Consider the following 57671-nt stretch of genomic DNA (forward strand, 5'->3'; position numbering starts at 1 on the left):
TGCTGGCCTGCTTCACGCCGCCGTTCCAGGCCGGCGAGCACGAATTCTTTATCAGCGCGAGTATCGGCACCAGCCTGTACCCGCAGGACGGCACTGACGTCGCCACCCTGGTGAAAAACGCCGACGCGGCGATGTACCGCTCCAAGGCCAAGGGCCGCAACCGCGTCGAAAGCTACACCCGTGACCTCACCGCCCAAGCCAACGAGCGCGTGGCCCTGGAACACGAACTGCGCCGCGCCATCGAGCGTGAAGAGTTATTTTTGTATTACCAACCCAAGCTGAGCCTGATCACGCAGGAATTGATCGGCGCCGAAGCCCTGATCCGCTGGCGCCACCCAACCTTTGGCGACGTGCCGCCTGAGCATTTCATCGCCCTCGCCGAAGAAAACGGCATGATCCTGCAGATCGGCGATTGGGTACTGGAACAGGCCTGCCAACAGCTGCACGCCTGGCAAACGGTTTATGAGGGCTTCGGCCCACTGTCGGTTAACCTTGCCGGCGCACAACTGCGCCACCCCAACCTGCTCGCGCGCATCGAACAGCTGCTGCGCGACTACCGCCTGGAGCCCGGCTGCCTGCAATTGGAGATCACCGAAAACTTCATCATGAGCCAGGCCGAGGAAGCCCTGGAAGTGCTGCACCAACTCAAACGCCTGGGCGTGCAGCTGGCGATTGACGATTTCGGCACCGGCTATTCATCCCTCAGCTACCTCAAGCGCCTGCCGCTGGATTTCCTCAAGATCGACCAGTCCTTCGTGCGCGGCTTGCCCGACGATCCGCACGACGCCGCCATCGTGCGCGCCATCATCGCCCTGGGCCACAGCATGCAATTCACCATCATCGCCGAAGGCGTGGAAAACCCCGCGCAACAAGCCTTCCTTGCCGCCGAGGGCTGTGAACAGATGCAAGGCTACATCGTCAGCCTGCCCCTGCCGCCCGAGCTTTTTGCCGAGGCTTTTCTTCATCTGAGCGTTTCAGACTTTTCGGATGGCACAGCAGGGAAACCATCGTTATAATCCGCGACCTGTTACAAGGGCCTATAGCTCAGTTGGTCAGAGCAGAGGACTCATAATCCTTTGGTCCACGGTTCAAGTCCGTGTGGGCCCACCAAACAAAAAAGCCGCGCATTGCGCGGCTTTCGCGTGTCTGGCGTCTGGAAAAGGCGACGCTGGCTCTCACGCAATTGTCTGCAATGAAAGATTTGTTAATTGTCGTCAACTGCTGCGGCACAGACCATGGCCGGCCACTCAACAAGCACGAGGAACCCGGCTCCATGCCACCCGCCAACCGCTCACCCCGCGCCTTAGTCCAGTCTATTTTTACCCTCAGCCTGCGCACCGCAGGCGCTCTTGCCATCACCCTCGCAACCCTGGGCAACGCACACGCAGCATCGCCCGCTCCAGCCACCATCAAGGCGTACAAACTCTGCACCGGCGCAGATAACGCCTCGCACGTGCTGGAGGGCACCATCGACCAGAGCATGCGCAACGAGGTCACTGCCATTCATTTCAAGACCACCCCGGCGCACGCTTCTTACGATTGGCATAACGATCCCGAGCCGCAATACGTCATGACGCTGTCCGGCACTCTGGCCTTCGCCACCCGAGGCGGCGAGACGTTCACTCTGCGCCCCGGTGAAGTGCTGGTTGCCGAAGACAACACCGGCACCGGCCATCGTTGGAACCTGATCGACGACCAACCGTGGCGCCGTGGCTACGCAGTGCTCAAGCCTGGCGCGCCGGACTCGTTTATCCCGAACGATCCCGCCGCCGCGAAAGTCTGCAAGGCGCCTTGATCTCGCAGATCACAGCGCTCTAGACGGGCACAAGCCTGTAACATGGCGACCCATTGCCGCCCGCACTGGAGCCCTGCCCTTGCCCGTCCTCGATGAAATCGATCGCCAACTGATCGCCGCCTTGCAGATCAACGCCCGTGAAAGCGTGGCCATGCTCGCCCGACAGTTGGGCATCGCGCGCACCACGGTGACGTCGCGCCTGGCGCGCCTGGAGAAAACCCAGGTGATTACCGGTTACGGCGTGCGCCTCGGGCAGCGTGTGGTCGATGGTGGCTTGCAGGCGTATGTCGGGATCACCGTGCAAGCGCGCTCGGGCAAGGAAGTGTTGCGTCGGTTGAGTGCAATGGCGCAGGTGCAGCAGCTGTGTGCGGTGAGTGGCGAATTTGATTACGTGGCCTGGCTGCGCACCGATTCACCGGAGCAACTGGATCAATTGCTGGACCAGATCGGCAGTGTCGATGGCGTGGAAAAAACCACCACGTCGATCATCCTCAGTAACAAATTGGACCGTGGTCAGCCAGTCTGACCACCTTCTTCGTCACTCTGACTGAAAACAATCCAATACGACGACACTTTGCGTCTTATTAACGAACGCTACGCTCCCTAAACTGGCTGCCATCTTTTCCTATACTCAACGGGCCACATCCCGCCGAGTCGCCAGTAAGGTCAGCCATGAGCATTCCGTCCAGCACCATCAGCAAGACCCATCGCCACCCCGCCGACGGTAAAAAACCCATCACCATCTTCGGCCCGGACTTTCCGTTTGCCTTTGATGACTGGATTGAGCATCCGGCCGGCCTGGGCAGTATCCCGGCCGCCAACCATGGCGCTGAAGTGGCGATTGTCGGTGCGGGGATCGCGGGTCTTGTGGCCGCTTACGAGCTGATGAAGCTGGGCCTCAAGCCAGTGGTGTACGAGGCCTCGAAAATGGGCGGCCGCTTGCGTTCCCAAGCGTTTGAAGGCGCCGAGGGCATCATCGCCGAGTTGGGCGGCATGCGTTTTCCGGTGTCGTCGACCGCGTTCTATCACTATGTGGACAAGCTGGGCCTAGAGACCAAACCCTTCCCCAACCCGCTGACGCCGGCCTCCGGGAGCACGGTGATCGATCTGGAAGGCCAGACCCACTACGCACAAAAACTCTCCGACTTGCCGGTGCTGTTCCAGGAAGTTGCCGACGCCTGGGCCGATGCATTGGAAGCCGGTTCGCAGTTCGGTGACATCCAGCAAGCCATCCGCGACCGCGACGTGCCGCGCCTCAAAGCGCTGTGGAACAAGCTGGTGCCGCTGTGGGACGACCGCACCTTCTATGACTTCGTCGCCACATCCAAGGCCTTTGCCAAACTCTCGTTCGCGCACCGCGAAGTGTTTGGCCAGGTAGGTTTCGGCACGGGTGGCTGGGACTCGGATTTCCCCAACTCGATGCTGGAAATCTTCCGCGTAGTGATGACTAACTGCGATGACCACCAGCACCTGGTGGTCGGCGGCGTGGCGCAAGTGCCCATGGGCATCTGGCGCCACGTACCCGAGCGTTGTGCGCACTGGCCGGCCGGCACCAGCCTCAGCTCGTTGCATCGCGGCGCGCCGCGGGCCGGTGTGAGCCGCATAGCCCACGCCGCCGATGGCCGCTTCGCCGTGACCGACAACTACGGCGACACCCGTGAATACGCCGCCGTGCTGACCACCTGCCAAAGCTGGCTGTTGACGACCCAAATCGAATGCGACGAAACCCTGTTCTCGCAGAAAATGTGGATGGCCCTGGACCGCACACGCTACATGCAATCGTCGAAAACCTTCGTGATGGTCGACCGCCCGTTCTGGAAAGACAAAGACCCGGAAACCGGTCGCGACCTGATGAGCATGACGCTCACCGATCGCCTGACCCGTGGTACCTACCTGTTCGACAACGGCGACGACAAGCCCGGCGTGATTTGCCTGTCGTATTCGTGGATGAGCGACGCGCTGAAAATGCTCCCGCAGCCCATCGATAAGCGCGTGAAGCTGGCCCTGGATGCGTTGAAAAAGATTTACCCGAAAGTCGACATCAAGGCGCGCATCATCGGCGACCCGATCACCGTGTCGTGGGAAGCCGACCCGCATTTCCTTGGGGCTTTCAAGGGCGCGTTGCCCGGCCACTATCGTTACAACCAGCGGATGTATGCGCACTTCATGCAGAAGGACATGCCCGCCGAACAACGCGGGATTTTCATCGCCGGTGACGACGTGTCCTGGACGCCTGCCTGGGTCGAAGGCGCGGTGCAAACCTCGCTGAACGCGGTGTGGGGCATCATGACCCACTTCGGCGGCAGCACGCATCCCGAGAACCCAGGGCCAGGTGATGTCTTTGACGAAATCGGCCCGATCGCCCTGGCCGATTAAGGAGTTGAGCATGCGCGTTGCCCTGTACCAATGCCCGCCGCTGCCACTGGATGTGGCCGGTAACCTCAAGCGCCTGCACCAACTGGCGCATGAGGCCTCGGATGCCGATGTGCTGGTGCTGCCGGAGATGTTTCTCAGCGGCTACAACATCGGCGCCGAAGCGGTCGGCGCCCTTGCCGAACCTCAGGATGGGCCATCTGCGCAAGCGATTGCCACACTGGCCAAAAGCGCCGGGCTGGCGATTCTGTACGGCTACCCGGAGCGGGCCGAGGACGGGCAGATCTACAACGCCGTGCAGTTGATCGACGCCCACGGCCAGCGCCTGTGCAACTACCGCAAGACCCACTTGTTTGGCGACCTGGACCACTCGATGTTCAGTGCCGGGGAAGATGATTTCCCGGTGGTGGAATTGAACGGCTGGAAGCTTGGCTTCTTGATCTGCTACGACCTGGAATTTCCGGAAAATACCCGTCGCCTGGCGCTGGCCGGTGCCGAGCTGATCCTGGTGCCGACTGCCAATATGGTGCCGTTCGACTTTATCGCCGACGTCACCGTGCGGGCGCGGGCCTTTGAAAACCAGTGTTATGTGGCCTACGCCAACTACTGCGGGCAGGAAGGCGAGATTCAGTATTGCGGGCAAAGCAGCATCGCCGCGCCGAACGGCCAGCGCATCGCCCAGGCCGGGCTGGATGAGACGTTGATCGTCGGTGTGCTGGACCGCCAGTCCATCCTCGACACCCGCGCCGCCAACCACTACCTGCAAGACCGCCGCCCCGAGCTGTACGGCGCACTGCACAAGCCCTGACCCAGCCGGTTCGTCAGCGGTTTGATAACATGGCCACCTCCTACGTTTCGGAAGTGCCCATGCCTGCGCCGGCCCACCCTCATCACCTTCACCTGACCCTGGCCAATGGCCTGCGGGTTTCCCTGCGCCATGCGCCACGTCTGAAGCGTTGCGCTGCGGTGCTGCGCGTGGCTGCCGGCAGTCATGACGTGCCCTTGGCCTGGCCGGGTCTGGCGCACTTTCTTGAGCATTTGTTGTTTCTCGGCACACAGCGTTTTCCTGCACATGAAGGGCTGATGGCCTACGTGCAGCGCCATGGCGGGCAGGTCAACGCGAGTACCCAGGAGCGTACGACGGACTTTTTCTTTGAATTGCCGCTGGCGACCTTTGCCGACGGGCTGGAGCGCCTTGCGGATATGTTGGCCCACCCGCGCCTGGCAATTGAAGACCAGTTGCGTGAGCGCGAAGTGTTGCACGCAGAGTTTGTTGCATGGTCCCAGGATGCCCAGGCTCAGCAGCAGGTTGCGCTGCTGGAGGGCTTGGCCGCCAATCACCCACTGCGCGGCTTTCACGCCGGCAACCGAGACAGCCTGCCGGTGGAGCGTGAGGCTTTTCAGCAAGCACTGCGCGCATTTCACACGCACTTCTATCAGAGCGGGCAGATGACGTTGAGCCTGGCCGGCCCGCAGCCGCTGGACGAGCTGCAAGCCTTGGCGCAGCGATTCAGCGAGGCATTGGCCTGCGGGCCTTTGCACCCACAGGCCGAGCCGCCTGCGCTGTTGCCCGATCAAGCCGTGAGTTACCAATACACCGCCGATAATCATCGGCACCACGTCATTGCCTGTGACGTGCCCCGCGAAGCGCTGGATTTTCTCTGCACCTGGCTGAACGCCTCAGCGCCCGGCGGGTTACTGGCCGAGCTGCGGACGCGAAACCTGGCCCACGCACTGCGCGCGTCCGTGCTGTATCACTTCGCCGGGCAAGCGTTGCTGGATATCGACTTTTCCCTCATCGCTCAAGACGGGTCAGCTACTCAGATCGAAACGCTATTGCACGACTGGCTGAGCTTTTTCGCACAGAGCGACTGGACGCCGTTGCGAGAAGAGTTCGCCTTGCTGAACGCTCGCCAGCAGCAAATCCAGGGCGCCCTGGCCCTGGCTCGGAACGACAGCGAGGCTCTATCGGAACAGGGCGTGGCGGCCCTGAAGAACCTGCTCGAGTCACTGCACCTGCCGCCCTCCGAGCACGCTTGGCAGTTGCCGCCCAATAACCCCTTTCTGCGCCCAGCGGTCAAGCAAGAGCGCGCCGGCCTGATTCGCGGCCAGACCAGCGCCCACCGTGGCTTGCGCACGTTCGCCCAGGATCGCTCGCGGGGACGACGGGAAGTGGCGGCGCTGACTTTCAGCCAGGCCTTGGCGGATAGCGCCGATGAAGGCGCGCTGTACCTGCAATGGCGCTTTGATTCGTTGGTACCCGCAGGCCTGGAAAATGCGTTGCAGCCGTTGCGTGAGCAGGCGCGTCAGGCGGGCGTCGAATTGGCCTTCGAAACCCTCGCCAATGACTGGCGGGTGAAAATAGTCGGCCTTCACCAACCAATCGCGGCTATGGTCGAGGCGCTGGCGCTTAACCTGAGCCAGTCCGGTGGGCCGCTGTCGTCACCCGCACAAACACCGATGATTGCCATTCGGGAACTGCTCAAGGCGTTGCCTGCCTGCTGTGCCGGCATCGCTTCCGGGGCCGGCGAGACGCCAGCATCATGGACCACCGCACGCTGGCAGGGCCTGGGAACAGGTTTGCCCGCCGCCAGTGAAGCGGCGATCAAAACCGCAGCCACGCGATTGCCAGGCCAGCCGGCAAGCTTCGAACATACGCCGAAAAGCCTCGACGACCAGCGACTCTGGCACGAAGTGAACACCGACGCCCGCGAAGCCGCGTTGCTGCTGTTTTGCCCAACGCCAAGCCAATCCCTGGCCGATGAAGCGGCATGGCGACTGCTCGGGCATCTGCTTGAGGGGCCGTTTTACCAAAAACTGCGGGTCGAACTGCAAGTCGGCTACGCCGTGTTCAGCGGCATCCGACAGATCAACGGGCAAACCGGCCTGCTGTTTGGCGTGCAATCCCCAAGCGTTTCCTTGGCCGGGATCTTCGAGCACGTGAAGACCTTCCTGGCGCAGCTTCCGGCGTTGATCGACAACAGCGCCGAACTGGGCAACCAAACCCTGGCAGAGCAATTCACGGCCCAGGCATTACCGATTGCCCAAGCCGCCGAGCTGCTCTGGCAGGCGCAGTTGGCTGGCCATTCGTCGGGTTATCTGGCGCCGCTTCAGCAGCTGATCCAAACCTGCACGCGCGAGGATCTGCAACGTGCCGCAGGACAGCTCAATGACGCTGCAGGCGGTTGGCGCTGTGTGGCTAACGGCCCGCCCATCGACGGTTCCTGGCAAACGGCAGGCTGATCATTGCTGGCCCTGCAAAAGGCTTTTGCCACCAAGACAGCGCTAACTTGAAAAGAATTGCGTAACATTCATACGCACACCTCTGAACATCTCCGATTGGAGGTGGACTATATGTATGAGTAGTGAACGTCCCATCCCTTCGTAGGAGTATGAATATGACCTGGTCCAAGCCTGCTTACACTGATCTGCGTATCGGTTTCGAAGTCACCATGTACTTCGCCAGCCGTTGATTGGCTGAGTAATACAACGCCTCGGTTCGCCCGGGGCGTTTTTGTTTTGAGCTTTGCGTGATGGAGCAATCATGTTTGTCCAGATTCTAGGTTCCGCCGCCGGCGGTGGCTTCCCGCAGTGGAACTGCAACTGCGTGAACTGCGCAGGTTTTCGTGACGGCAGCCTGCGGGCCCAGGCGCGCACTCAGTCGTCCATCGCGATCTCCGACGATGGCGTGAATTGGGTACTGTGCAACGCTTCGCCGGATATCCGCGCGCAACTGCAAGGCTTCGCCCCGATGCAACCCGGCCGCGCGCTGCGCGATACCGGTATCAGCGCGATCATCCTGATGGACAGCCAGATCGACCACACCACCGGCCTGTTGAGCCTGCGCGAAGGCTGCCCGCACCAGGTGTGGTGCACCGACATGGTCCATGAAGATTTGAGTACCGGTTTCCCGCTGTTCACCATGCTCACGCACTGGAACGGCGGCCTGGCCTGGAACCGCATCGAGCTGGACGCCAGCTTCACCATCCCGGCCTGCCCCAACCTGCGTTTCACGCCGCTGCCGTTGCGCAGCGCCGCGCCGCCCTACTCGCCGCACCGCTTCGACCCGCACCCAGGCGACAACATCGGCCTGATCGTCGAAGACCTGCGCACCGGCGGCAAACTGTTTTACGCCCCTGGGCTGGGCAAGGTCGACGCGCCGTTGCTGGAGATCATGGCCGGCAGCGATTGCTTGCTGGTGGATGGCACGATGTGGGACGACGATGAAATGCAGCGCCGTGGCGTCGGCACCCGCACCGGTCGCGAGATGGGCCACCTGGCTCAGAACGGCCCCGGCGGCATGCTCGAAGTGCTGGAGCAGTTACCCGAGCAGCGCAAGGTGCTGATCCACATCAACAACACCAACCCGATCCTCGATGAAGACTCCCCCGAACGCGCCGAGCTGGCACGGCGTAACGTCGAAGTGGCTTACGACGGCATGAGCATTGAATTGTAGGAGCAGACCACATGACTGACACACCGCTGACGCCCGCCGAGTTCGAGCATGCCTTGCGTGCCAAGGGCGCCTTTTACCATATCCATCACCCGTACCACGTGGCGATGTATGAAGGCCGCGCCACCCGCGAGCAGATCCAGGGTTGGGTCGCCAACCGTTTCTACTATCAGGTGAATATCCCGCTGAAAGACGCCGCGATCCTGGCCAATTGCCCGGACCGTGAAATCCGTCGCGAATGGATCCAGCGCCTGCTCGACCACGACGGTGCTCCCGGTGAAGACGGCGGTATTGAAGCCTGGTTGCGTCTGGGCCAGGCCGTTGGCCTGGACCCGGACCAGCTGCGGTCCCATGAACTGGTGCTGCCCGGCGTGCGTTTTGCCGTGGATGCCTACGTCAACTTTGCCCGCCGTGCCAGTTGGCAAGAAGCCGCCAGCAGCTCGTTGACCGAGCTGTTCGCGCCGCAGATCCACCAGTCGCGCCTCGACAGCTGGCCGCAGCACTATCCGTGGATCGACCCAACCGGTTATGAGTATTTCCGCACTCGCCTGGGCCAGGCCCGTCGCGATGTGGAGCACGGTTTGGCGATCACGTTGCAGCACTACACCACTCGCGAAGGTCAGGAGCGCATGCTGGAGATTCTCCAGTTCAAACTCGACATTTTGTGGAGCATGCTGGATGCCATGAGCATGGCCTACGAACTGAACCGCCCGCCGTATCACAGCGTGACTGATCAGCGTGTGTGGCATAAAGGGGTCACCCTATGAGCTTTGATCGCAGCAGAACACCGACCTGGCGCCAGGGCTATCGCTACCAGTACGAGCCCGCGCAAAAAGGCCACGTATTGCTCTACCCCGAAGGCATGATCAAGCTCAACGACAGCGCCGCGTTGATCGGTGGTCTGATCGATGGTGAACGCGACGTGGCTGCCATCATCGCTGAGCTGGATAAACAATTCCCCGGCGTACCTGAACTCGGTCAAGACATCGAGGATTTCATGGAGGTCGCCCGTGCTGAGCACTGGATCGAACTTGCCTGAAAAGCCACCTGTTGGCCTGCCGCTGTGGCTGCTCGCCGAGCTGACTTACCGTTGCCCGTTGCAATGCCCGTACTGCTCAAATCCGCTGGATTTCGCCGAGCAGGGCAAGGAGCTGAGCACTGAGCACTGAGCAATGGATCAAAGTGTTTCGCGAAGCCCGGGAGATGGGCGCGGCACAACTGGGGTTCTCCGGCGGTGAACCGCTGGTACGCCAGGACCTCGCCGAACTGATTGCCGAAGCGCGCAAGCTGGGCTTCTACACCAACCTGATCACCTCCGGCATCGGCCTCACCGAGCAGAAAATCAGCGACTTCAAGAAAGCCGGCCTGGACCATATCCAGATCAGCTTCCAAGCCAGCGACGAGCAAGTGAACAACCTGCTGGCCGGGTCGAAAAAAGCCTTCGCGCAGAAGCTGGAAATGGCCCGCGCGGTGAAGGCGCATGGCTATCCGATGGTGCTGAACTTCGTCACGCATCGGCACAATATCGACAAGATCGACCGCATCATCGAACTGTGCATCGCACTGGAAGCAGACTTCGTCGAGCTTGCTACCTGCCAGTTCTACGGTTGGGCGCAGCTCAATCGTGTGGGGTTGTTGCCGACCAAAGAACAGCTGGTGCGCGCCGAACGCATCACCAACGAATACCGGACCAAGCTCGAAGCCCAAGGTCACCCGTGCAAGCTGATCTTCGTTACACCGGACTACTACGAAGAACGCCCAAAAGCCTGCATGAACGGCTGGGGCAGTATCTTTCTTACAGTAACGCCGGACGGCACTGCCCTGCCCTGCCACGGTGCCCGACAAATGCCGGTGCAATTTCCCAACGTGCGCGACCACAGCATGCAGCACATCTGGTACGACTCGTTTGGTTTCAACCGCTTTCGCGGCTACGACTGGATGCCCGAGCCGTGCCGTTCATGCGATGAAAAGGAAAAGGACTTCGGCGGCTGCCGCTGCCAGGCGTTCATGCTCACGGGGGACGCGAGCAACGCCGACCCGGTGTGCAGCAAGTCCGAGCAGCACGGCATCATCCTGCAAGCGCGGGAAGAAGCCGAGCACGCCACCCAAACCATCGAGCAATTGGCCTTTCGCAACGAGCGCAACTCGCGGCTCATTGCAAAAGGCTGACGGTTTTAGCGTTTGGCGATGATGTACACGGCGTGGATGATGCCCGGGAAGTAGCCGCACAGGGTCAGCAGGATGTTCAGCCAGAACGCGCCGGCGAAACCCACTTGCAGGAACACACCCAGTGGCGGCAGCAGAATGGCGATGATGATGCGAATGATGTCCATGGGTCAGCTCCAGAAAGTCGGCTCGTGTGAGCCGTGTAGCTAATCGACCTTGAGCATTCGTGAGGGTTCAGTGGGATCTGGCACTGGGCCACCTTGAAGTGCGCAGACAAAAAAACGCCCCCAGCCAAAAGAATCAGGCTGAGGGCGCCGCGTAGGCCGCGAGACGGTTCTGGAATGTGGGTTAAACGGCGATGCCCTTGCGGCATTGCAACTGCGCGGTGCGCACTCGGGAGAAGGCGCGAGCCAGGCGCAGAAGCATTTCGTCGATATTGCTTTTGCTGACCGTCAAGGCTGGGGTGAAGCGCAGGCAGTTGGGTTGCGGGGCGTTAAGGATCAATCCTTCGTGCAATGCTGCTTTTACGACGGCATCTGCAGAATCATCCGACAACGTCAGGCCCCACATCAGGCCATGGCCGCGCAATTGGCCGTGGTCGTAGCGATAAGCCAGGCGGGCAAGGCCTTCGCCAAGGTAAAGGCCGGACTCGCGCACCTGCTCCAGAAAACCCTCCTCCACCACCGTCTTCAGTACCGCCTCCCCGGCCGCTGCCATCAACGCGTTGCCATGGTGGGTGCCATCCAGCTCGCCCACCTCGAAGCAACAAGCCTTGCCGCGCGCCAGCAGGGCCGCCAACGGCACGCCGCCGCCCAGGCCTTTGCCAAGGGTGATGATGTCGGCGCGCACGCCGTACTGTTGTTCGACGAGCAAGGTGCCGCAACGGCCGATCCCGGTGTGCACTTCATCGAGAATCAGCAGGATTCCCAGCTCGCGGCACAGGCGTTCAACACCTTTGAGGTAGTGCTCGGTGGCGGGGATAACGCCGGCTGCACCCTGAATCGGCTCCAGCATGATGGCCACGGTCTGCGCATCCACCGCCGCGTGCAACGCAGGCAGGTCGTTGAAAGGCACATGGCTGAAACCCGGAAATTGCGGTTCAAAACGGTTGCCACCCGCCCCCGTCGAAGCCGCCATCGCCGCGAAACTGCGGCCATGGCAACCGGTGCTGGCGCTGATGATGTGGTACGCGCCGCCGCGGTGCTGTTGGCCCCATTTACGCGCCAGCTTGATCGCAGCTTCGCAGGCTTCAGCGCCGCTATTAAGCAGGTATCCCTGATCACTGCCCGTGTGATGGCACAACCGGTCGACGAGGTTCAGTTGGTGGCGATTGTGCAAGCCATTGCCGGGGTTGATCAGCGCCTGAGTCTGATCGGCGAGGGCCTTGACCAGCACCTGCGGGCTGTGGCCCAGGCTGTTGGCGGCGCTGCCCTGACTGAAATCAAGGTACGCACGGTCTTCGCTGTCCCAGAGCCAGGAGCCCTGGCCGCGCACGAAGACCTGCGCAGGCCTTGCAACGGTGGGCATCAGGGCATCGCTGGGCAGATCCTCGTGCGGCGCGTCGAGGATCAGATCGTCCAGACTTGGTGCAGGGCGGCGAAACAGATTCACACCTCACCCCCGATGGCAACCTGACCTTGGTCGTAATCCTCTACAAAGACTGCCTTGAGGTTTTTTGTCTTGCCTATGTAAACGCCATCAACATAAACGCTATTCATTGCCAGATCCGGCCCTGTAAGCCTTGCGAATAGGCGCTAGACTAGGCGTCTCGGGGCCCACCGGCCATTTCGATTTTCCAGCTTTTTCGATAAGTAAGTCTTATGGATTTCAAGCAACTGCGTTATTTCGTCGCGGTGTATGAGGAAGGCCATGTGGGCCGCGCTGCGGAGCGTCTGTCGATCTCACAACCAGCCCTGTCGCAACAGATTCGCCAACTGGAGCAGAACCTGGATGTGAGCCTGTTCGAGCGCAGCAGCAAGCGCCTGCTGCCGACGCTGGCCGCGCATACCTTGTACAACCACGCATTGCCGCTGCTCGACGGTATGCAACAAGCCGTCGAAGCCTTGCGCAACTTCAAGGGCCAGGCCATGCGCACTCTGGCCATCGGCGTGCTGCAAACGGTGCACACCAGCCTGGTCCCGCAAATGCTTGAGCGCGTGCGCAAGGCCCAACCGCATCTGGTGGTGCAGATCTACGAATTGACCGGCCTGGAGATTGAACGGCGCTTGCTCAATGGCTCGCTGGACATCGGCATCAGCTACCTGCCGCCGCGCCAGCCAGGGCTGCACGGCGTGCTGTTGTATGAAGACGAATTGAAGGTGGTAATCCCCGAAGACCATCCCCTGCGCGAATTCAAGAAGGTTTCGCTGAAACAGGCGGCCGAATTACCGATGCTGCTTCTGGGAGAGGAGTTTCAGGTGCGGCAGATCTGGCAGGGCCAGCTCGCCAACCTCGGGCGCCGCCCACAGGTGCAGGCCGAACTGAATACCATGGTCGGGATTCTCGACAGCCTGCCCCATACCAAACTGGCCACGGTACTGCCCGGGCGCTCCCAGGATGAGCACAACAGCAAGGCGCTGCTGTGGAAACCCTTGAGCGAGCCCAGGGTGGCGCTGAAAGTGGGCTTGGTGTGCCGCGACGTACAGCGCCAGCAAGCAACGGTGGTGTTATTGCGCACGCTGCTGGAAGACGTGATGAATGCCCCGCAGGCGCCTGCCTGACTTTTTCACGGGCAAAAGAAAACCCCGCCGAAGCGGGGTTTTGCAGACTGTTTCCCTGACATCCATTTCACTCCGCCGTCCTGGCAGAATCCTACGTGTCCGTGTTGTTGCTTTGCGCTTCCTGCGCGACGTCCATGTGAAGTAGATTATCCGTGGATCCAATTTGGCGATAGAGGACGAATAGCAGCACGTCATGTAAGAGAATGCTTACACGCCCTCCAAGCCCTTAGAACAGTGCCTCATCCAGCAAAAACAGTGATTCGCTACCGGCTTTCACCGACGCACTCAGCGAATGGATACGCGGCAGCAGGCGCGCAAAGTAGAAACGCGCCGTGCCCAGCTTGCTCGCGTAGAAGTCTTCCTCCGACTCTTTGCCCCACGCAGCCTTCGCCATGCGGGCCCACATATAGGCGTACGCCATGTAGCCAAAGGCGTGCAGGTATTCCACCGACGCTGCACCGATTTCATTCGGGTTGGTCTTGGCGCGGTCCAGCACCCAGGCTGTCAACTCATCCAGGTTGTCCACCGCCGCGCTCAGCGGACGGGTGAACTCACCCAGTTGGGCGCCCGCGGTGGCAATGAACTGACGGATCTCGTCAGCGAACAAGGTATAGAACGCGCCGTTGCTGCCGACAATCTTGCGGCCCATCAAGTCCAGCGCCTGAATGCCGTTGGTGCCTTCGTAGATCTGAGTGATGCGCACATCACGCACCAATTGCTCCTGGCCCCACTCGCGAATGTAGCCGTGGCCGCCAAACACTTGCTGACCGAGCACGGTGGTTTCCAGGCCCAGGTCGCTGAGGAACGCCTTGGCGACGGGCGTCAACAGTGCCACCAGATTGTCCGCACGCTCACGGGCGGCGGCGTCCTCGCTGAACTTGGCGATGTCCAATTGCGTTGCCACGTACGTGGAGAACGCGCGACCGCCTTCATTCGCAGCCTTCATGGTCAGCAGCATACGGCGCACGTCCGGATGCACGATGATCGGGTCGGCCACTTTGTCTTTAGCCTGGGCGCCGGTCGGTGCACGGCTTTGCAGGCGATCACGCGCATATTCGATCGCGTTCTGATAAGAGCGCTCGCCGGATGCCAGCCCCTGGATACCCACCCCCAGACGCTCGTAATTCATCATGGTGAACATTGCCGCCAACCCACGGTTCGGCTCGCCCACCAGGTAACCCACGGCTTCGTCGAAGTTCATCACGCAGGTCGCAGACGCCTGAATGCCCATCTTGTGTTCGATCGAGCCACAGCTCACCGGGTTACGCGCGCCCAGGCTGCCGTCGGCATTGACCATGAATTTGGGCACCAGGAACAGCGAGATGCCTTTGGGACCGGCCGGCGCATCCGGCAGCTTGGCAAGCACCAGATGGATAATGTTTTCGGTGAGGTCGTGTTCGCCACCGGTGATGAAGATCTTGGTGCCGCTGATGGTGTAGGAACCGTCCGCCTGCGGCTCAGCCTTGGTGCGGATAATTCCCAGGTCGGTGCCCGCGTGTGCTTCAGTCAGGCACATGGAGCCGGCCCACTCGCCGGAATACATCTTCGGCAAGTAGGTGGCCTTGAGTGCTTCACTGGCGTGAGTGTTGATCGACACACAGGCGCCAGAGGTCAGCATCGGGTACAGGCCGAACGCCAGGCTCGACGAGTTGATCATTTCCTCGACCTGGGCCGACACCGCCTTGGGCATGCCCATGCCACCAAAGACAGGGTCGCCGCCTACACCCACCCAGCCACCTTCGGCGTAGGTTTTGTAGGCCTGGGGGAAACCATCCGGCGTGTTGACCACGGTATCGGCCCAACGGCAGCCTTGCTCGTCGCCATTGCGGCTCAGCGGTGCGATGGATTTGGCGGTGACCTTGCCGGCTTCCTCAAGGATCGCCTCGACGGTTTCGGCATCCACGGTGTCTGCCAATGCCGGCAATTGGGCCCAAGTCGTGGCGACCTCAAAGACTTCGTTGAGGACGAAGCGCATATCACGCAGCGGCGCTTTGTAATCAGCCATGGCAAACCTCGTGAGAACGTGAAAAGTAAGTCGGTAGGATCGGTTTTACAGGCTCCGAGTGTACCCGAACAACTTTTCAGACACATAGGGTCCGTTCGTGACTATTAAGTATTTATAAGTCACGCACAGATCTAATGCAGGAGCTGGCTTGCCTGCTCCCACACAAGCCCGCACGCAGTTACCTGCAGAACAATCAGCCGCCTACAGTGCAAACAACTGAGCAGGCAGGCTCATCAGGCACTCGCTGCCCGCCTCCACCGCGGCCCGGTGCGTGGCCGTGCGCGGCAGCAAACGCTTGAAGTAGAAGTCGCAGGTCGCCAACTTAGCCTGGGCAAACTCGGTATCGTCGTGTGCTTGAGCCGCTATCGCCATACGCAACCACAGGTAGGCCAGGATCACGTAGCCGCTGTACATCAAGTAATCCACAGCCGCCGCGCCCACTTCGTCGGGGTTTTTCATGGCGGCCATGCCGACCTTCATTGTCAGCTCGCCCCATTGCTGGTTCAGTTGATCGAGTTGCGCCACATGGGCCTTGAGCTGCGGGTGCTCGGCATTTGCCGCGCAGAATTTATGCACGATTTTGGTAAAACCACGCAGCAGCTTGCCCTGGCTACCCAGCACCTTGCGCCCCAGCAGGTCGAGCGCCTGGATGCCATTGGTGCCTTCATAGATCGGCGCGATCCGCGCATCGCGTGCCAGCTGTTCCATGCCCCATTCGCGAATATAGCCGTGACCGCCGAATACCTGCATGCCGTGGTTGGTCACCTCCAGGCCCGTGTCGGTCATAAAGGCTTTGCAGATCGGCGTGAGAAACGCCAACAGGTCTTCAGCCTCCTGGCGCTGGCCCGCGTCGTTGCTCAGGTGCGCGGTGTCGAGCAATTGCGCGGTGAAATACGCCAGCGCGCGGTTGCCTTCGTTGAAGGCTTTCATGGTCAGCAACATGCGGCGTACATCAGCGTGCACGATGATGGGGTCGGCGGCCTTTTCCGGGGCTTTGGCGCCGGTCAGCGAGCGCATTTGCAGGCGATCATTGGCGTATTTGACCGCGCCCTGAAAGCTCGCCTCGCCATTGCACAGGCCCTGCATGCCAGTCCCCAGCCGTGCGTGGTTCATCATGGTGAACATGCAGTTGAGGCCTTTATTCGCCTCACCAATCAGAAACCCCTTGGCACCGTCGAAGTTGAGCACGCATGTGGCCGAGGCCTTGATGCCCATCTTGTGCTCGATGGAGCCGCAGTGCACCGCGTTGCGCTCACCCGAGTCGGCATGGAACTTGGGCACGATAAACAGCGAGATACCTTTGGTGCCCGCCGGCGCATCCGGCAGTTTGGCCAGCACCAAGTGGATGATGTTCGCACTCAGGTCATGCTCGCCGGCCGAGATGAAGATCTTGCTGCCGGTGACCGCATAACTGCCGTCGGCCTGGGGCACGGCGCGGGTCTTGATCAGGCCCAGATCGGTGCCGCAGTGGGCTTCGGTCAGGCACATGGTGCCGGTCCATTCGCCTGCGGTGAGTTTGGTCAGGTAGGTGGCTTTCTGCTCCTCGGTGCCATGGGCGTGGATCGCCGACATTGCGCCATGGGTCAGCCCCGGGTACATGCCCCAAGACGTGTTGCTGGAGCCGATCATTTCGCTCAACACCAGCCCCAGCGAGTGCGGCAAGCCTTGCCCACCGTAGGCTGGGTCCGCTGCCACGCCATGCCAGCCGCCTTCCACGTACTGGGCGAAGGCTTGCTTGAAGCCCTTGGGTGTGGTGACAACGCCATTGTCGAAATGGCAGCCTTCCTCATCGCCGCTGCGATTAAGCGGCGCAAGCACGTTTTCGCAGAATTTGGCGCCTTCTTCGAGGATCGCACTGACCATATCCGGGCTGGCGTCTGTGGCGCCGAGGGCCGCGTAGTGGCCGTGGAAATCAAACACGTTGTCGATCAGAAAGCGCATGTCGCGCAGGGGAGCTTTGTAGTCAGGCATGGCGATGTCTCCGGCAGCAGATGGTTTAAACCTACTGCCGGCCACGGTCTCGGACAATCACTGTAGAACCGCTGAATACGTCGCCATCACTCAGCCGGCAGCACTCGCCATGCGCACCGCGCCACGCCGGGTTTGCCCGGCCGCGACCACGCAGTTACGTCCCGCGCCCTTGGCAGCATAAAGCGCCTCGTCGGCGGATTTGAGCACTTCTTCCGGGGTGCGCTGTTCGGCCTGGCGCTCGGCCACACCGATGCTGACGGTTACCGACACACTCGACGCGCCGCTGCCCGCGCGGCGTTGGCGGCCCTGCTGGTCGTCATGAGGGCGGTCGGGGTTGCGCAGCTTGATGTCGTAGTGGGCGATGATCTCGCGAATTTCTTCGAGGTGCGGCATGCACTCATCCAGCGTTTTACCGGCGAAGACCACTGCAAACTCTTCACCGCCGTAGCGGTAGGCACGCCCGCCGCCATTGACCTTGGAGAGCTTGCTGGCGACCAGGCGCAATACCTGGTCGCCGACGTCATGACCGTGGGTGTCGTTGAAACGCTTGAAGTGATCGACGTCACTCATCGCCAGCACATAGTTGCGCCCCAGGCGCTGCATGCGTTCATTGAGCGCACGGCGGCCCGGCAAGCCGGTCAGTTCGTCACGGAAGGCCATTTGATACGCCTCATGCGCCACGCCCGCGGCAATCATCAGCATCACCTGGCTGCACATGATGTTCAGGGTAAAAGGCAGGATAAAGGTCTGCGGCAACATCCAGAACAGCCCGAGCAAGCCAACCAGTTGCGCGGCATGCAACGGGCGCGGCTGATACCAGTACTGCGCCGCCAGGGTGACAAATCCAATCAGGAACATGGGGTACGACAGCTGGATCAGGCTCATCCAGCTGCCGTGCAAGGCCGGCCAGCGAATCTCCGCCAGCCAGCTCAACAGGGCTTGCGGGAAGCTTTGCTCAAGCGCCAGGGCCACGCTGCCGACTGCGATGAGCACGGCGCAACGGGCCACGAAATCGCGAAACAGGTGGGTTTTCTCCTGCCACAGCGCGTAGATGCTGAACAATAACGGCAGCAACAGGCAGCACAGATGAAACACCACCGCCGCGTCTTCCCGGACTCGGCCATTGTCGCGGTAGTAATCGGTCTGGGTGTCCAACAGGAAATAAACGACGTACACCGTGATCATCAGAAACAGTTCACGCTGGCGCCGATACACCGCGCAATACGAGCCGCCCAGCAGCAGCACCAAGGTCGGCAGCACGTTGAAGAGCGAGGTGAAGAACACATTGAGGTCCTTCACGTACGCAGCCGACAGCCCCGCCAGCAGTAACAGCAGTGAAGGTAGGAAATGACTGAAACGTACAGCGGACGCGCGTGACAAGGGTAAAGCTCCGACCCACTCAAAAAGATGGCACAGTGCCTTCACTGCGTACAGTTAAGCACATTCAATGTGAGGTGTATCACATTGCCATCACTTTAACGGCCGCTCGGCCTAATCCCTGAGTGTTGCGCTGCGGTTTTTTTTACATGCCATTGCGCGATAAAAGAGGCGGATGCAATGCGCAGGCCACCTCGTACTGTCAGTTATGACAGTAGTCGTCGAGGGAATTGGCATGTTTACTTGCGCGTACCACTCAATACCGCCCAGCGAGTATTCGGGACAGGGAGTGTCCCTTAAACACGATGGGAGTGACCCTCATGGAAACCTTGGTATCCGAACTCGTGAGCACCAGCTCTCAGTTCCTGATTCGTAACGCAATACCCGCGCTGCCGCCCCTGATCGTGGTGGATGCTCTGCCCGGGACGGGCGGCATGGTGCCTCTGACGACGGCTGAACGTGACCTGCGCATTCGGATTCCAGCGTTGCCGCAGCCCGGGCCTGCCGGGGCCCAGCCCGCTATCCGGGTGTACGCCGAACTGCCCCCACCGCATGAACACCAAGTCATCGCCTACCTCCGGTTGCCGTCTTACCCCACAGCAGACATTGAGATGCCAGTGCCGCGCCGCTTCGTGAGCAGTGAGGGCGATTATCTGCTGACCTACATCCTGGAAGCCGGCGACAACGTGCTGTGTGCCACTGCCAGCACGCCGCTGCGGGTGCATAAAACGCCACCTTTTGGTTACCTGACCATCACACCGCCGGCCCCGCTGCTGCCATTGAACCTGGCGACTGCGATGATTACCGAAGAGTATCTGGCCAGCAATGACCCGGTTGTCTTCCGGATTCCCGAGCACGCAGAGATCAACACCCAGGTCGCGCTGAGGGTCATTCCCTACTACGGCATTACCGACCGGCACATGCAGTTTCCGTTTGCACTTCCAGGCCCTGTTACCTTGCCCGACTATCCGGCCCCGCGCGTGCTCTCCATACCGGCCTCCGTGATTCGCGAACGCGGCAACGGCCTCATGCAACTGACCTACCGCTTCCTGGACCGACTGGGCAACCGCTCTCGTGATTCGTTGATTCTGGAACTCAGGGTCGCGCTGCAACTGACCCCTTCAAACATTGCCGCTCCGCGCGTGACACAGGCGATTGCGCCCGACAACACGGTGACTCAGGCCGATATCGACTTGAGCGGGCAAGGCGGGATGGAGGTTTGGCTGGACAGTGTCACCAATTTGCAGATCAACGACGCTGTGGCCGTTGTCGTGGGCACGAATACCGTCTTGGCGCCACCTGTGGTTTACGTGGGCCAACCACTGCCGCTGCGCCTTGTGATCACGACGGCGCAATTACTGGCCATCCTTCCGGGCGCCGCCAGCAACAACACGCCCACACAGATAAAATTCCGGATCACCCGGGGGACCACCTTCGTGGAGGGACCTACCAGGAATATCATCCTGAACTTCTCGCCGTTGATGACGCTGGCGCAGCCGCAGGTGCTTAACCTTATCGGCGGCAATCTCACCTGCGCCTCGCCACAGCCTACGAGCCTGACCTTTCTAAACCGGTCTATCGGTGTATTTATTCCGCCCTCTGCGCTGTTGCGTGCCAACACGGCGGGAACATTGACGTGCGTAATGAGCCGTCAGGATGACGGTTCAATCCCCATTGCGCCCCCACTGACGTTCCCGATTGTGTGGGCTGCCTCGGCTTCCACCACTGGGCAAACCGTGTACCTGCAGTATTCGGCCACCATGCGGGTGATCGGCAGGGGCATCATGTACCTCAGCTACACGACGCAGAATGCCGCCGGGCAATTGCTTCAGTCGCCACCGACGGACATTCCAGTCAGAGGCGTTTTGCCGGGCAACACCTATTGCGACGGCGCGCCTTTTATCCCGACACCTTAAGCGCCGCGTTGCTGGCCCCCACAAAAAAGCCGCCGCTCCCGAAAGAGCGGCGGCTTTTTCATGAACCCGCCGAGGCTTAGTAGCCCAGGTCGAAGTTCTCTTCTTTCATGTCCATCAGGTTGTTGGCGCCCGACAGCATGGTTGCAACGTGAGTGCGGGTACGCGGCAGAATGCGCTGGAAGTAGAAGCGCGCGGTCTGCAGCTTGGCGGTGTAAAACGCCTCTTCGGTGGTGCCGGCCGCCAGTTTCTCGGCCGCCAGGCGTGCCATGTCGGCCCAGAAGTAAGCCAGGCACGCGTAACCGGAGTACATCAGGTAATCCACCGAAGCAGCACCGACTTCTTCACGGTCTTTCATCGCGGCCATGCCGACCTTCATGGTCAACTCGCCCCATTCCTTGTTCAGTGCAGCCAGCGGTGCGACGAATTCCTTCACGGCTTCGTTGCCTTCGTTGGCCTGGCAGAACTTGTGCACGATCTTGGTGAAGCTCTTGAGCGCCTCGCCTTGAGTCATCAACACTTTACGGCCGAGCAGGTCCAGCGCCTGGATACCGGTGGTGCCTTCGTACAGCATCGAAATGCGGCTGTCGCGAACGTTCTGCTCCATGCCCCACTCGGCAATGAAGCCGTGGCCGCCGTAGATTTGCACGCCGTGGTTGGCGGATTCAAAACCGACTTCGGTCATGAACGCCTTGGCGATCGGAGTCATGAAGGCCAGCAGGGCATCGGCCTGCTTCTTCGCTTCGTCGTCGGTACCGTATTTGACGATGTCCACTTGCTTGGCGGTGAAGTACACCATCGCACGGTTGCCTTCGGCGAAGGCTTTCATGGTCAGCAGCATGCGGCGCACGTCGGGGTGCACGATGATCGGGTCAGCGGCTTTGTCCGGTGCTTTCGGGCCGGTCAGCGAACGCATTTGCAGGCGATCGCGAGCGTATTTCAGGCCGCCCTGGAAACCGATTTCGGCGTGGGACAAGCCCTGCAGGGCAGTGCCCAGGCGCGCGGTGTTCATAAAGGTGAACATGCAGTTCAGGCCTTTGTTCGCCGGGCCGATCAGGAAACCGGTGGCCGCGTCGAAGTTCATCACGCAGGTGGCGTTGCCGTGGATGCCCATCTTGTGTTCCAGGGAGCCACAGGACACCGCGTTGCGCTCGCCAATCGAACCGTCTGCGTTTGGCAGGAATTTAGGCACGATAAACAGCGAAATGCCTTTGGTGCCAGCCGGTGCGTCCGGCAGGCGGGCCAGCACGATGTGGACGATGTTGTCGGCCATGTCGTGTTCACCGGCCGAGATGAAGATCTTGGTGCCGGAGACTTTGTAGGAACCGTCGGCCTGAGGCTCAGCCTTGGTGCGCAACATGCCCAGGTCGGTGCCGCAATGGGGTTCGGTCAGGCACATGGTGCCGGTCCACTCGCCCGAGACCAGTTTGGTCAGGTAGGCATTTTGCTGCTCAGGGGTGCCGTGCTCGGAGATGGTGTTCATCGCACCGTGCGACAGGCCCGGGTACATGCCCCACGACCAGTTGGCAGCGCCAACCATTTCGCTGACTGCAAGGCCCAGGGACTCCGGCAGGCCTTGGCCGCCGTGCTCCACGTCGTGGGCCAGGCTTGGCCAGCCGCCTTCAACGAACTGTTTGTAGGCTTCTTTGAAACCCGTCGGGGTCTTAACGCCTGACTCGCTCCAGGTACAGCCTTCGATGTCGCCCACGCGGTTCAACGGTGCCAGCACTTGCTCACAGAACTTGGCGCCTTCTTCGAGGATGGCGTCAACCATGTCCGGGGTAGCGTCCTGGCAAGCCGGCAGGCTCTGATAGTGCGCTTCATAACCGAGCAGTTCGTCACGAACGAAGCGAATATCACGCAAGGGGGCCTTGTAGTCAGGCATAGCGATAAACCTCTGCTGATGTATCTGGGATGAACAACCGCCTGGATGCGTTGTGGCGGTCAAACAGGTGTTTGAAACATACGTTTACGACCTGGGGTTGTCAAGCATCGTCCCGCTGCCATTTGTCATGACGCGGATCAACATCAGGCACGGCAACGCCTGCGGCAAGGCGCCACATGATTGAGGGGTGTAGAAGATCAGTCAGAAGAAGCAGGACAAATAGAGAGCTGGCTTGCCTGCGATACAGGCGCCGCGGTGTACCAAGGGGACCGAATAGAAGCTAGCGCAGGCAAGCCAGTGCCCACAGAAGCGCCGGCATACCTGCAAAGAGGGGGTTTAAGCGTAGGTGTCGATCAGCGTGCCCAGCATTTCGTCCGAAGCCTTGGCGACTTTAGCGCCCAGCTCGACTTGAAACTTGCCTTGGGCCATTTCAACCATGTTGCTCGCCGAGTTGGATGGCTGGGCGCGGTCGTTGGCTTGTAGACGGTCACTTTGTGCGTCTGAGGGCTGGGTGGTCGCGGCGCCGGCGATTTTACCGGCCGCCTGGTCGACGCGGTTCTGCCCGGCCTGAATCGTGCTCAGCCCCGAATAAAACGCGCTGCTTCCAGAGATTTCCATGGCGTAAGCCTGCCTTTAGAGAATCGTGAACCTGAATTGAAGCAGACATCCCGGCAAAACGCCCGTCAAAAACACTAATGGCATAATGCCTTAGCGATAGCCAAAATCAGTCAAGCAGGTCCAGTTCCAGGTATTCGGCCACGGCTTCGGCGCTGGCCTGCTTGAGTTTCGGCACGCGCCCAAGGCAAGGCGCCGGTAACCGCTCAGCCAGGGTGGCGAGGTTCTCTTCCAGACGAGAGGTCTTGGGGTCGATGATATTCGCCACCCAGCCTGCCAACGGCAAACCGTCTCGCGCTATGGCTTCTGCGGTGAGCAACGCATGGCTGATACAGCCCAGACGCACGCCCACCACCAGGATCACCGGCAGCTTGAGCGCCTTGGCCAGGTCCGACAGGTTGTCCTGATCGGCCAGGGGCACCCGCCAGCCGCCCGCGCCTTCAATCAAGGTGAAATCCGCCTGCCGCGCCAGAATCTGCTGCATCGGTTTCAACAGCGATTGCACCGTCAACGCCACGCCCGCCTCCCGCGCCGCCAGGTGCGGCGCAATCGCGGGTTCGAACGCCACCGGGTTGACCTCGGCATAGCTCAACGGCAACGAACACTCAGCCAACAGCGCCAAGGCGTCGGCATTGCGTAATCCTTTGGGGGTGACCTGGCAGCCCGAAGCCACGGGCTTGCCAGCGGCGGTGCTTTTACCCGCAAGCCTTGCGGCGTGCAGCAGGCCGGCGGCGATGGTGGTCTTGCCAACATCGGTGTCGGTACCGGTGATGAAGTAAGCGGCGCTCATAGAGGTTTCTCCAGTACGGCATACACCACTTGGTAGGTGGCGGGCAGGCCTTGGGCCTGACGGAACTGCTCGTAAGCGTCCACCAGTGCAACAATCCTTGCGCGCCCCGTCAACCCTCCCGGGCGGCCCGGGTTGAGGTTGTGCGCGCCCAATGCTTTGAGTTCATGGGTCAGGCTGCGCACATCCGGGTAATGCAACACGTGCGGCCGGCGCTCCAGGCTCACCACCCGCAAGCCGCTGGCGGCGCACAGCTGTTGATAAGCCTCAAAAGTGCGGAAGCGATTGACGTGCACCAGGCCGTCCGCGGCCCGCCAGCTTTCGCGCAGCTCACTCAGGGTGCCCACGCACAAGCTCGCAAACGCCAATACCCCGCCGGGTTGCAGCACGCGATAAGCCTCGCTGAGCACGGCGTCGAAATTCGCACACCACTGCACCGCCAGGCTGGAGAAGATCAGCCCGCAACTATTGCCCTGCAACGGCAGGCGTTCAGCATCACCGGCAATAAAGTGCTCGGCGCCGCCCAATGGCCGCGCGTGGTTGAGCATGCCTTCGGCAATATCCACCGCCACGCCCTGGCTGGCGGGCAACCGCTCGCCCAGCACGCGGCTGAAAAAACCGGTGCCCGAGCCCAGGTCCAGCCAGCGTTGCGGCGCGGTGCCCGTCGGCAGGCGAGCCAACAGCTCGTGGCCCACGGCGCGCTGCAACGCGGCCACGCTGTCGTAACTGGCGGCGGCACGGGAGAAAGACGCCGCCACCTGGCGCTTGTCCGGCAAGGCGCCCGGCAGTGTTGGGTGGGATAAATCAGTCATCAACGCACTCGTGCAAAAAAGCCTGGATGGCCCCCGCTACACCGTGAGGGTCTTCCAGAAGAAAAGCGTGACCGGCCTGTTCAATCAGGCCGATTTCTACATCGGGGAGCAGCGCCAGCAGGTCGCCAGCCGCCTGCGCGGGCACCAGACCATCCCAGCCTGCGAACAGATGCAACTGTGGGCCGCGATAGCCGAGCAAAGCTTCGCGGGTATCCAGTTGAGCCAGCAACTCAAGGCCGGTCATCAATTCGCTGGAAGGCGTATTCGGCGCGCCGCTGACCAGTAAACGCGAGAGCCCGCGCGGGTCTTGCGCACCCTTTGCACACAGCAGGCCGAAGCGTTTGAGGGTGACCTGGGAGTCGGCATGGCAGCCGGCGAGAAACGCATCGAATGTCTCAGCCGGCATCGCGCTGGGCCAGCCGGCATGGGCGACGAAACACGGGTTGCTCGCCAACGTCAGCAAGCCGCAGCAACGTTCGCCGCGCCGCGCCGCCAGCTCCGACGCGAGCATGCCGCCCAGGGACCACCCGCCCAGCCAGGCGTTGTCGGGCAGCGTGGCGTCGAGTTCGTCGAGCCATTCACTCACGTCACTCGATTGCAGCGTTGGCAATGGCTCGATCTGCACCTGCAGGTGTTCGTCGAGGCCGCGCAAGGCTGCGGCCAAGGGCTCCAGTGGCGATACGCCAAGGCCCCAGCCGGGCAGCAATATCAGTCGATCACGCATGGTCGGGCTCCGTGGCGCCTAACAAGCGGAAACACTCTTCCAATGCGTTTAACAATAGCTGCACCTGCGCCGCGCTGTGGGCCGCCGTCAACGTCACGCGCAAACGCGCGCCGCCGGCAGGCACGGTGGGCGGGCGGATCGCGGTGACCATCAGGCCGCGCTCGCGCAGCAACTGCGACAGGCGCACGGCGCGGGCGCTGTCGCCAATCAGGATCGGCTGGATCGGCGTGAAGCTGTCCATCAGGTCCAGGCCGAGCTGTTCGGCGCCCTGACGGAACTGGCGGATCAGGCCATTGAGATGCTCGCGTCGCCAATGCTCGGTGCGCAGCAGCTCCAGGCTTTTCAAAGTTGCGCAGGCCAACGCCGGCGGCTGGCTGGTGGTGTAGATGTAAGGCCGGGCGAACTGGATCAGGCTTTCGATCAGCTCTTCGCTGCCCGCCACAAACGCCCCGGCCGTGCCAAAGGCTTTGCCCAGCGTGCCGACCAGCACCGGCACATCCTCCTGGCTCAAGCCGAAATGCTCGACGATCCCGCCGCCAGTGGCCCCCAGCGGGCCGAAGCCGTGAGCATCATCCACCATCAACCAGGCGCCTTTGGCCCTGGTTTCACGGGCCAGCGCGGGCAGGTCGGCCAGATCGCCGTCCATGCTGAAGACGCCGTCGGTGACCACCAGCGTGTTGCCGGTAGCCTTCTCCAACCGCTTGGCCAGGCTGGCGGCGTCGTTGTGTAAATAGCGGTTGAACCGCGCACCGCTGAGCAAACCGGCATCCAGCAACGAGGCATGGTTGAGACGGTCTTCCAGCACCGTGTCGCCCTGCCCCACCAGCGCCGTGACAGCGCCGAGGTTGGCCATGTAGCCGGTGGTGAACAGCAACGCGCGTGGGCGCCCGGTCAGGTCGGCCAGGGCTTCTTCCAGTTCATGGTGCGGCGTGGCATGGCCAACCACCAAGTGGGACGCGCCACCGCCCACGCCCCAGCGGGACGCACCAGCGCGCCAGGCTTCGATCACATGCGGGTGATTGGCCAGGCCCAGGTAATCGTTGTTGCAGAACGCCAGCAACGGTTGGCCGTCCACCACGACTTCAGGGCCTTGCGGGCTCTGGAGCAAAGGGCGTTGACGGTAAAGGTGTTCGGCACGACGGGCAGCGAGACGCGCGGCGAGATCAAAAGACATGCAGGCCTCGGATTAGCAGGTGAACTCGGTCAAACATGTGGGAGCGGGCTTGCTCACGAATACGGTGCGTCAGTCAACCTATCTTTCACTGATCCACCGCATTCGCGAGCAAGCCCGCTCTCACATTTGGAGTGCATTCCAATAGGAGGATCGGCGTCAAACAACCGCGTTATAGAACTGCTCGCTGCTCTTGTGCTCCACCAACGCCTGCTCGATGGCCGCCTGGTGCACTTCATCGGCATGCTCTTCACGGGCTTCCGGCAGGATGCCCAGGCGCGCAAACAGCTGCATGTCCTTGTCAGCCTGCGGGTTTGCGGTAGTCAGCAGCTTGTCGCCGTAGAAGATCGAGTTGGCGCCGGCGAAGAACGCCAGGGCCTGCATCTGCTCGTTCATGGCTTCGCGGCCGGCCGACAGGCGCACGTGCGACTGCGGCATCAGGATGCGCGCCACGGCGAGCATGCGGATGAAGTCGAACGGGTCGATGTCATCGGCGTTTTCCAGCGGCGTACCGGCCACCTTCACCAGCATGTTGATCGGCACTGACTCCGGATGCTCCGGCAGGTTGGCCAGCTGGATCAGCAGGTTGGCGCGGTCGTCGAGGGACTCGCCCATGCCGAGGATGCCACCCGAGCAGATCTTCATGCCCGAATCGCGCACATAGGCCAGGGTTTGCAGGCGCTCGCTGTAAGTGCGCGTGGTGATGATCGAACCGTAGAACTCAGGCGAGGTGTCGAGGTTGTGGTTGTAGTAGTCGAGGCCGGCCTGGGCCAGGGCCTCGGTCTGGTCCTGGTCGAGACGGCCGAGCGTCATGCAGGTTTCCAGGCCCATGGCCTTCACGCCTTTGACCATTTCCAACACGTACGGCATGTCTTTGGCCGACGGGTGTTTCCAGGCGGCGCCCATGCAGAAGCGAGTCGAGCCAATGGCCTTGGCGCGGGCGGCCTCTTCGAGGACCTTCTGCACTTCCATCAGCTTTTCTTTTTCCAGGCCAGTGTTGTAGTGGCCCGACTGCGGACAATATTTGCAATCTTCCGGGCAGGCGCCGGTTTTGATCGACAGCAACGTCGACACCTGCACGCGGTTGGCGTCGAAATGCGCGCGGTGCACGGTCTGCGCCTGGAACAACAGGTCATTGAAAGGCTGCACGAACAGCGCTTTGACTTCGGCTAAGGACCAATCGTGACGCAGGTTGGCAGTGGTGCTGGCGCTCATGGGCGATTCCTTGATTATGCTTGGGCTTTCGCTGCGGGAAGGGCAATACCCACAGTCACGACACGGATGCTCGGCATATTTAAGGAAGATTCATGCGCTGTCAACCTGGATACAAACACGAGGTTTACATCTGGCTAAAAAACAACCAGACCTGTTTAATTTGCGATGAAGCCACAGAATCGACCGATTGTGTGTGCAACGTCTGCGAAACAGAGCTGCCATGGTTGCTGGAACAATGCGAGGTGTGCGCCTTGCCGCTGCCAACCAGCGGTTTGATTTGCGGCCAATGCCTGAAAAACCCGCCTGCGTTTAAACACGTCGTCGCGCCGTGGTCCTTCAGCTTTCCCGTCGACACCCTGATCAGCCGCTTCAAGCATCAGTCACGCTGGCCTCTCGGCCATCTGCTCGCGCGCCTGCTGGGGCATCACCTGCAACACCGTTTTGACAACGCCGAACTTGAGCGCCCCGACTGCCTGCTGCCCGTGCCCCTGGCGCGTAAACGCCTGCGCGAACGTGGCTTCAACCAGGCGCTGATGCTGTCACGCTGGCTGAGTGAACAGCTTGCTATCCCGCACGATGACCATCTGTTGTTACGCCCCCATGAAACCGTCGCGCAACAAGCCCTCGACGCCAAAACGCGCAAACGCAACCTGCTGGCCGCGTTTGCACTGGCTCCCGACGCCCAGGTGCAAGGCCGCCACCTGGCGCTGGTCGACGACGTACTGACCACCGGCGCCACCGCCCACAGCCTGGCGCGGTTGTTGATGGACGCGGGAGCGCGGCAAGTCGACGTGTACTGCCTGGCACGCACACCTAAACCCGGGGCATGACTTGACTCGCGTGCGCCACGCCTGCAACGTCCGCTGACCTTATCGAAGCGTATCCACATGTCTCTGCCGACCTCGCTCAGCCAACACATCATCCGCCGCCCCCAGCGCATCGCCTTGCTGGCGCACATCGCCGAGCAAGGCTCGATCACCCGCGCGGCCAAGAGCGCCGGTTTGAGTTACAAGGCCGCCTGGGATGCCATCGACGAACTGAACAACCTGGCGCAAAAACCCCTGGTGGAACGCAGCGTCGGCGGCAAAGGCGGCGGCGGTGCCAAGCTGACGGCCGAGGGTGAGCGCGTGCTGCGCCTTTACCAGCGTTTGCAAGTGTTGCAGGCCCAGTTGCTGGGCTCGGACGAAGACGCGAGCGACTTCAACCTGCTCGGCCGGCTGATGCTGCGCACCAGCGCGCGCAACCAACTGCACGGCCAGGTCATCGCGATTGAAAGCCATGGCCGCAATGACATGATCCGCCTGCAACTGTCGGGCGCCTTGAGCCTGAGCGCGCAGATCACCCACGACAGCACGCTGCGCCTGGAACTGGAGACCGGCGTGGAAGTGGTCGCCTTGATCAAGGCCGGCTGGCTGGAATTGCTCGCCCTGGGGCAGGTAGCAACACCTGGACACAATTGCATGAGCGGCGTGATCGAGACGATTCTCGACGCCGACGACGGCCCCAGCGAGGTGCGCATCACCCTGCCCAACGGCCAGGTTTTATGCGCCCTGGCGCAGCCCGCCGCGCTCAAGGCGCTGAAGGCCGCCGAGGGCCAGCCAATTCAGGTGCAGTTCTCGCCCAGCAACGTGTTGCTCGGCACGCCGGTGTAGCGCGAGGGCTACTTCAAACTGCAACAATTTCGTCACGCGTGCTCCTTAAGGTGTCTGCAAAAACCGCAGGGAGCCCGAAATGAGCCTATTAGAAGACAACCAAGCCACCGACCTTGAACAGATGGTCGGCCTCACCCGCCGCCGTTTCATCGGCGCGGGGGCTTTGTGCGGCGCCGCGATGTTCCTCGGCGGCAACCTGCTGAGCCGTAGCGCCCTGGCTGTCAACGCCGCGTCCAGCCCGTTGCTGGGGTTCCCCAGCATCGCCGCCGCCACCCGCGACGCCATCACCCTGCCCCCCGGCTACAGCGCCTCAGTGCTGATCAGCTGGGGCCAGCCATTGCACAAAAATGCCCCGGCGTTCGACCCCTCCGGCAACGGCAGCGCCAAGGCCCAGGAGCAACAGTTCGGTGACAACAACGACGGGATGAGCCTGTTCGCCTTCCCCGGTGACGACAACCGCGCGCTGATGGCGATCAATAACGAATACACCAATTACCGTTACCTCTACGCCCACGGCGGCGCGCCGCAATCGGCCGAGGACGTGCACAAGGCCCAGGCCAGTGAAGGCGTGTCGGTGATCGAAGTGCGGCGCAAGGGCGACACCTGGCAGTTCGTGCAGGACTCGCGCTACAACCGGCGCATCCACGGCAACTCGCCGATCCGCCTGAGCGGTCCGGCGGCGGGTCACGACTGGCTGAAAACCCGCGCCGACAAAACCGGTAAAAAAGTCCTCGGCACCTTCCAGAACTGCGCCAACGGCAAGACCCCATGGGGCACCTATCTGACGTGCGAAGAGAACTTCACCGACTGCTTTGGCAGCAGCAACCCACAACAGGCCTTCGACGCCGCGCAAAAGCGCTACGGCGTGGTGGCGGCCAGCAAAGAGATCAACTGGCATCAACACGACCCGCGTTTCGACATGGCCAAGCACCCCAATGAACTCAACCGCCATGGCTGGGTGGTAGAAATCGACCCGTTCGACCCGCAATCCACGCCGACCAAACGCACCGCCCTGGGCCGCTTCAAGCACGAAAATGCCGCACTGGCTGAAACCCGCGATGGCCGCGCCGTGGTGTACATGGGCGATGACGAGCGCGGCGAGTTTATCTACAAGTTCGTCAGCCGCGACAAGATCAACCACAAGAACCCCAAGGCCAACAAAGACCTGCTCGACCACGGCACCTTGTATGTGGCGATCTTCGACGCAGGCGACGGCAACGCCGACCACCCCAAGGGCACCGGCCAATGGGTCGAACTCACCCATGGCAAAAACGGCATTGACGCCAGCACCGGTTTCGCCAGCCAGGCCGAAGTGCTGATCCACGCGCGCCTGGCCGCCAGCGTGGTCAAGGCCACGCGCATGGACCGCCCGGAATGGATCGTGGTCAGCCCCACGGATGGTCAGGTCTATTGCACCCTCACCAACAACGCCAAGCGTGGCGAGGAAGGCCAGCCGGTAGGCGGCCCGAACCCGCGAGAGAAAAATGTCTACGGCCAGATCCTGCGCTGGAAAGCCGATGCCGATAACCATGGCTCCAACGCGTTCTCCTGGGACCTGTTTGTAGTGGCCGGCAACCCCGGTGTGCATGCCGGCACGCCGAAGGGTGGCTCGTCCAATATCAACCCGCAAAACATGTTCAACAGCCCCGACGGCCTGGGTTTCGACAAGGCCGGGCGCCTGTGGATTCTCACCGATGGCGACTACAGCAACGCGGGTGACTTCGCCGGCATGGGCAACAACCAGATGCTGTGCGCCGACCCGAGCACCGGGGAAATCCGCCGGTTCATGGTCGGGCCAGTGGCGTGCGAGGTGACGGGGATCAGCTTTTCGCCAGATCAGAAGACGCTGTTTGTGGGGATTCAGCACCCGGGCGAAACCGGCGGCTCGAGCTGGCCGGAGCATCTGCCGAACGGCAAACCGCGTTCGTCGGTGATGGCGATTCGGCGGGATGATGGCGGGATCGTCGGCGCCTGATAGGCCCCAATCGGGGGCAAGCCCCCTCCCACGCTTGACCGCGTTCCTACAGGTCAAACGCGGTCTTCGTGGGAGGGGCTTGCCCCCGATGCGACCAGTACAGACGCCACCTATCTATCGCCGTGTGCGTTACCATACCGGGCCGGACGCGGCGCCCTGCTGCGCGCAGGAGTTCGCATGGCCCATCCGTTTGAAACACTCACCCCCGACCTGGTTCTCGACGCTGTCGAAAGTATCGGTTTCCTCAGCGATGCTCGCATTCTGGCGCTCAACAGCTACGAAAACCGCGTCTACCAAGTGGGTATCGAAGACTCTGAACCGCTGATCGCCAAGTTCTATCGGCCGCAGCGCTGGACCAACGAAGCGATCCTTGAAGAACACCGTTTCACCTTCGAATTGGCCGAGTGCGAAGTACCGGTGGTCGCCCCGTTGATCCACAACGGCGAAAGCCTGTTCGAACACGCGGGTTTCCGCTTCACCCTGTTTCCGCGCCGGGGTGGCCGTGCGCCGGAGCCGGGCAATCTTGATCAGCTGTATCGCCTGGGTCAGCTGCTCGGCCGTTTGCACGCCGTCGGCTCGACCCGCCCGTTCGAACACCGCGAGGCGTTAGGGGTGAAAAACTTCGGTCACGACTCCCTCACGACCTTGCTGGAAGGTAACTTCATTCCGAAAAGCCTGTTGCCGGCCTACGAGTCCGTGGCCCGCGACCTGCTCAAGCGCGTGGAAGAGGTCTACAAAGCCACACCGCACAAGAACATCCGCATGCACGGCGACTGCCACCCCGGCAACATGATGTGCCGCGACGAGATGTTTCATATCGTCGACCTGGATGACTGCCGCATGGGCCCGGCCGTACAGGATTTGTGGATGATGCTCGCCGGTGATCGCCAGGAATGTCTGGGCCAGCTGTCGGAATTGATGGACGGTTATCAGGAATTCCACGACTTCGACCCGCGCGAACTGGCGCTGATCGAACCCTTGCGCGCCTTGCGCCTGATGCACTACAGCGCCTGGCTGGCACGCCGCTGGGATGACCCAGCGTTCCCCCACAGCTTCCCGTGGTTCGGCAGCGAACGTTATTGGGGCGATCAGGTGTTGGCGTTGCGTGAGCAACTGTCGGCGCTCAATGAAGAACCGCTGAAACTGTTCTGACACTGCCGCGACGCCTAGTGGGCGCTGGCGACCCGACAACCCAGCTCCCACAGAAAAGCAGCATCCCATCGTCTGACAAAAATCCTTACAATTGCGCCTTTGTTAGCTGCCTATGCAAGGATTCTGCAATGCAACCCGCCAACCCCCGCAAGGGTTACATCCTGGGCCTGAGCGCCTATGTCATCTGGGGCCTGTTCCCGATCTATTTCAAAGCCATCGCCAGCGTTCCCGCCGCCGAAATCATCGTGCACCGCGTGCTGTGGTCGGCGCTGTTTGGCGCTGTGCTGTTGATGGTGTGGAAACACCCGGGCTGGTTTCGTGAACTGCGCGATAACCCCAAGCGCCTGGCGATTCTGGCACTGAGCGGTGCGTTGATTGCGGCCAACTGGCTGACGTATGTGTGGTCGGTCAACAGCGGGCGCATGCTCGAAGCGAGCCTGGGTTATTACATCAACCCGCTGGTGAATGTGCTGCTGGGCATGCTGATTCTCGGCGAACGCCTGCGGCGCTTGCAGTGGATGGCCGTCGGGCTGGCGGCGGTGGGTGTGGCGCAACAGGTATGGCAGGTGGGCAGTTTGCCGTGGGTGTCGCTGGTGCTGGCGCTGACCTTTGGCTTCTACGGGCTGATCCGCAAGCAGGCGCCCGTCAAGGCGCTACCGGGGTTGGTGGTGGAAACCTGGATGCTGGTGCCGATCGCTGTCGCCTGGCTGCTGTTCAACCCGTCGGCACACAGCGCACAGCTTGAATTTTGGGGCACTGGCGAAGCCTGGTGGCTGGTAGCGGCCGGCCCGGTCACGCTGATCCCGTTGGTGTGTTTCAACGCTGCTGCGCGGCATTTGCCCTACACCGCCCTAGGGTTTTTGCAGTATGTGGCGCCTACCCTGGTGCTGTTGGAAGCGGTGTCCCTGTTCGGTGAACACTTGGCCACCAGCACGCTGATCGCGTTCGCGTTTATCTGGGCCGGCCTGGTGGTTTACAGCCTGGACGCCTGGCTGACGATCCGCAAACGCTGATCAAATAACGTACAAAGCTCTGCAAGCCACAGCAGGCCTGGCTTGCAGACATCCACCCCAAGGTTATCCACAACCTGATCCCCGCCATTTGTGCACAAGCCCTTGAAACTGCTCGTTTTTTGCTCAACTAAAGGAGAAGCCCGGCCGACGTGGCCTGGCGCCGGGTCTCTACAGGTTATCCACAGGCCCATGCAAGATTTCCATGCATAACCCTGTGGGCAGGCCGTTATTCTTCGTGGTGCAACTCCACCATCAAGTCATCCGCCAGGGTTTCCAGGGACAGTTGCAAGGTATCCAGGGATAACGCGGTGGGCACCTGCAACAATGCCTCGGCGGTAAACAACGGATCACCGCTCATGGGCGCCGGGCGCACATCCGTGCTCAGGCTTTCAAGGTTCACGCCCTGTTTGCTCAACAGCGCCGTGATCTCGCGCACGATTCCCGAACGGTCGTTGCCCACCAGCGTCATCAGGATGGCCTTGGACGCCGCGGTCTGCCCTGAACTGCCCTCACCCACCAGCACGCGAATGCCGTGTGTGGATAAGTCCTCCAGCGCATTCACCAAACCCTGACGACTTTCGGCGGGAACGCTGACCCGCAGGATCCCGGCAAACTGCCCGGCCATGTGCGCCATTCGGCTCTCCAGCCAGTTGCCACCGTGGGCGGCAATATTCTGCGCAATGCGTTCAACCAGGCCGGGTTTGTCGGCGGCAATAATAGTGAGTACAAGATGGTCCATGGCGAAGCCCTCTGAATTCAATCTACAAGGTGGACGCAGGCGCCCTCGAAAACAAATCGTGTACCATTTTTATATTTATCTGGAACAATCTGATAGTTTTTTGAGAACATCCAATACCCCACTGTGACCGCATGACCAAAGTGGGTCGCTAAACGACGTATTTAGTCAAATTTTCACAACCGCAACTCATCATGTAGTATGCAAAACCGCGCACTACATAACGTTAGGTCGATGTCTGCCAAGGCACCAACGTATCGCGATAACCCGCCAGCCCAGCCGCCTTAACGGCATGTACTGGGGGATCGGGTTCGTGGTTTAAATGGCCAGAGGCTTCATTGGTAAATTGAAAAGCTGAAAAGCGCATAAGCTCCGCAGAGTGAGGCAAGCAATGACTGAACACGTTCAAGTCGGTGGCCTGCAGGTCGCCAAAGTCCTGTTCGACTTCGTGAACAACGAAGCCATTCCCGGTACCGGCATCACTGCCGACCAGTTCTGGGCCGGCGCCGACAAGGTCATTCACGACCTGGCACCGAAGAACAAAGCCCTACTCGCCAAACGCGACGATTTCCAGGCGCGGATCGATACCTGGCACCAGACCCACGCCGGCCAGGCCCACGACCCGGTGGCCTACAAAGCCTTCCTGCAAGACATCGGATACCTGCTGCCAGAAGCCGCAGACTTCCAGGCCTCGACCCAAAACGTCGATGACGAAATCGCCCGCATGGCCGGCCCTCAGCTGGTTGTGCCGGTGATGAATGCCCGTTTCGCCCTTAATGCTTCCAACGCACGTTGGGGCTCGCTGTATGACGCGCTGTATGGCACCGACGCCATCAGCGAAGCCGACGGCGCCGAAAAGGGTAAGGGCTACAACAAAGTGCGGGGCGACAAGGTGATTGCCTTCGCCCGTGCTTTCCTCGACGAAGCCGCGCCGCTCAGCGCTGGCAGCCATGTCGATTCCACCGGTTACAAGATCGCTGATGGCAAGCTCATCGTCAGCCTTAAGGGCGGCAGCAACAGCGGCCTGCGCGACGATGCACAACTGATCGGTTTCCAGGGGCCGGCGGACCAGCCGATCGCCATTTTGCTGAAACACAACGGCCTGCATTTCGAAATCCAGATCGACGCCAGCACGCCTGTCGGCCAGACCGATGCGGCCGGCGTCAAAGACGTGCTGATGGAAGCCGCGCTGACCACCATCATGGACTGCGAAGACTCCGTCGCCGCCGTTGATGCCGATGACAAAGTGGTGATCTACCGCAACTGGCTCGGCCTGATGAAGGGCGACCTGGCCGAAGAAGTGGCCAAGGGCGGCAAGACCTTTACCCGCACCATGAACCCCGACCGTGTCTACACCGGCGTGGATGGCCAGGACGTGACCTTGCACGGCCGTTCGCTGCTGTTCGTGCGCAACGTTGGCCACTTGATGACCATCGACGCGATCCTCGACAAAGACGGCAACGAAGTACCGGAAGGCATTCTCGACGGTTTGCTCACCAGCCTGGCGGCGATCCACAGCCTCAACGGTACCAGCAGCCGCAAGAACAGCCGCACCGGCTCCGTGTACATCGTTAAACCGAAAATGCACGGCCCGGAAGAAGCTGCGTTCACCAACGAGCTGTTTGGGAGTATCGAAGACGTGCTGAACCTGCCGCGCAACACGCTCAAAGTCGGGATCATGGACGAGGAGCGCCGCACCACGGTCAACCTCAAGGCCTGCATCAAGGCCGCCAGCGAGCGCGTGGTGTTTATCAACACCGGCTTCCTCGACCGTACCGGCGACGAAATCCACACCTCCATGGAAGCTGGCGCGATGGTGCGCAAGGCGGCCATGAAGGCCGAGAAATGGATCGGCGCTTACGAGAACTGGAACGTCGATATCGGCCTGAGCACCGGCCTGCAAGGGCGTGCACAGATCGGTAAAGGCATGTGGGCGATGCCCGACCTGATGGCAGCGATGCTTGAACAGAAAATCGCTCACCCACTGGCCGGCGCCAACACCGCTTGGGTACCGTCGCCCACGGCGGCTGCACTGCACGCGCTGCACTACCACAAAGTCGATGTGTTCGCGCGTCAGGCCGAACTGGCCAAACGCGAGCGCGCGTCGGTGGACGATATCCTGACCATTCCTCTGGCCAGCAACACCGATTGGTCTGACGAGGAAATCCGCAACGAGCTGGACAACAATGCCCAAGGCATCCTTGGCTATGTTGTGCGCTGGATCGATCAAGGCGTCGGCTGCTCGAAAGTGCCGGACATCAATGACGTGGGCCTGATGGAAGACCGCGCCACCCTGCGCATCTCCAGCCAGCACATCGCCAACTGGCTGCGCCATGGCATCGTCAACGAAGCCCAAGTGATGGAAAGCCTCAAGCGCATGGCGCCGGTGGTAGACCGTCAAAATGCGGGGGATGCCCTGTATCGCCCCTTGGCGCCGGATTTCGACAGCAACATCGCGTTCCAGGCAGCGGTGGAGTTGGTGATTGAAGGGACCAAGCAACCCAATGGTTATACCGAGCCGGTGTTGCACCGTCGGCGCCGTGAGTTCAAAGCCAAAATGGGTGTGTAACTAACGAAGGGAGACGTCCCTGATCAAAAGATCAGGGACTGATCCTGCAGGGGCATTCAGATCATGGATAGAGGTAGTTCAACTCAGCCGTCCCCTTGATCTCCAGGTCGCGCCTTCCATCGTTGAACTTCCCACTGAACGTATATTTCAAGTTGTCGGTTGAGTTGGTGGAGGTCACTTCAACCGTTCCGGCAATAGGCAGAAGGATATCGCCCAAGCTGCATCCGAATTTCGAATCAGCCTCCTCGAACTTGTACGTCGTGGTGCCATCCTCGATGGCGGGAACAAATGACATTGAGACTGACGTACGGGTCGCAGAATCTGTACTTTGAAAGTGATTACTGTCACCCGAAACGCTCGTGGAGCTGGTGGTGCGCAAAAGCTTACCGTTGTGGAAAATATCCGCTTTAATCTTGCCAGCTATTTTCATGACTGACTCCTGGTGGTGAATGAAGGGGGCAACCGTTCCCGATCGCCGCGCACTCATCCAGTAAACCGCCCCACCTATTGCTTGCCTACTGTCAGAATTGACAGTGCTTAGCTGATACCGACCAGTGGACGTTACTGCGCCATTCCCAGCTCGCGCTTGACCATCTTCGCCAACTTCACGCTGTCGATAGGCTTGAGCAAAAAGTCCACCACGCTCAAGTGCATCGCATCGATGACATCCGGCGCTTCAGCGTCCCCGGACATGATGATGATTGGCAGCGCCGCCCGAGTAGAGCTGCGCACTTGGCGAATCAATTCCAGGCCATTGCTCGGCGCCATGCGCAGGTCGGTGATCAGCAAACCGATGGAGCTGCTGGAGCTCAACAAATCCCACGCCGCCTCTCCACTGTCGGCGGTCATGCAGCGAATGCCGTCCAGGCCCAGAATCTCCGCCAGTAATTCGCGCGCATCTTTGTCGTCATCGACGATCAACACACGTTGTGGCGGTAAATCAGGCTCCAGCATCACAGCGCTCAGTGCCTCGCGCTCTGCATCACTCAAAATATCGTGGTCGGGCATACGTTTCTCAGCAGTTCTCATCAATCTCGCAGCACACTCGTCAGACATCTGCGGAAGGGCGAACAATGTGCACTTCGTCGGAAAGTTTGACTAGTGGGCGTTCTACGGGGTTTGCACGGTAGCCATGTAAGGTTTTTCCCTAGTCGCCAATGGTTTGACCGCTACCTAGACTTACGTCCAATGGGCACCCAGGGCACGGGGGCCGACCATAAAGGACGATAACGACAAGAAACTGCGGTCACTGTTATGAGTAAAGCTGATGCTTTCACGCAGGCGGGAAAAACCGCCGTGTTGCAGAACATCCACGGCACCCTGCAATTCCTGCAACGCTTTCCCCCGTTCAACCAGATGGAAAACGCACACCTGGCGTATCTGGTCGAACAGTGCCAACTGCGCTTCTATAGTCAGGGCGACAGCATCCTCAAGCCGTCGGGTGGGCCGGTGGAGCATTTCTTCATCGTCAAGCAAGGCCGCGTGGTCGGCGAGCGCCCGTTGCTCAATCAAGACGCGACGCAAACCACCTTTGAAATCACCACCGGCGAGTGTTTCCCGCTGGCCGCGTTGCTGGGCGAACGCGCGACCCGCACCGAGCACAAGGCCGCCGAAGACACCTTCTGCCTGCAACTGAACAAGCCGGCCTTTATAAAGCTGTTCGCGCTTTCGAGCCCGTTTCGCGATTTCGCCCTGCGCGGCGTCAGCAGCCTGCTGGACCAAGTGAACCAACAGGTGCAGCAAAAAGCCGTGGAAACCCTCGGCACCCAATACTCGTTGAACACGCGCCTGGGCGAATTGGCCATGCGCCATCCCGTCACTTGCAGCCCGAGCACGCCGCTGCGCGAGGCGGTCACGCTGATGCATGAGCAGCAAGTGGGCAGCATCGTCATCGTCGACGCGCACAAGGCGCCCCTGGGAATTTTCACCTTGCGCGACCTGCGCCAGGTAGTGGCCGATGGCACCAGTGACTTCAATCAGGTCATCGAATCCCATATGACCCAGGCGCCGTTCTATTTGAGCCCGGACCACAGCGCCTTCGACGCCGCCATTGCCATGACCGAACGGCACATCGCCCACGTGTGCCTGGTCAAAGACCAGCGCGTGTGTGGCGTGGTGTCCGAGCGCGACCTGTTTTCCCTGCAGCGGGTGGACCTGGTGCACCTGGCGCGCACCATCCGCAATGCGCCACGCGTGGAAAACCTGGTGGCGATTCGCGGTGAGATCGGCCAATTGGTCGAACGCATGCTCGCCCATGGCGCGTCGTCCACCCAGATTACCCACATTATTACGCTGCTCAACGATCACACCGTGTGCCGTGTGATCGAACTGACCCTGGCCGACAAGGGCGACCCCGGCGTGCCGTTCAGTTGGTTGTGTTTCGGCAGCGAGGGCCGCCGCGAGCAGACGCTGTATACCGACCAGGACAACGGCATCCTGTTCGACGCCAAGGATGCCGCCGAAGCCGCCGAGATCCGTGGCCGTTTGTTGCCCTTGGCACAGCAGATCAACCAGAGCCTGGCGTTGTGCGGTTTCAGCCTGTGCAAGGGCAATATCATGGCCGGCAACCCCGAACTGTGCCTGTCGCGGGCCGAATGGGCGCGGCGCTTCGGGGCGTTTATCCGTGAGGCCACGCCGGAGAACCTGCTGGGGTCGAGCATCTATTTCGATTTGCGCGTGGTGTGGGGCGATGAACAGGGCTGCGAGCAATTGCGCCAGGGCATTCTCGATCAAGTCGCGGACAACCGGCTGTTCCAACGCATGCTGGCCGAGAACGCCTTGCGTCAGCGCCCGCCGGTGGGGCGTTTCCGCGACTTTGTGCTGACGCGCAAAGGTGGCGAAAAGGCCACCCTCGACCTCAAGGTGCAGGGCCTTACGCCCTTTGTCGATGGCGCGCGCCTGCTGGCCCTGGCCAACGGCATCCACGCCAACAACACCCTGGAGCGGCTGCGCCAGTTGGTGGACAAGGCGGTCATTGAGCGACTAGACGGCGCCGCGTATGAAGAGGCCTACCACTTTATCCAGCAAACCCGCATGCAGCAGCACCAACTGCAAACCCGCGAGAACCAGCCGTATTCCAACCGCGTCGACCCTGACAGCCTCAACCACCTGGACCGGCGCATCCTGCGTGAATCCCTGCGGCAGGCGCAGCGCCTGCAAAGCAGCCTGACCTTTCGGTACCAACTGTGAGTTTGTTCAGTTGGCTGCGTGCGAAAAAGCCAGGGCTCGACGCTACCCAGCTCATGCGCCTGGCGCAGTTGCCCGCACCTGCCGTGCTGGGGGATGGCGCCTTGCGCAACCAGCGCTGGGTAGTCGTCGACCTGGAAACCAGCGGCCTTAACCTCAACCGCGACCAAGTGCTGTCCATTGGCGCGGTGGTGATTGAGGACGGTGCGGTGGATTTTTCGCAAATGTTCGAACGCACCTTGCACCGTGCCGAAACAAAGCTGAGCCCCAGCGTGCTGATTCACGGCCTGGGGCCCAGCGCCATCGCCGCCGGCACCGACCCGGTCGAGGCGCTGCTGGACTTCATGGCGTTTGTTGGCGACAGCCCGCTGCTGGCGTTCCATGCCCCCTTCGATCAACACATGCTGTGCCGCGCGCTCAAGGACAGCCTGGGCTATCGCCTGGTGCACCCGTTCCTCGACGTCGCCGACATCGCCCCGCTGCTGTGCCCCGACGCGAATATCCGTGAAGCCGGGCTGGACGACTGGATCAACCACTTCAAGCTGCAGGTCGGTGAGCGCCATCACGCCAGCGCCGACGCCCTGGCCACGGCAGAGTTGATGCTCATCCTGTTGAGCCGTGCGCGTGCGCAGCACATCGACTCCCCGCAGGCGCTTCAAGCACGCGTGAGCCAATGGAAACGGCGCAAACAAGCGCCATCGTTTTAATAGCACCGCCCGACAGACGCCAATTGCGCGCGTTCCTTGCCTCTGACACAATCGCGAATAATTCTCGTTAGTTTAAACCCCTTGTTTATTCGGTGATGCCTTGTCGTCGGTCCAGACCCCACACACTGAGCTTGTTGGCGCGTTGTATCGCGACCATCGTGGCTGGCTGTTGGCGTGGCTGCGGCGCAACGTGGCCTGCCCGAGCCGCGCCGAAGACCTGAGCCAGGACACGTTCATGCGCCTGCTGGGCCGTGACGAGTTGCGCGAACCCCGCGAGCCACGGGCATTTCTGGTGGCTATCGCCAAGGGGCTGCTGTTCGACTACTTCCGGCGCGCGGCCCTGGAACAGGCCTACCTCACTGAACTGATGCTGATCCCGGAAAGCGAACACCCCTCGCCGGAAGAGCAGCAACTGATCCTCGAAGACCTCAAGGCCATCGACCGCTTGCTCGGCAAACTGTCGAGCAAGGCCCGCGCCGCCTTCCTCTATAACCGCCTCGACGGCCTGGGCCACGCCGACATTGCCCAGCGTCTTGGCGTGTCGGTGCCCCGCGTGCGCCAGTACCTGGCGCAAGGCATTCGCCAGTGTTACATCGCACTGTATGGCGAGCCGCTGTGAGCGTGGTCAGCGCCAAGCCGGTCTCGGCGCGCGTGCTGGATGCCGCGATTGCGTGGCAACTGTCCCTGGACTCAGGTGACGGCAACTTCGTTGCACAGGAAGAGTTCGCCAAATGGCTGGCCAGCGATGAAGAACATGCACGCGCCTGGCGCCAGCTGGGCATGCTCGACCAGCGTTTCAGCGTGGCCTCGGGCCCCGCGCGCGCGGCGCTGCTGCACTCGCGCGAAGGCATTCGCCAGCGCGTGCGCAAGCTTGGACGCGGCGTGGCAAGCATCGCGCTGCTCTGCGGCCTGGCGTTGTTTGCCGGTGAGCGATATGTGCCGATCCATTATTGGCTGGCCGACCAGCGCACCGCCACCGGCGAGCAACGCGCGCTGAAACTAGCGGACGGCACGCTGATCAACCTCAATACCCACACCGCCATCGACGTGCGTTTCGACGAAACACGCCGGCTGATCGTGTTGCAGGAAGGCGAGATTCTGGTCGAAACCGGCCACAACGATGCGCGCCCGTTTTATGTACAAACCCGCGATGGCAACCTGCGAGCGCTGGGGACGCGGTTTATCGTCAAGCGCGAAGACCACGCCACACGCTTGAGCGTGCTGCAGTCCGCCGTGGCTGCCCAGCCCCAGGCGCTGCACAAGGAACAGATTTTCAAGGAAGGCCAGCAAGTGCTGATGCGCAGTGACGGCCTCGACCCTGCGCTGGCCGTCTCTCCCGCCGCCGACGCCTGGACGCGCGGCATGCTGGTGGTCGACAACGCCCGCCTGGGCGATGTGGTCGAAGAACTCAGCCGCTACCGCAGCGGGTATCTGGGTGTGGATAAAACCGTGGCCGATCTGCGCATCACCGGCAGCTTCCCGCTGCACGACACGACGCTGGCGCTGAACGCGCTGCTGCCGACGCTGCCGGTACAGATCGAGCAGCACACACTGTGGTGGACCCAGGTGGTCGCAAGGCCGGCGCAAGGCGGGTCGGTTAGCAATAATTGAATCGAGACTATCTCGAAACGTTACAAAAAACTGTCATTTCTCACAGGTACGCAGCCCTGTCTTTTGCCATCCAATGAGCCTTCGTTTTTTCCAGCATTTTGCTGGTGAAGCGATCCTGTTCGGCTAACGAGGATGGACCCATGTCAACCCAACTCAACATCTACAGTCAGAACTATGTCTTCGCCTTTCCTGGCCAAGGGAGCGATCCGTGCGGCGCTCTGGCGGAGCTGTATCAGCATGTACCCGAAGCCCGGGACCCAATTGACACGATTCTGGCAATCATCGAAACCGAGGCGGCGGCGCACGAACCTGATCCCCATCCAGGGTTGGTTACCCAGGTTCTATTGACCCGCGATCACGCCCTGCCGCTGCCTTCGGGTGTGGCGCAACTGGCGCTGTACGGCGCTGCGGTGGTGCTTAACCAGTTGCTGCAGGCCACGGGCATTGTTCCCTCCCTGATCGTTGCGCAAAGCTTCGGCGAAATTGCTGCCAGGGTGTGTGGCGGCGTGCTCGACATTGCGCAGGGTGCCCGCGCGGTCTGTGCCCTCAACGCCGCCTACCGCAGCGAGGAAGGCCGAGGCAGCATGCTGCTGGTCAACCTTTCAGCGCAGGACACGCAAGCACTGCTGGACCGCTACCCCGAGTCGAACCTGGTGCTGGGCTCCGTCAACGCGCCGGCCCAATGCATCATCAGCGGCGAGAAGGCAGACCTGGAGCACCTGCTTGCTCACCACGATGACAGCGCACACCCCTTGCGCCCGGTCTCGATCGCTTACGCGTCGCACTATCCGCCTCACACGGAGGTCGCCCGGCGACTTCACGAAAACCTGCAGCCGCTGGCCCCCAAACCCTTCAAAACACCGATCTACTCAACTGTGCTGGGGCGTCGCTACGAGCCCGAGGACGATTTGCATCACCTGTTTACCCTGGGCGTCACGCAACCCACCAACCTGCCCTACACGTTGGCGCAACTGCCGACGGACAAACACACCGTGTTTATCGACCTTGGGGTGAACAGCGGCCTGTCGGTGTGCATACGCAAAAGCCTGCATCCCGCACAGACCTACGCGCCGCTGGCGCAACCCATCGAAACCCTGCGTCATTTGCTGGTCAACGCGCCCGCCGCGCAAAAGGCCGTGGTTGACTTGCGCCAGCTGGCCAACGGGCCCGTCGATGCCGAGGTTCACGCGCAAATGGCGAAGATTTTCAGCGACCCCGAACTCCATCCTCGCGCCAACCAGAGTTTTCATGACGGCCATCGCCACACCTACCAGCGCTTGCAGCACCTGATGCGCCAGCTGCCCGACGGTATCCATGGCTTTGCGCAGCCGCAGTTATTGATGGCCGAGGCTACCCACGCGGCGCTCACTGATCCCTCGCTGTTCATGGGCTGCGTGATTCAGCAGGGGTTGTGTATCGGCACGCTGCTGGCGTTCGAGCAGGATCACCCGAGCGCCACCCAGTGGCGACGCAAACTGGAGGCCGGTGAGAGTCTGGGGGTTTACGCGCTGACCGAGATAGGTCGCAGCAACTCCCACATGGGCGCGTGTGTCGAGGCAGTATTCGACGCCGACACGCGCACCTTCGTGCTGAACACACCCAACAAGGCCGCGCTTAAATTTGCCAACGTCGGGATCAGCAACCTGGACAAGCTGGGCGTGGTGTTTGCCCAAGTGATCGTTCAGGGCCAGCCCTGTGGCGTCTTCGCGTTCATGCTGCCATTGAGTGACGCCAACGGCCCGCGCCCGGGAGTTTCCATGTCGTCACCGGCGGAAATCCGCGCAGTACCGCTGGATTACGGCCTGGCGAGCTTTGACAACGTGCGCCTGCCCTTCGACGCGTGGCTGCGCGATGGCGCTTCGATCGACGCGTCCAACCAGTTCCACGACCCATTGGGCAGTACGGACCGTCGCCTGATTCGCTCACTGTTTGCGCCCAAGAATGTGTGGGCGATGGTCGGCGTCGGCTTGAGTTCGGTGATGCTTGCCTGTTCAACCCTGGCCCTGACCCATGCCAACCGACGCACGACCCAGGCGCGGATCGGTAACGGCACCGGCCTGTTGGCTTTTCGCACCCAACGCCGCGCGCTGTTCGGTTGCCTGGCCACGGCGTATGTCATGAAGTGCTTTGCCAACGACTCCGCCCGCCGGTGGATTGAAGGCACGGCCAGTCAGGCGTCACTGCACACCACCGGCACAGGCGACGTGACGTGGACACCGTGGGCCGCCATCAGCCAAACCCTGGCGCTGACCAAGGCGCTGTGTGCACCCGCCGCCGAGGCGCTGGCGACAGAGTGTCGGTTGCGCTGCGGGGTGGCCGGTGCGCTCAACCTCAATCGCTTCGCCGACTACGAAGGCATGGCCAAAATCTACCAGGATGCCGGTGGCAATAACCGCATGATCCTGCTGGACGCCGCCAAGGTACTGATCGGCCAACCCTTGAGCGAACCCACACCCCCCAACCCCCAGGCCGGGCTGGATGACGCCGGGTATTGGCAAGCCATGGCTCACACCCTGGAGTACCGTTTGCTCAAGCACGTGGCCGACCATATTGCCCGGCACCGTGGCGAGGGAGAGGACGACATGCAGGTCTGGAACGCGCAGTTGATGGTCGTTGCCCGCGCAGGAGAGGCTTACGCCCAGCGTCTTGCCATCGACAGCGCAATTCGCGCCGGCAGCTTGCTGCCCCACGGGTTGGCCAAGGAACTGGGCAACGCGCTGTGCGGCCTTTACGTGTTGGAATACCTGAACAAGCATGCCGCCTGGTTCATCAGCGAGGGCCTCATGGACATCGCCCGCTACCGCGCCCTTGAGGCTCGGCTTGATTCGCTGAGCGACTTTCTGGCCACACAGGTTGACGTGTTGATCGAAGCCTTCGGTCATGGCGCAGCCACACGCGCGGCAATCGCCCAGACCGATCATTACCCCGACGCCCTGGCCGACAAACTACAGTGGGCAGTCGGCTGAAAAACCCAGCTACCCTGAGCCTTGAGGGCCATGCCGTTCGATCAGTTGCGCACCTTCGCAGATTTATTTTCGCTTGGCCCTATCACTTTTTGATTCTCGTCCGGCACCTAGGCAATTGAGAAATGTTTCCATTCAGGAGCCGCCCTATGTCCCGCACGCTAGACACCTTGTTGCGCCCCAGCCTGTTAGCCGTGGCCATCGCCCTCAGCGCCCCGCTGGCGAGCACCACGCTGATCGCCGCCGAACAGGCTTCCAGCGTGCGCGCCTACAACCTGCCGGCTGCACCGTTGGCCAGCACGCTGAACCAGATCGCCAGCCAGGCCGGCCTTGCGCTGACCCTCAACCCAGCGTTGGCGTCGGGCAAGACCTCGGCACCGGTCAACGGCCAGTTCGATGCGCAGGGCGCGCTGCGAGAGGCGTTGCGTGGCACCGGGCTGCAGCTGGAGCAAAGCAGCGCGGGGACGTTTACGCTGGTGGCGATTCCGGAAGGCGTCGTGGCGTTGGCTGAGACCAGTATCACTGCGCAAGGCGACACTGAAATTGCATGGGGCCCGGTCACTGGCTACCTGGCGACGCGCACTGCGGCCGGCACCAAGACCGACACCGCACTGGTTGAAGCACCGCGCTCGATCTCTGTGGCGACCCGCGAGCAGATGCAGGACCGCAACGTCCAGAACCTCGATGATGCCGTCAAATACATGCCCGGCATCGTATCGTCCAGCTACGGCAGCGACACCCGTTACGACTGGATGCGCGTGCGCGGTTTCGAACCGACTCAATTCCTCGACGGCCTGCCTTTGCCGCGCGGCGTTTACGCCAACCCTAAAGCCGAAACCTGGAACCTCGACCGCCTCGCCCTGCTGCGTGGCCCGGCCTCGTCGATCTATGGCCAGACACCACCAGGCGGCCTGCTGGACATGGTCAGCCGCCGTCCCAGCGAGGAATCGAGCCATGCTATCCAGTTGCAATACGGCAGTGACAACTACCGCCAGATCAACTTCGACAGCACCGGCAAAATCGATGATGAAGGCCAGTTCCTGTATGGCGTCAGCGGCGTGGTACGCGATGCCGGCACCCAGGTCGATCACATCGACAACAAGCGCTACAACATCGCGCCGAGCCTGACCTGGAATATTGATACCGACACCAAGCTGACCCTGCTCTCGCAGTTCACCCGCGACGATACCGGCACCACCAGCCAGTTCATGCCGATCCAGGGCACCAAGATCAAATCGCCGCTGGGCGACGTTTCCCACCACAAGAACCTCGGCGATCCCGACTACGAGTTCTACGACCGCACCTACTACGCAATGGGCTATGCGTTCGAGCACCGTTTCAACGATACCTGGCAGTTCAAGCAGAACCTGCGTTACACCAAGTCGGAGCTGGATTTCCAGCAACTGACCGTGGGTTCCTTTGCTTACTCCCCGGCCGATGCGGCGGGCAATATCAGCCGGTCGACCACCAATGTTGACGAAAGCATCGGCCAGTTGGCGATCGACAACAACTTCCAGGCTGACTTCGCAACGGGCGACATTGCCCACACCCTGCTGCTGGGCCTGGATCACCAACGTACCGATACCTCTTACCGCGCGATATACGGTACAGCGTCGGGTATCAACATTTTCAACCCGATCAATACCCAGCCGACGCTGCGCCCGACGGATGTCCGACCTTTTTACGACTACAACCAGAAAACCGTGCAAACCGGCCTCTACGTGCAGGACCAGATGGCTCTGGACAAGTGGCGCCTGACCCTGGGCGGGCGTGAAGACTGGGTGCATCAAGGCACCACCTACTTCAACGACAACGATGCAACCAACACCGATCGCATCAAACACTTCAGTGGCAACGCGGCGCTGAGCTATGTGTTTGATTCAGGATTCGTACCGTATCTGTCTTACGCCGAGTCGTTCCAGCCGGCGAGCAACGCAGATACCAATGCGCTCAAGACGTTCAAACCGACCGAAGGCAAGCAATGGGAAATGGGGGTGAAGTACCAGCCGCCCGGCTCCAACACATTGCTGAGCGCGGCGGTCTACGACCTGACCCAGAAGAACGTGCAGGTGACTAACCTCGGCCCAGGCGGCCAGCAAATCAACAGCCAGACCGGCGAAGTGAAGGTCAAGGGCCTGGAACTGGAAGCCGTGTCTGACGTGAACGAGAACCTCAAGGTCATCGCCGCCTACACCCTGGCAAAATCCGAGGTGCAAAAAGGCATCTACAAAGGCAACCGCCTGACATTGATGCCAAACCAGCAAGCCTCGCTGTGGACCGATTACACCTGGCACAGCGGCGTACTTGACGGTTTCGGTATCGGTTTTGGTGCCCGCTACACCGGCAACACGTATGGCGACCAGGCCAACACCTGGCTGGGCAAGGCCAACGCCTACACCGTGTTCGATGGTTCGGTGCATTACGATCTGGGCCGCCTGGATAACAGCCTGAAAGGCGCATCGGTTAAATTGAACGCCACCAACCTGTTCAACAAAGACTACCTTTCCACCTGCGACGGCAACTACTGCTACTTCGGTGACCAGCGCAGCGTAGTCGCCAGCGCTACCTACCAGTGGTAATTGGCTGAGTTAATAACCAGGCCGTCCCCCGGGGCGGCTTCGGTGTGTCTGAAGGCTAGAAAATGAAAAGCAAAACCATCCGCCGCTGGTCCTTCATCCACACCTGGACCAGCCTGATCTGCACAGTCTTCCTCCTGTTGCTCGCCCTGACCGGCCTGCCGCTGGTGTTTCACCATGAGATCGATCACCTGCTGGGCAATGAGCCTGAACTGGCGCAGATGCCCGCCGACACCCCGCAGTTGAACCTTGAGCAACTGGTGGCCAAAGCCCAGGCGCATCGCCCGGGTGAGGCGATGCAATACCTGGCGTGGGACGAAGACGACAAGAACGGCGTGATCGCAATCATGGCCGCTACGGCCGGCACCGAACCCAACTCGTCGCACACCTTCATGCTCGATGCGCGCACTGGTGAAGCCGTCGAAACCCCAGCGGCCAATGGCGGCGTGACACTGTTCCTGCTGCGCCTGCATGTGGACATGTTCGCCGGCCTGCCGGGCAAGTTGCTGCTGGCCTTCATGGGCCTTTTGTTTGTGCTGGCGATTGTCTCGGGCACGGTGTTGTACCTGCCGTTCATGCGCCGCTTGAAGTTCGCCACCGTGCGCCAGGACAAGTCCACGCGCTTGCGCTGGCTCGACCTGCATAACCTGATCGGCGTGGTCACGCTGACCTGGGCGCTGGTGGTGGGCGTGACCGGCGTGATCAGCGCCTGCGCCGACCTGATCATCGCCGCCTGGCGCCAGGACAGCCTCAGCGCGATGATCGAACCCTACAAAAACGCGCCGCCACTGACCCAACGCGCGCCGGCCACCGAGCTGCTGAACATTGCCGCCAAGGCCGCGCCCGGCATGGAGCCGGACTTTATCGCCTTCCCCGGCACGCGTTTTTCCAGTGAGCACCATTACGCGGTGTTCATGAAGGGCAGCACGCACCTGACCTCGCACCTGCTCACGCCGGTGCTGATCGACGCCAGCACCCTGGCCGTCACCGCCATCGCTGAGCGGCCGTGGTACATGGACGCCATGGGCATGTCCCAGCCATTGCACTTTGGTGACTACGGCGGCATGCCGATGAAGATTCTCTGGGCGGTGCTCGATGTGCTGACCATCATCGTGCTGGGCAGCGGCGTTTACCTGTGGATCGTGCGGCGCAAGGCGGCCAAGGTATGAAGCCGCGTCAGTCGAACTTCTGGAAGGTGTTTGGCATTCCGCTGGGGATTGGCGTGCTCAGCGCGGCCGGGTTGTTTGCCGCGTTGCTCGGGGATGGGCTGTGGGATTCATTGAGCTGGGTCGGTTTGGGGATTCCTGCGGTCATTGGTGTTTGGGCATTATTCAAGCGGCGTGGCTGAAGACCTCATCGCAGGCAAGCCAGCTCCCACATTTGACTGCGTTCACAATTCAAAATGTGGGAGCTGGCTTGCCTGCGATAGCGCCCTCAAAAACATTCAAAAGCCCCCTCGCCAGCCACCGCGCAACCCTCTAGGCTAGCCACTGCCCATTTCGAGGAATGCCCATGTCCGCGCCCAGCATGACCTTGTTTCACAACCCAGCCTCACCCTTTGTTCGTAAAGTCCGCGTGCTGCTGATCGAAACCGGCCAGCAGGACCGCGTGACCCTGCAAGGCTGCATGCCGACACCGGTCAACCCGGACGCGCAGCTGGTGCACGAAAACCCCGTGGGCAAGATCCCGGCCCTGCGCCTGGCCGACGGCAGCGCCCTGCACGACAGCCGGGTGATCCTCGATTACCTCGACCACCAGCATGTCGGCAACCCCCTTATTCCTCGTGACGGCTCGGCACGCTGGCGCCGCCTGACCCTGGCCTCAATGGCCGACGGCATCATGGACGCCGCCGTGCTGGTGCGCTACGAAACCGCCATGCGCCCGGCAGAAAAGCACTGGGACCAATGGCTGAATGAGCAGCGCAACAAGATCCGTCGCACCCTGGCGGAGTTGGAAGCCAATGCGATTGCCGAGCTGGCCAGCCACTTCGACATTGCGTCGATCAGCGTGGCCTGCGCCTTGGGCTACCTCGACTTCCGCCACCCTGACCTGCAATGGCGCGCCGCGACCCCCCAGCTTGCCGATTGGTACGCCAAGGTCAGCCAGCGGCCTTCGATGCTGCAGACCCAGCCGCCGGTCTGATACTCACCCCAACCTACTGTGGGAGCGGGCTTGCCCGCGATTGCGGCGGGTCATTCAGCGCATCTGTTTCTGACCCACCGCCTTCGCGGGCCAGCCCGCTCCCAGATTGGAAGGTGGTGGAGTTGAGGAAAATGACAATGCTGGCGGCCAACTGCTCACCCAACTGCTGATCTTCCCGTAACCCAATCATTGCACCGCCTCCAGGTCAAACTGCACCTTGCGCTTGCCCACGCCATACCAATCCAGTTTGCGCGTCAGCACCATCACCGTGCCCAATAGCCCGAACAGCAACAGCGAGCCCATCAGCAGCGCGTAATCCTCGGCACTGAGCAGCCCATACAACAGGCCATACAACGCCGCCAGCCCCACCGAAAAGCCCAGCCCATGGGCAATGCTGCGCAGCACGTGGCACACGTAGAAGCCGATCAACAACACACAGGCGCTCGCCGACAACAGGTACGCCGGGCCAAAGCCCATGTGCTCGGACAACGACAACAACAGCAGGTAAAAGAACGCCAGGGCAACGCCCACCAGCGCGTATTGGATCGGGTGCACCGCCAGGTTCTTGAGCACTTCGAACAGGAAGAAGCCGGCAAACGTCAGGGCGATAAACAGCAGCGCGTATTTGATCGCACGGTCGCTCTTGAGGTACTGGTCCACCGGGTCGATGAAGTTCACGCCGAAGCTGCGGCTATTGAAGTCGTCACACACTTTGTCCCACTCACAGCCGCGCAGGGTTTCTTCCAGGTTGGTGGAGAAAAACGTGGTCTGCCAATTGGCGCTGAAGCCCTGCGCGCTGACCTCACGCTGGGCCGGCAGGAAGTTGCCAATGAAGCTGGGGTGCGGCCAATTCGATGCCAGTTTGACCTGGCTGATCTTGCCCACCGGCACCACTTGCAGCTGCTCGGTGCCTTGAAGGCGCAGGTCAAAAGCGAAGTCCAACGGCGCCGGCTTTTTGCTGTCTTGCTCGGGCAGCATCACGTGCACGCCCTCGCCCAGCCACGCCACTTGAGTGCCTGGCGAGAACTCCAGGCGTTGGCTGCCCAGCTCCAGTTTCAGCGCATTTTCGATGCCGCGAATGTCACTGATACCCACCGCCAGATACGCCGGATCAAAGCGGTAATCGGCAAAGTTTTCTTTGATACCCAGTTGCTCCGGTAGCACAAACCGCCCGTTGATGCGGTTGTCGGCATGGAACAGCCGCGCCTGGTAAATGCCCCGCGAACGCAGCTCGGTTTGCACCTTGCCGTCGAGTTCAAACTGCTCCGGCAAGAAATACAGACGACCACGCACCTCGCTGACTTGCTCGTAGCGCTCGTTGAGTTTTTCATTGAGCTTCCACTCCCGGACCGTCTTGCGATACGGCACCACCATCACCGGGCCGGTGAGGCGCTGGCTGTAACTGGAGCTGCGGGCGATGTCCATCAGTACGCCATCGCGCAGTTGCTGGCGGTCGCTGATAATGCCGTTGATCATCAGCAACGGAATCAGCAACAGCAGAATCAGTAGCGCAATCGCGCCAAGTTTGAAAAGCAGGCTGCGGTTCATGGGTCTCTCCCTGTTTTGATGGGCAGAGCGTGAACCGCGCAGATGGGAGATTTATGTGGGCAATGTGGAGACTGTGTGGAGATGCAGCACCACTTGCACGCCGCCTTGCACATTGCCGATCTGCAACGCGCCGCCGTGCAACTTCACCACTTCTTCCACGAAATTAAGGCCCAGGCCGGTGCTTTTGCGCCCGCTGGCCGGGCGTGGCAGCGAGTAGAAACGCTCACTCAGGCGCGGCAAGGCATAGTCGGGAATGGCTGCAGCCTGGTTGAACAGGCTGACCTGCACGTCGTTGTGCTGCGTGTGTGCGCTGAACCTCAAGGTGCCACCGGGCGGCGTGAAGTCCAGGGCGTTATCGAGCAGATTTCCCAAGGCCTGGCGCAGCAGGAACGGCTCGCCAAATACCTTCACATCCGCGGCAATCGCCTGTTCGACGTGCAAGCCGGCGCCTTCAATGCGCGCGCACTGGGCCTTGAGCACCTCGTCGACCAAGGCCGCCAACGGCATGCTGACTTGCTCTTCCAGACCTTGGCGCTGCTCCACTTGGGCGAGGTTCAGCAGGCGCTCGATCAACTGTTGCAAGCGCGCGCTTTCACTGTCGATATTGCCGACGAAACGCTGCTGTTGCTCACGGGTCATGTCGCCCTGCAACAGCTCCGCCGCGCCACGAATTGCCGCCAGTGGGCTTTTCAGCTCGTGGGTCAATGTGTGCACGTAACGCTCGACGTAGGCCTTGCCCTCCAGCTGCGTGCGCATGTGCTCGACGGCGGTGGACAGCTGCTTGAGCTCGCCGCCACGGTAATGCGGCAACTCGGCGCGCCGGCCTTCGCTCACAGCCTGGGCATACGCCGTCAGCCGATGCAGCGCCACGCTCAGCCACCACGACAATACTGCGCCGAGCAGCAGGCCGAGGATCACCAACCCGGCGCCGTACCACAGCAGCCGGTGCTCGGTACGGTCGACATAGGGCTGCAACGAGCTGTTGGGCTTGGCCACGGTGACCACGCCGATGATCTGGCCGTTATCGCGGATCGGCGCGCCCACATGCATCACCGACGAGTTGGGGTCATCCAGTTCGCTTTTGGTCGACCGCGCGCCATATTCGCCGCGCAAGGTCAGGTACACATCGTTCCATTTGGAATAGTCCTGGCCGACCGCCTCGCCCGTGGAATCGAGCAACACAATGCCCTTGGCGTCCGTCACGTAGATACGGTGGTTGACCTGGTTTTTCGGCAGGCCCCAAATGGTCGCGCCCGGCTGGCGGCTGCCGTAGGCCTTGAGCAGCTCCGGCCAGTGGCTTTGGCCGAGGGTGCCGTTCTTCACGTCCAGCCGCAGGATCTCGGCCAGCAGGTTGGCCGTGTCCACCAGGGTTTCTTCGGTGGACTGGCGCACGCCGGGGCGGATCTCTTTCATCACGGTGTTAAGCACGAAATAGCCGGTCAGGCCGATAAACAGCGCGTACACCAGAAAAATCCGCAGCCCCAGGCGCATCAGCTATGGCTCGGGCTGTAGCTGTAACCCAAGCCACGGTGGGTCTGGATCGGCTCGGCGTCGGCGGCCACGCTTCGCAGTTTGCTGCGCAGGCTTTTGATATGGCTGTCGATATTGCGTTCGTAGCCAGCGTCGGCAGGCACGCCCACCGCGTCGAGCAATTGCTCGCGGCTGAACACGCGTTCGGGTTGCTCGAGCAGGCTTTGCAGCAAGCGGAATTCATGACGCGTCAGGCTCAGAGGCTGACCGCGGTAATGGATTTGCATGCGTTCCAGGTCAACCTGGAACACGGCAGGCGCGGCGCCTGGACTGACACGCTTGAGGATGGCCCGCACCCGCGCCGCCACTTCCCTCGGGCTGAACGGCTTGACCACATAATCGTCGGCACCGATCTCCAGGCCCACCACCCGATCAATCTCGGCATCCCGCGCACTGAGGAACAGCACTGGCACTTCACTGAAACGGCGCAATTGCTTGCAGGTTTCAAAGCCGCTGATGTCCGGCAGGCCGATGTCGAGAATGATCAAGTCAGCGGGCGACTGGCGCTGATGGGCCAGCGCCTCCTGGCCAAGGCTCAGCCAGGTGGTGGTGAAGCCCTCGCCTTGCAGGGCGAAAATCAGCGTATCGGCTATCGCCGCTTCGTCTTCGACAATCAGGATATGCGGCATGTGGGTCCGTCAGCAGTCCGGTTTGTCTGCAGTGTAACGACGCGCCGGGTTCACCGCTGCGCCGAATTCACGCAGCGCCTTGGCGCCGATCAGCAGCGGGTAGTTGAAGCTGCTGCGGTCGGTAAGGTTGACCTCAACGGTGCGCTTGACGTTGCCCAGGCACATTTCCAGATCGATCACGGGGCGCTTGGCCACGGTGGCTTCGTCCTTGTCATCGTCTTCGTCAGCGCGGCTTTTGATTTTGCTGATGCGCGAGACTTTGTGTTCGTAGACCTTGTTGGTCGCGTCCTTGCCGCCAAGGCGGAAGCGCACCCAATCGTCGCCATCACGGGTGAAGGTCTCGATGTCTCGGGCCGACAGCGAGGCGGTCAGCGCACCGGTGTCCATCTTGGCCTTGAAGGTTTCGCCGATCTCCGGCAACTGGATGTATTCGTAGCGACCGTAAAGGGTCGGCTCGGCGGCCAGGACAGGCTGGGCAGCCACAACAGGAAGAACGAGGGCGAACGCGGCAAGGAGCAGTTTCACGAAGTGATTTCCTCGAAAGAAGTAGGCGGATTCTAGACCGCAAAGGCAGCACTTAGTTAGTTCTCAACCATACCCGGAATATTGTGAAACATTCGTCCAGCGATTTGCGATTTGGCCTCTAGACTCAGCTTGCTTATCATGGCCCGCCCACAGGATTGCAAGAGTTACTTATGCGCCGCCTGCTCACCGGCTGTTTCGTCACACTGCTGCTATTGCTCAACACCCTGGTGCTGTTCGGGCCGTTGATGCTGTTTGCCCTGCTCAAGCTGGTGGCGCCCGGGCGCTATCGCGACTATGCCTCGTGGGCGGTGATGTGGATCGCCGAGACCTGGGCTGAAATCGACAAGCTGATTTTTTCGCTGTGCATCCCCACCCAATGGGACATCCGCGGTGGCGCGCAGCTACGTGGCGACACCTCTTACCTGGTGATCAGCAACCATCAGTCGTGGGTCGACATTCCGGCGCTGATCCAGGCGCTCAACCGGCGCACGCCGTTCTTCAAATTCTTCCTGAAAAAAGAGCTGATCTGGGTGCCCTTCCTCGGCCTGGCCTGGTGGGCGCTGGATTACCCATTCATGAAGCGCTACACCAAGGCATTCCTGGCCAAGCACCCGGAGCTGGCAGGCCAGGACCTGAAAATCACCAAACAAGCCTGCGAGCTGTTCAAGCGCCAGCCGGTGACCGTGGTGAATTACCTCGAAGGCACGCGGTTCAACGCGGCCAAACACAAGCAGCAGGACTCACCGTATGCCCGGTTGCTCAAACCCAAGGCGGGCGGTGTGGCGTTTGTGCTGGCAGCGCTGGGTGAACAGCTGGATGCCGTGCTCGACGTGACCGTGGTCTATCCGCAGCAAAAAATTCCGGGGTTTTGGGATTTGATCAGCGGCGCGGTGCCCAAAGTAATCATCGACATTCGCACCCGTGAACTCGACCCGGCGCTATGGCAGGGCGATTACGAGAATGATCCGGCCTTTCGCCAGACCGTCCAGAACTGGGTGAACCAGCTCTGGAGGGAGAAGGACGCGCGCATCACACAACTGCGCGCGGAGCCTATTTAGCTGCCAGTGCCCCAGGCCGAGGCGAGTTTGCCCAGCACCGACTCGTTGGCGCCCTGGCCACCCAGGTATTGCAGGATCACCGGCGCAAACTTGCCGATCATGCTGTTATCCATGCCCAGCGCGCTGAAGGCGGTGTTCAGGTCGTTGGTGTTCTTCACGCTACCCAGCACGCTGTCCAGGCCGCTGGTTTTGCTGCCGCCGCTCTGGCCGAGCATCCCGCTCAAGGCGCCGAGGCTGCCCAGAGAGTTGCTCCCCGAGAGTTTGTCCAGGCCGGGCACGCTTTTGCCCAATTGCGAATAGTCGGTGCTGCTCAATTGGTTCTTGGCCAGGCCCAACATGGCGCCAGTGCCGCCGACGGCTTGTTCAGGGGTGACGTTCAGTTGCGAAGTCAGGGCGCTCAGCAGCCCTGCGGTCTGGGAACTTGGCGCTGCAGCAGCCGCCTTGTTGTTGCTGCCCTGGGCGCCGGAAACGGCGTTGGCCACGTCACCGAGGCTGAAACCTGCGGCAAACACCGGGCTGGCGGCCACGGTCATCAGGCAGGACAGGGCAAAACCGCGTGAAATCTTCATTAAGACAACCTCTGAATGTAGGAGCTAAAAGCAGGCGTTGGACTGACAGTCCCGAAGGATTGTTCCCACCTGAAGATTAGTTCAGAAAAAGCTGCATCCAAATTACCCGCCCGCGCGTATACCCAGCATGCACCGCTCGGAGTCGGATGGAATGAATGCTCAAGCTGGACTACCCTCTGCCTACCGTGCGCAGTCCCGTCGCCCTCGTTCGAGAGCCTGGAGAAGCCCTATTTCGATCAACGATGCTGACCCCTTGCAGCCCCTGCTGGCGCAGTGCGCTCTGGGCAACCGCCAGGCGTTCGAGACCCTCTACCGCAGTGTTTCGCCACGCCTGCACGGTGTTGCGTTCCGGTTCATGGGCCGCAAGGACCTGGCTGAAGAAGTCCTGCAGGAAGCCTTTGTGCGCATCTGGTACAACGCTTCGCGCTACGAGGCGCACCTGGCGGCGCCGATGACCTGGATGGTGAATATCACCCGTAACCTGGCCATCGACCAGTTGCGCAAGCACCGTGAACAGCCCTTGGCCGATGGCCAGCAGGACGCAATGCTTGACGACAGCCCCAGCGCCCACGAGCAACTCGACAGCGAGCGCGAGGCCCGCGCCCTGAACCGCTGCCTCGACACGCTCGATGGCATGCAGCGCCAATCGATCACCGTGGCTTACTTCCAGGGCCTGTCGTGCTCGGAATTGGCCGACCACTTGGCGGCGCCCCTGGGCTCGGTCAAATCCTGGATTCGCCGCGGCATGGAGCGCCTGCGCAGGTGCCTTGAATCATGAACTACCAAACCACCGCCCTGCGCCGCGCCCTCGCCGCCGACTACGCGATCGGCCTGATGCCGGCTACCGCCCGTCGGCGCTTCGACGCCCTGTTATTGGAAGACGCTGCGCTGCGCGTCGAACTCGGCCATTGGCAGGATGCCCTCGCCAGCCTGACCGGCGCGCTGCCCGAACGGCCGGTGCCCGATCATGTATGGGCAGGCATCAAGGCACGGATCGAGCCGCAAGTACTGCATGTGCCGGCGAAGAAACCGTTCTGGATGAACGTGCGTCTGCTGGCGGCTGCCTGCGCAGTCGTGGTTGCCGTGCTGGTCGGAGTGCTTTATCAGCGTGATATCGGCGCCGAGTACAACGCCACGCTGGTCGCGGCTAACCAGCAACCGGCAATGCAGATCCAGGCGTTTGGCGATCACCTGCAAGTGGAGCCGCTGACGTTGGCGGCGGTAGAGCCGACGCGCGCGCTGGAACTGTGGGTCATTGCGCCCGGTGGCAAACCGGTTTCTCTGGGGTTGGTGCCCAGCTCGGGTAAAGGCCGAATCCAGCTGAGCCAGGAACAGCAAGCGCTGCTGGCTGCACCCGTGACCCTCGCCGTCAGCCTTGAGCCGCAAGGCGGCTCGCCGACCGGGCAGCCAACCGGACCGGTGTTGTACCAAGGCGCACTGGCCTCTCGCTGACACCATTCGATACCTGTGGGAGCTGGCTTGCCTGCGATAGCGGTGGGTCAGCCAAGGATAGGTCAACAGGCCCGCCGCCATCGCAGGCAATCCAGC

At 61.4% G+C, this 57671-nt stretch carries 50 protein-coding genes, 1 tRNA gene and 1 pseudogene (1 of these 52 only partly in view); 32 read left to right on the plus strand and 20 right to left on the minus strand.

The window, feature by feature from the left end; genetic code table 11:
* From AC19YS_RS22660 to pqqE, 12 genes and pseudogenes are all read left to right on the plus strand, one after another.
* A protein-coding gene (locus AC19YS_RS22660) for an EAL domain-containing protein (RefSeq protein ID WP_500602699.1) crosses the window boundary here: on the plus strand, positions 1 to 1016 show its 3' end. Its footprint begins 2728 nt before the window's first position; 1016 of the gene's 3744 nt are visible here — the last part of the coding sequence; the start codon falls outside the window, past its left edge; it ends in the stop codon at positions 1014 to 1016.
* 17 nt (positions 1017 to 1033) lie between these two features.
* Positions 1034 to 1110 (plus strand) — tRNA-Ile (locus AC19YS_RS22665).
* Between the two features lie 163 nt (positions 1111 to 1273).
* Entirely contained in the window at positions 1274 to 1795 is a 522-nt protein-coding gene (locus tag AC19YS_RS22670) for a cupin domain-containing protein (protein WP_200622004.1), read from the plus strand.
* 79 nt (positions 1796 to 1874) lie between these two features.
* The gene (locus AC19YS_RS22675) at positions 1875 to 2321 is read left to right on the plus strand and encodes an Lrp/AsnC family transcriptional regulator (RefSeq protein WP_106575534.1); all 447 of its coding nucleotides are present in this window, start codon (positions 1875 to 1877) and stop codon (positions 2319 to 2321) included.
* Between the two features lie 167 nt (positions 2322 to 2488).
* On the plus strand, positions 2489 to 4171 hold the full coding sequence (locus tag AC19YS_RS22680; RefSeq protein WP_119737718.1) for a flavin monoamine oxidase family protein: 1683 nt from the start codon (positions 2489 to 2491) through the stop codon (positions 4169 to 4171).
* A 10-nt stretch (positions 4172 to 4181) separates the two neighbouring features.
* Positions 4182 to 4976: a carbon-nitrogen hydrolase family protein gene (locus AC19YS_RS22685; RefSeq protein ID WP_200622006.1), complete on the plus strand. Its 795-nt coding sequence runs from the start codon at positions 4182 to 4184 to the stop codon at positions 4974 to 4976.
* Positions 4977 to 5035: 59 nt separating this feature from the next.
* Complete coding sequence (pqqF, locus tag AC19YS_RS22690; RefSeq protein WP_200622631.1) at positions 5036 to 7411, plus strand: pyrroloquinoline quinone biosynthesis protein PqqF; 2376 nt, start codon at positions 5036 to 5038, stop codon at positions 7409 to 7411.
* A 155-nt stretch (positions 7412 to 7566) separates the two neighbouring features.
* Entirely contained in the window at positions 7567 to 7641 is a 75-nt protein-coding gene (pqqA, locus tag AC19YS_RS22695; RefSeq protein ID WP_003194766.1) for a pyrroloquinoline quinone precursor peptide PqqA, read from the plus strand.
* A gap of 71 nt (positions 7642 to 7712) precedes the next feature.
* On the plus strand, positions 7713 to 8624 hold the full coding sequence (pqqB, locus tag AC19YS_RS22700) for a pyrroloquinoline quinone biosynthesis protein PqqB (RefSeq protein WP_106575537.1): 912 nt from the start codon (positions 7713 to 7715) through the stop codon (positions 8622 to 8624).
* A gap of 11 nt (positions 8625 to 8635) precedes the next feature.
* Positions 8636 to 9388 (plus strand): pyrroloquinoline-quinone synthase PqqC, encoded by a 753-nt coding sequence (gene pqqC, locus AC19YS_RS22705; protein WP_500602700.1) that lies wholly within the window; start codon positions 8636 to 8638, stop codon positions 9386 to 9388.
* Positions 9385 to 9660 carry a pyrroloquinoline quinone biosynthesis peptide chaperone PqqD gene (gene pqqD / locus AC19YS_RS22710; RefSeq protein WP_017138041.1) on the plus strand — a complete coding sequence of 92 codons (276 nt, stop codon included), beginning with the start codon at positions 9385 to 9387 and terminating at the stop codon, positions 9658 to 9660. The genes pqqC and pqqD overlap by 4 nt, the downstream gene beginning before the upstream one ends.
* Positions 9632 to 10790, plus strand: a pseudogene (gene pqqE / locus AC19YS_RS22715) (pyrroloquinoline quinone biosynthesis protein PqqE). The gene pqqD and the pseudogene pqqE overlap by 29 nt, the downstream one beginning before the upstream one ends.
* Positions 10791 to 10795: 5 nt before the next feature.
* Here pqqE and AC19YS_RS22720 read toward each other — a convergent pair.
* Together AC19YS_RS22720 and AC19YS_RS22725 are read right to left on the minus strand one after the other, a co-directional pair.
* Positions 10796 to 10954 (minus strand): YqaE/Pmp3 family membrane protein, encoded by a 159-nt coding sequence (locus AC19YS_RS22720; protein WP_010207008.1) that lies wholly within the window; start codon positions 10952 to 10954, stop codon positions 10796 to 10798.
* Positions 10955 to 11135: 181 nt separating this feature from the next.
* Positions 11136 to 12398, minus strand: coding sequence for an aspartate aminotransferase family protein (locus tag AC19YS_RS22725; RefSeq protein ID WP_500602701.1), 1263 nt, complete (start codon positions 12396 to 12398; stop codon positions 11136 to 11138).
* 209 nt (positions 12399 to 12607) lie between these two features.
* Between AC19YS_RS22725 and AC19YS_RS22730 the strand changes: the two genes are divergently transcribed.
* Positions 12608 to 13507 (plus strand): LysR family transcriptional regulator, encoded by a 900-nt coding sequence (locus AC19YS_RS22730; protein ID WP_500602702.1) that lies wholly within the window; start codon positions 12608 to 12610, stop codon positions 13505 to 13507.
* 226 nt (positions 13508 to 13733) lie between these two features.
* Here the strand turns inward: AC19YS_RS22730 and AC19YS_RS22735 are convergent, their stop codons facing one another.
* The 3 genes from AC19YS_RS22735 to AC19YS_RS22745 form a co-directional block, all read right to left on the minus strand.
* Positions 13734 to 15512 (minus strand): acyl-CoA dehydrogenase C-terminal domain-containing protein, encoded by a 1779-nt coding sequence (locus tag AC19YS_RS22735; RefSeq protein WP_200622020.1) that lies wholly within the window; start codon positions 15510 to 15512, stop codon positions 13734 to 13736.
* A 201-nt stretch (positions 15513 to 15713) separates the two neighbouring features.
* On the minus strand, positions 15714 to 17483 hold the full coding sequence (locus AC19YS_RS22740; protein ID WP_214248161.1) for an acyl-CoA dehydrogenase C-terminal domain-containing protein: 1770 nt from the start codon (positions 17481 to 17483) through the stop codon (positions 15714 to 15716).
* 90 nt (positions 17484 to 17573) lie between these two features.
* Positions 17574 to 18863 (minus strand): GGDEF domain-containing protein, encoded by a 1290-nt coding sequence (locus AC19YS_RS22745; protein ID WP_119737640.1) that lies wholly within the window; start codon positions 18861 to 18863, stop codon positions 17574 to 17576.
* A gap of 317 nt (positions 18864 to 19180) precedes the next feature.
* On the opposite strand from AC19YS_RS22745, the gene AC19YS_RS22750 reads away from it, so the two are divergent.
* Positions 19181 to 20776, plus strand: a complete 1596-nt coding sequence (locus AC19YS_RS22750; protein ID WP_500602703.1) for a hypothetical protein — start codon at positions 19181 to 19183, stop codon at positions 20774 to 20776.
* A 76-nt stretch (positions 20777 to 20852) separates the two neighbouring features.
* Here AC19YS_RS22750 and AC19YS_RS22755 read toward each other — a convergent pair whose 3' ends face one another.
* The 7 genes from AC19YS_RS22755 to bioB all read right to left on the minus strand — a co-directional run bounded on the left by AC19YS_RS22755 (position 20853) and on the right by bioB (position 27982).
* The gene (locus tag AC19YS_RS22755) at positions 20853 to 22658 is read right to left on the minus strand and encodes a phenylacyl-CoA dehydrogenase (protein ID WP_500602704.1); all 1806 of its coding nucleotides are present in this window, start codon (positions 22656 to 22658) and stop codon (positions 20853 to 20855) included.
* 336 nt (positions 22659 to 22994) lie between these two features.
* Positions 22995 to 23276, minus strand: coding sequence for a hypothetical protein (locus AC19YS_RS22760; protein WP_017138029.1), 282 nt, complete (start codon positions 23274 to 23276; stop codon positions 22995 to 22997).
* Positions 23277 to 23382: 106 nt separating this feature from the next.
* Positions 23383 to 24063, minus strand: a complete 681-nt coding sequence (bioD, locus tag AC19YS_RS22765) for a dethiobiotin synthase (protein ID WP_106575548.1) — start codon at positions 24061 to 24063, stop codon at positions 23383 to 23385.
* Positions 24060 to 24872 (minus strand): malonyl-ACP O-methyltransferase BioC, encoded by an 813-nt coding sequence (gene bioC / locus AC19YS_RS22770; protein WP_179609914.1) that lies wholly within the window; start codon positions 24870 to 24872, stop codon positions 24060 to 24062. Before bioC ends, bioD begins: the two co-directional genes overlap by 4 nt.
* Positions 24865 to 25596, minus strand: coding sequence for an alpha/beta fold hydrolase (locus AC19YS_RS22775; RefSeq protein WP_179609915.1), 732 nt, complete (start codon positions 25594 to 25596; stop codon positions 24865 to 24867). Before AC19YS_RS22775 ends, bioC begins: the two co-directional genes overlap by 8 nt.
* Positions 25589 to 26770, minus strand: coding sequence for an 8-amino-7-oxononanoate synthase (bioF, locus tag AC19YS_RS22780; RefSeq protein ID WP_169367737.1), 1182 nt, complete (start codon positions 26768 to 26770; stop codon positions 25589 to 25591). The genes AC19YS_RS22775 and bioF overlap by 8 nt, the downstream gene beginning before the upstream one ends.
* Positions 26771 to 26926: 156 nt before the next feature.
* Positions 26927 to 27982 (minus strand): biotin synthase BioB, encoded by a 1056-nt coding sequence (gene bioB, locus AC19YS_RS22785; RefSeq protein WP_200622028.1) that lies wholly within the window; start codon positions 27980 to 27982, stop codon positions 26927 to 26929.
* 92 nt (positions 27983 to 28074) lie between these two features.
* Between bioB and AC19YS_RS22790 the strand changes: the two genes are divergently transcribed.
* From AC19YS_RS22790 to rarD, 5 genes are all read left to right on the plus strand, one after another.
* The gene (locus AC19YS_RS22790; protein WP_200622030.1) at positions 28075 to 28812 is read left to right on the plus strand and encodes a ComFC family protein; all 738 of its coding nucleotides are present in this window, start codon (positions 28075 to 28077) and stop codon (positions 28810 to 28812) included.
* A gap of 57 nt (positions 28813 to 28869) precedes the next feature.
* Positions 28870 to 29634 (plus strand): TOBE domain-containing protein, encoded by a 765-nt coding sequence (locus tag AC19YS_RS22795; protein ID WP_200622032.1) that lies wholly within the window; start codon positions 28870 to 28872, stop codon positions 29632 to 29634.
* A 79-nt stretch (positions 29635 to 29713) separates the two neighbouring features.
* Complete coding sequence (locus AC19YS_RS22800) at positions 29714 to 31609, plus strand: PhoX family protein (protein WP_500602706.1); 1896 nt, start codon at positions 29714 to 29716, stop codon at positions 31607 to 31609.
* A 177-nt stretch (positions 31610 to 31786) separates the two neighbouring features.
* On the plus strand, positions 31787 to 32761 hold the full coding sequence (locus AC19YS_RS22805; RefSeq protein WP_106575556.1) for a serine/threonine protein kinase: 975 nt from the start codon (positions 31787 to 31789) through the stop codon (positions 32759 to 32761).
* 128 nt (positions 32762 to 32889) lie between these two features.
* Positions 32890 to 33774, plus strand: coding sequence for an EamA family transporter RarD (gene rarD / locus AC19YS_RS22810; RefSeq protein ID WP_500602707.1), 885 nt, complete (start codon positions 32890 to 32892; stop codon positions 33772 to 33774).
* Between the two features lie 226 nt (positions 33775 to 34000).
* On the opposite strand, the gene AC19YS_RS22815 is transcribed toward rarD, so the two are convergent.
* Positions 34001 to 34513 (minus strand): glycine cleavage system transcriptional repressor, encoded by a 513-nt coding sequence (locus AC19YS_RS22815; RefSeq protein ID WP_119737622.1) that lies wholly within the window; start codon positions 34511 to 34513, stop codon positions 34001 to 34003.
* A gap of 388 nt (positions 34514 to 34901) precedes the next feature.
* Between AC19YS_RS22815 and AC19YS_RS22820 the strand changes: the two genes are divergently transcribed.
* A complete protein-coding gene (locus tag AC19YS_RS22820) occupies positions 34902 to 37079 on the plus strand; it encodes a malate synthase G (protein ID WP_200622049.1) in 2178 nt (725 codons plus the stop codon).
* Positions 37080 to 37140: 61 nt separating this feature from the next.
* Here the strand turns inward: AC19YS_RS22820 and AC19YS_RS22825 are convergent, their stop codons facing one another.
* Together AC19YS_RS22825 and AC19YS_RS22830 are read right to left on the minus strand one after the other, a co-directional pair.
* Positions 37141 to 37509, minus strand: a complete 369-nt coding sequence (locus tag AC19YS_RS22825; RefSeq protein ID WP_200622051.1) for a hypothetical protein — start codon at positions 37507 to 37509, stop codon at positions 37141 to 37143.
* Between the two features lie 131 nt (positions 37510 to 37640).
* On the minus strand, positions 37641 to 38087 hold the full coding sequence (locus AC19YS_RS22830; protein WP_106575561.1) for a response regulator: 447 nt from the start codon (positions 38085 to 38087) through the stop codon (positions 37641 to 37643).
* Between the two features lie 246 nt (positions 38088 to 38333).
* On the opposite strand from AC19YS_RS22830, the gene AC19YS_RS22835 reads away from it, so the two are divergent.
* The 9 genes from AC19YS_RS22835 to AC19YS_RS22875 all read left to right on the plus strand — a co-directional run bounded on the left by AC19YS_RS22835 (position 38334) and on the right by AC19YS_RS22875 (position 50264).
* Positions 38334 to 40268 (plus strand): putative nucleotidyltransferase substrate binding domain-containing protein, encoded by a 1935-nt coding sequence (locus AC19YS_RS22835; protein ID WP_200622066.1) that lies wholly within the window; start codon positions 38334 to 38336, stop codon positions 40266 to 40268.
* Positions 40265 to 40972, plus strand: a complete 708-nt coding sequence (locus AC19YS_RS22840) for a 3'-5' exonuclease (protein WP_106575563.1) — start codon at positions 40265 to 40267, stop codon at positions 40970 to 40972. Before AC19YS_RS22835 ends, AC19YS_RS22840 begins: the two co-directional genes overlap by 4 nt.
* 100 nt (positions 40973 to 41072) lie before the next feature.
* Positions 41073 to 41591: an RNA polymerase sigma factor gene (locus AC19YS_RS22845; RefSeq protein ID WP_124418608.1), complete on the plus strand. Its 519-nt coding sequence runs from the start codon at positions 41073 to 41075 to the stop codon at positions 41589 to 41591.
* A complete protein-coding gene (locus tag AC19YS_RS22850; RefSeq protein WP_169367741.1) occupies positions 41588 to 42583 on the plus strand; it encodes a FecR domain-containing protein in 996 nt (331 codons plus the stop codon). Before AC19YS_RS22845 ends, AC19YS_RS22850 begins: the two co-directional genes overlap by 4 nt.
* A 140-nt stretch (positions 42584 to 42723) precedes the next feature.
* The gene (locus AC19YS_RS22855; RefSeq protein WP_500602708.1) at positions 42724 to 45549 is read left to right on the plus strand and encodes an acyltransferase domain-containing protein; all 2826 of its coding nucleotides are present in this window, start codon (positions 42724 to 42726) and stop codon (positions 45547 to 45549) included.
* A gap of 146 nt (positions 45550 to 45695) precedes the next feature.
* Positions 45696 to 48125, plus strand: a complete 2430-nt coding sequence (locus tag AC19YS_RS22860; protein WP_500602709.1) for a TonB-dependent siderophore receptor — start codon at positions 45696 to 45698, stop codon at positions 48123 to 48125.
* A 62-nt stretch (positions 48126 to 48187) separates the two neighbouring features.
* Positions 48188 to 49291, plus strand: coding sequence for a PepSY-associated TM helix domain-containing protein (locus tag AC19YS_RS22865; protein ID WP_500602710.1), 1104 nt, complete (start codon positions 48188 to 48190; stop codon positions 49289 to 49291).
* Positions 49288 to 49470, plus strand: coding sequence for a hypothetical protein (locus AC19YS_RS22870; protein WP_119737602.1), 183 nt, complete (start codon positions 49288 to 49290; stop codon positions 49468 to 49470). Before AC19YS_RS22865 ends, AC19YS_RS22870 begins: the two co-directional genes overlap by 4 nt.
* Before the next feature lie 164 nt (positions 49471 to 49634).
* Positions 49635 to 50264, plus strand: coding sequence for a glutathione S-transferase (locus AC19YS_RS22875; protein WP_500602711.1), 630 nt, complete (start codon positions 49635 to 49637; stop codon positions 50262 to 50264).
* Between the two features lie 186 nt (positions 50265 to 50450).
* On the opposite strand, the gene creD is transcribed toward AC19YS_RS22875, so the two are convergent.
* Genes creD through rloA2 form a run of 4 tightly spaced genes read right to left on the minus strand, consistent with a single transcriptional unit; the run spans position 50451 to position 54496 of the window.
* Entirely contained in the window at positions 50451 to 51812 is a 1362-nt protein-coding gene (creD, locus tag AC19YS_RS22880; RefSeq protein ID WP_200622081.1) for a cell envelope integrity protein CreD, read from the minus strand.
* A gap of 51 nt (positions 51813 to 51863) precedes the next feature.
* Complete coding sequence (gene creC, locus AC19YS_RS22885; RefSeq protein ID WP_500602712.1) at positions 51864 to 53303, minus strand: two-component system sensor histidine kinase CreC; 1440 nt, start codon at positions 53301 to 53303, stop codon at positions 51864 to 51866.
* On the minus strand, positions 53303 to 53971 hold the full coding sequence (creB, locus tag AC19YS_RS22890) for a two-component system response regulator CreB (RefSeq protein WP_500602713.1): 669 nt from the start codon (positions 53969 to 53971) through the stop codon (positions 53303 to 53305). Before creB ends, creC begins: the two co-directional genes overlap by 1 nt.
* Before the next feature lie 9 nt (positions 53972 to 53980).
* Positions 53981 to 54496: a retropepsin-like aspartic peptidase RloA2 gene (gene rloA2, locus AC19YS_RS22895; RefSeq protein WP_106575574.1), complete on the minus strand. Its 516-nt coding sequence runs from the start codon at positions 54494 to 54496 to the stop codon at positions 53981 to 53983.
* 170 nt (positions 54497 to 54666) lie between these two features.
* Here rloA2 and yihG point away from each other — a divergent pair, with 170 nt between their 5' ends.
* Positions 54667 to 55554 (plus strand): 1-acylglycerol-3-phosphate O-acyltransferase, YihG family, encoded by an 888-nt coding sequence (gene yihG, locus AC19YS_RS22900; RefSeq protein ID WP_169367748.1) that lies wholly within the window; start codon positions 54667 to 54669, stop codon positions 55552 to 55554.
* On the opposite strand, the gene AC19YS_RS22905 is transcribed toward yihG, so the two are convergent.
* Entirely contained in the window at positions 55551 to 56123 is a 573-nt protein-coding gene (locus AC19YS_RS22905) for a DUF2780 domain-containing protein (RefSeq protein ID WP_500602714.1), read from the minus strand. The genes yihG and AC19YS_RS22905 overlap by 4 nt on opposite strands.
* 151 nt (positions 56124 to 56274) lie before the next feature.
* On the opposite strand from AC19YS_RS22905, the gene AC19YS_RS22910 reads away from it, so the two are divergent.
* The gene (locus AC19YS_RS22910; RefSeq protein WP_106575577.1) at positions 56275 to 56901 is read left to right on the plus strand and encodes a sigma-70 family RNA polymerase sigma factor; all 627 of its coding nucleotides are present in this window, start codon (positions 56275 to 56277) and stop codon (positions 56899 to 56901) included.
* Positions 56898 to 57575 carry an anti-sigma factor gene (locus AC19YS_RS22915; RefSeq protein ID WP_500602715.1) on the plus strand — a complete coding sequence of 226 codons (678 nt, stop codon included), beginning with the start codon at positions 56898 to 56900 and terminating at the stop codon, positions 57573 to 57575. Before AC19YS_RS22910 ends, AC19YS_RS22915 begins: the two co-directional genes overlap by 4 nt.
* Positions 57576 to 57671: the final 96 nt, after the last annotated feature.

It is taken from the genome of Pseudomonas sp. MF08831 (assembly GCF_059862645.1).

What these genes read in the sequence shown, in the direction of transcription:
- AC19YS_RS22860 (WP_500602709.1), top strand. Translation starts at nt 45,696, where the DNA reads ATGTCCCGCACGCTAGACACCTTGTTGCGCCCCAGCCTGTTAGCCGTG.
- AC19YS_RS22775 (WP_179609915.1), bottom strand. Translation starts at nt 25,596, where the DNA reads ATGCGTGATCGACTGATATTGCTGCCCGGCTGGGGCCTTGGCGTATCG.
- AC19YS_RS22830 (WP_106575561.1), bottom strand. Translation starts at nt 38,087, where the DNA reads ATGCCCGACCACGATATTTTGAGTGATGCAGAGCGCGAGGCACTGAGC.
- AC19YS_RS22835 (WP_200622066.1), top strand. Translation starts at nt 38,334, where the DNA reads ATGAGTAAAGCTGATGCTTTCACGCAGGCGGGAAAAACCGCCGTGTTG.
- AC19YS_RS22730 (WP_500602702.1), top strand. Translation starts at nt 12,608, where the DNA reads ATGGATTTCAAGCAACTGCGTTATTTCGTCGCGGTGTATGAGGAAGGC.
- AC19YS_RS22670 (WP_200622004.1), top strand. Translation starts at nt 1,274, where the DNA reads ATGCCACCCGCCAACCGCTCACCCCGCGCCTTAGTCCAGTCTATTTTT.
- AC19YS_RS22795 (WP_200622032.1), top strand. Translation starts at nt 28,870, where the DNA reads ATGTCTCTGCCGACCTCGCTCAGCCAACACATCATCCGCCGCCCCCAG.
- AC19YS_RS22915 (WP_500602715.1), top strand. Translation starts at nt 56,898, where the DNA reads ATGAACTACCAAACCACCGCCCTGCGCCGCGCCCTCGCCGCCGACTAC.
- AC19YS_RS22755 (WP_500602704.1), bottom strand. Translation starts at nt 22,658, where the DNA reads ATGCCTGACTACAAGGCCCCCTTGCGTGATATTCGCTTCGTTCGTGAC.
- AC19YS_RS22790 (WP_200622030.1), top strand. Translation starts at nt 28,075, where the DNA reads ATGCGCTGTCAACCTGGATACAAACACGAGGTTTACATCTGGCTAAAA.
- AC19YS_RS22740 (WP_214248161.1), bottom strand. Translation starts at nt 17,483, where the DNA reads ATGCCTGACTACAAAGCTCCCCTGCGCGACATGCGCTTTCTGATCGAC.
- AC19YS_RS22805 (WP_106575556.1), top strand. Translation starts at nt 31,787, where the DNA reads ATGGCCCATCCGTTTGAAACACTCACCCCCGACCTGGTTCTCGACGCT.
- AC19YS_RS22760 (WP_017138029.1), bottom strand. Translation starts at nt 23,276, where the DNA reads ATGGAAATCTCTGGAAGCAGCGCGTTTTATTCGGGGCTGAGCACGATT.
- pqqF (WP_200622631.1), top strand. Translation starts at nt 5,036, where the DNA reads ATGCCTGCGCCGGCCCACCCTCATCACCTTCACCTGACCCTGGCCAAT.
- pqqB (WP_106575537.1), top strand. Translation starts at nt 7,713, where the DNA reads ATGTTTGTCCAGATTCTAGGTTCCGCCGCCGGCGGTGGCTTCCCGCAG.
- yihG (WP_169367748.1), top strand. Translation starts at nt 54,667, where the DNA reads ATGCGCCGCCTGCTCACCGGCTGTTTCGTCACACTGCTGCTATTGCTC.
- pqqD (WP_017138041.1), top strand. Translation starts at nt 9,385, where the DNA reads ATGAGCTTTGATCGCAGCAGAACACCGACCTGGCGCCAGGGCTATCGC.
- creD (WP_200622081.1), bottom strand. Translation starts at nt 51,812, where the DNA reads ATGAACCGCAGCCTGCTTTTCAAACTTGGCGCGATTGCGCTACTGATT.
- AC19YS_RS22905 (WP_500602714.1), bottom strand. Translation starts at nt 56,123, where the DNA reads ATGAAGATTTCACGCGGTTTTGCCCTGTCCTGCCTGATGACCGTGGCC.
- AC19YS_RS22865 (WP_500602710.1), top strand. Translation starts at nt 48,188, where the DNA reads ATGAAAAGCAAAACCATCCGCCGCTGGTCCTTCATCCACACCTGGACC.
- AC19YS_RS22815 (WP_119737622.1), bottom strand. Translation starts at nt 34,513, where the DNA reads ATGGACCATCTTGTACTCACTATTATTGCCGCCGACAAACCCGGCCTG.
- pqqC (WP_500602700.1), top strand. Translation starts at nt 8,636, where the DNA reads ATGACTGACACACCGCTGACGCCCGCCGAGTTCGAGCATGCCTTGCGT.
- AC19YS_RS22820 (WP_200622049.1), top strand. Translation starts at nt 34,902, where the DNA reads ATGACTGAACACGTTCAAGTCGGTGGCCTGCAGGTCGCCAAAGTCCTG.
- bioB (WP_200622028.1), bottom strand. Translation starts at nt 27,982, where the DNA reads ATGAGCGCCAGCACCACTGCCAACCTGCGTCACGATTGGTCCTTAGCC.
- AC19YS_RS22750 (WP_500602703.1), top strand. Translation starts at nt 19,181, where the DNA reads ATGGAAACCTTGGTATCCGAACTCGTGAGCACCAGCTCTCAGTTCCTG.
- AC19YS_RS22720 (WP_010207008.1), bottom strand. Translation starts at nt 10,954, where the DNA reads ATGGACATCATTCGCATCATCATCGCCATTCTGCTGCCGCCACTGGGT.
- AC19YS_RS22855 (WP_500602708.1), top strand. Translation starts at nt 42,724, where the DNA reads ATGTCAACCCAACTCAACATCTACAGTCAGAACTATGTCTTCGCCTTT.
- creB (WP_500602713.1), bottom strand. Translation starts at nt 53,971, where the DNA reads ATGCCGCATATCCTGATTGTCGAAGACGAAGCGGCGATAGCCGATACG.
- AC19YS_RS22870 (WP_119737602.1), top strand. Translation starts at nt 49,288, where the DNA reads ATGAAGCCGCGTCAGTCGAACTTCTGGAAGGTGTTTGGCATTCCGCTG.
- bioC (WP_179609914.1), bottom strand. Translation starts at nt 24,872, where the DNA reads ATGACTGATTTATCCCACCCAACACTGCCGGGCGCCTTGCCGGACAAG.
- AC19YS_RS22825 (WP_200622051.1), bottom strand. Translation starts at nt 37,509, where the DNA reads ATGAAAATAGCTGGCAAGATTAAAGCGGATATTTTCCACAACGGTAAG.
- creC (WP_500602712.1), bottom strand. Translation starts at nt 53,303, where the DNA reads ATGCGCCTGGGGCTGCGGATTTTTCTGGTGTACGCGCTGTTTATCGGC.
- rarD (WP_500602707.1), top strand. Translation starts at nt 32,890, where the DNA reads ATGCAACCCGCCAACCCCCGCAAGGGTTACATCCTGGGCCTGAGCGCC.
- bioD (WP_106575548.1), bottom strand. Translation starts at nt 24,063, where the DNA reads ATGAGCGCCGCTTACTTCATCACCGGTACCGACACCGATGTTGGCAAG.
- AC19YS_RS22685 (WP_200622006.1), top strand. Translation starts at nt 4,182, where the DNA reads ATGCGCGTTGCCCTGTACCAATGCCCGCCGCTGCCACTGGATGTGGCC.
- AC19YS_RS22910 (WP_106575577.1), top strand. Translation starts at nt 56,275, where the DNA reads ATGAATGCTCAAGCTGGACTACCCTCTGCCTACCGTGCGCAGTCCCGT.
- bioF (WP_169367737.1), bottom strand. Translation starts at nt 26,770, where the DNA reads ATGTCTTTTGATCTCGCCGCGCGTCTCGCTGCCCGTCGTGCCGAACAC.
- AC19YS_RS22800 (WP_500602706.1), top strand. Translation starts at nt 29,714, where the DNA reads ATGAGCCTATTAGAAGACAACCAAGCCACCGACCTTGAACAGATGGTC.
- AC19YS_RS22735 (WP_200622020.1), bottom strand. Translation starts at nt 15,512, where the DNA reads ATGGCTGATTACAAAGCGCCGCTGCGTGATATGCGCTTCGTCCTCAAC.
- AC19YS_RS22875 (WP_500602711.1), top strand. Translation starts at nt 49,635, where the DNA reads ATGTCCGCGCCCAGCATGACCTTGTTTCACAACCCAGCCTCACCCTTT.